48 protein-coding genes (1 of these 48 only partly in view) are annotated in these 52,724 nt (G+C 66.3%); 36 read left to right on the forward strand and 12 right to left on the reverse strand.

Features of this window, described 5'->3' with window-relative positions; genetic code table 11:
- The 5 genes in view from V9L21_RS20215 to V9L21_RS20235 are tightly spaced (at most 30 nt apart) and all read left to right on the forward strand, a layout consistent with a single transcriptional unit that may run on beyond the window.
- Nucleotides 1–290 carry the 3' portion of a hypothetical protein gene (locus V9L21_RS20215; RefSeq protein ID WP_337314709.1) on the forward strand. It extends 58 nt beyond the left edge of the window, so the window shows 290 of its 348 coding nt (coding positions 59–348); the start codon falls outside the window, past its left edge; the stop codon is at nucleotides 288–290.
- Nucleotides 287–1,711, forward strand: coding sequence for a TolC family protein (locus V9L21_RS20220; protein WP_337314710.1), 1,425 nt, complete (start codon nucleotides 287–289; stop codon nucleotides 1,709–1,711). Before V9L21_RS20215 ends, V9L21_RS20220 begins: the two co-directional genes overlap by 4 nt.
- A gap of 30 nt (nucleotides 1,712–1,741) precedes the next feature.
- Nucleotides 1,742–3,166 (forward strand): multicopper oxidase domain-containing protein, encoded by a 1,425-nt coding sequence (locus V9L21_RS20225; protein WP_337314711.1) that lies wholly within the window; start codon nucleotides 1,742–1,744, stop codon nucleotides 3,164–3,166.
- A gap of 25 nt (nucleotides 3,167–3,191) precedes the next feature.
- The gene (locus V9L21_RS20230) at nucleotides 3,192–3,692 is read left to right on the forward strand and encodes a cupredoxin domain-containing protein (protein ID WP_337314712.1); all 501 of its coding nucleotides are present in this window, start codon (nucleotides 3,192–3,194) and stop codon (nucleotides 3,690–3,692) included.
- A 20-nt stretch (nucleotides 3,693–3,712) separates the two neighbouring features.
- A complete protein-coding gene (locus tag V9L21_RS20235) occupies nucleotides 3,713–4,006 on the forward strand; it encodes a copper-binding protein (RefSeq protein ID WP_337314713.1) in 294 nt (97 codons plus the stop codon).
- 8 nt (nucleotides 4,007–4,014) lie between these two features.
- On the opposite strand, the gene V9L21_RS20240 is transcribed toward V9L21_RS20235, so the two are convergent.
- Nucleotides 4,015–4,344, reverse strand: a complete 330-nt coding sequence (locus tag V9L21_RS20240; protein ID WP_337314714.1) for a four-helix bundle copper-binding protein — start codon at nucleotides 4,342–4,344, stop codon at nucleotides 4,015–4,017.
- A gap of 271 nt (nucleotides 4,345–4,615) precedes the next feature.
- Here V9L21_RS20240 and V9L21_RS20245 point away from each other — a divergent pair, with 271 nt between their 5' ends.
- The gene (locus V9L21_RS20245; protein ID WP_337314715.1) at nucleotides 4,616–5,482 is read left to right on the forward strand and encodes an alpha/beta fold hydrolase; all 867 of its coding nucleotides are present in this window, start codon (nucleotides 4,616–4,618) and stop codon (nucleotides 5,480–5,482) included.
- 4 nt (nucleotides 5,483–5,486) lie between these two features.
- On the opposite strand, the gene V9L21_RS20250 is transcribed toward V9L21_RS20245, so the two are convergent.
- On the reverse strand, nucleotides 5,487–6,038 hold the full coding sequence (locus V9L21_RS20250; protein WP_337314716.1) for a DUF4142 domain-containing protein: 552 nt from the start codon (nucleotides 6,036–6,038) through the stop codon (nucleotides 5,487–5,489).
- Nucleotides 6,039–6,281: 243 nt separating this feature from the next.
- Between V9L21_RS20250 and V9L21_RS20255 the strand changes: the two genes are divergently transcribed.
- Together V9L21_RS20255 and V9L21_RS20260 are read left to right on the forward strand one after the other, a co-directional pair.
- A complete protein-coding gene (locus tag V9L21_RS20255; RefSeq protein ID WP_337314717.1) occupies nucleotides 6,282–6,563 on the forward strand; it encodes a hypothetical protein in 282 nt (93 codons plus the stop codon).
- The gene (locus V9L21_RS20260) at nucleotides 6,560–7,294 is read left to right on the forward strand and encodes an alpha/beta hydrolase family protein (protein WP_337314718.1); all 735 of its coding nucleotides are present in this window, start codon (nucleotides 6,560–6,562) and stop codon (nucleotides 7,292–7,294) included. Before V9L21_RS20255 ends, V9L21_RS20260 begins: the two co-directional genes overlap by 4 nt.
- A gap of 3 nt (nucleotides 7,295–7,297) precedes the next feature.
- Here the strand turns inward: V9L21_RS20260 and V9L21_RS20265 are convergent, their stop codons facing one another.
- The gene (locus tag V9L21_RS20265) at nucleotides 7,298–7,504 is read right to left on the reverse strand and encodes a hypothetical protein (protein ID WP_337314719.1); all 207 of its coding nucleotides are present in this window, start codon (nucleotides 7,502–7,504) and stop codon (nucleotides 7,298–7,300) included.
- A gap of 227 nt (nucleotides 7,505–7,731) precedes the next feature.
- Here V9L21_RS20265 and V9L21_RS20270 point away from each other — a divergent pair, with 227 nt between their 5' ends.
- The 12 genes from V9L21_RS20270 to V9L21_RS20325 all read left to right on the forward strand — a co-directional run bounded on the left by V9L21_RS20270 (nucleotide 7,732) and on the right by V9L21_RS20325 (nucleotide 21,653).
- The gene (locus tag V9L21_RS20270; protein WP_337314720.1) at nucleotides 7,732–8,649 is read left to right on the forward strand and encodes a manganese catalase family protein; all 918 of its coding nucleotides are present in this window, start codon (nucleotides 7,732–7,734) and stop codon (nucleotides 8,647–8,649) included.
- 39 nt (nucleotides 8,650–8,688) lie between these two features.
- Nucleotides 8,689–9,615, forward strand: coding sequence for an NAD(P)/FAD-dependent oxidoreductase (locus V9L21_RS20275; protein WP_337314721.1), 927 nt, complete (start codon nucleotides 8,689–8,691; stop codon nucleotides 9,613–9,615).
- Between the two features lie 99 nt (nucleotides 9,616–9,714).
- Nucleotides 9,715–10,896: a zinc-dependent alcohol dehydrogenase gene (locus V9L21_RS20280; protein WP_337314722.1), complete on the forward strand. Its 1,182-nt coding sequence runs from the start codon at nucleotides 9,715–9,717 to the stop codon at nucleotides 10,894–10,896.
- Between the two features lie 18 nt (nucleotides 10,897–10,914).
- The gene (locus tag V9L21_RS20285; RefSeq protein ID WP_337314723.1) at nucleotides 10,915–11,436 is read left to right on the forward strand and encodes a hypothetical protein; all 522 of its coding nucleotides are present in this window, start codon (nucleotides 10,915–10,917) and stop codon (nucleotides 11,434–11,436) included.
- Nucleotides 11,437–11,540: 104 nt separating this feature from the next.
- The gene (locus V9L21_RS20290; protein ID WP_337314724.1) at nucleotides 11,541–13,244 is read left to right on the forward strand and encodes a RecQ family ATP-dependent DNA helicase; all 1,704 of its coding nucleotides are present in this window, start codon (nucleotides 11,541–11,543) and stop codon (nucleotides 13,242–13,244) included.
- Between the two features lie 10 nt (nucleotides 13,245–13,254).
- Entirely contained in the window at nucleotides 13,255–14,580 is a 1,326-nt protein-coding gene (locus tag V9L21_RS20295; protein ID WP_337314725.1) for a lytic murein transglycosylase, read from the forward strand.
- Nucleotides 14,581–14,710: 130 nt separating this feature from the next.
- Nucleotides 14,711–15,964, forward strand: a complete 1,254-nt coding sequence (locus V9L21_RS20300; protein WP_337314726.1) for a putative Na+/H+ antiporter — start codon at nucleotides 14,711–14,713, stop codon at nucleotides 15,962–15,964.
- Between the two features lie 75 nt (nucleotides 15,965–16,039).
- Nucleotides 16,040–17,683 (forward strand): alpha/beta fold hydrolase, encoded by a 1,644-nt coding sequence (locus V9L21_RS20305; RefSeq protein ID WP_443305271.1) that lies wholly within the window; start codon nucleotides 16,040–16,042, stop codon nucleotides 17,681–17,683.
- 58 nt (nucleotides 17,684–17,741) lie between these two features.
- Complete coding sequence (locus tag V9L21_RS20310; protein ID WP_337314752.1) at nucleotides 17,742–18,329, forward strand: helix-turn-helix domain-containing protein; 588 nt, start codon at nucleotides 17,742–17,744, stop codon at nucleotides 18,327–18,329.
- A 13-nt stretch (nucleotides 18,330–18,342) separates the two neighbouring features.
- Nucleotides 18,343–18,876, forward strand: coding sequence for a GNAT family N-acetyltransferase (locus tag V9L21_RS20315; protein ID WP_337314727.1), 534 nt, complete (start codon nucleotides 18,343–18,345; stop codon nucleotides 18,874–18,876).
- 66 nt (nucleotides 18,877–18,942) lie between these two features.
- Nucleotides 18,943–20,589 (forward strand): Mur ligase, encoded by a 1,647-nt coding sequence (locus V9L21_RS20320; RefSeq protein ID WP_337314728.1) that lies wholly within the window; start codon nucleotides 18,943–18,945, stop codon nucleotides 20,587–20,589.
- Nucleotides 20,586–21,653, forward strand: coding sequence for an aldose epimerase family protein (locus V9L21_RS20325; RefSeq protein WP_337314729.1), 1,068 nt, complete (start codon nucleotides 20,586–20,588; stop codon nucleotides 21,651–21,653). The genes V9L21_RS20320 and V9L21_RS20325 overlap by 4 nt, the downstream gene beginning before the upstream one ends.
- Before the next feature lie 4 nt (nucleotides 21,654–21,657).
- Here the strand turns inward: V9L21_RS20325 and V9L21_RS20330 are convergent, their stop codons facing one another.
- Nucleotides 21,658–22,608: an SMP-30/gluconolactonase/LRE family protein gene (locus V9L21_RS20330; protein ID WP_337314730.1), complete on the reverse strand. Its 951-nt coding sequence runs from the start codon at nucleotides 22,606–22,608 to the stop codon at nucleotides 21,658–21,660.
- Nucleotides 22,609–22,715: 107 nt separating this feature from the next.
- Here V9L21_RS20330 and V9L21_RS20335 point away from each other — a divergent pair, with 107 nt between their 5' ends.
- Nucleotides 22,716–23,522 carry an SDR family NAD(P)-dependent oxidoreductase gene (locus tag V9L21_RS20335; RefSeq protein WP_337314731.1) on the forward strand — a complete coding sequence of 269 codons (807 nt, stop codon included), beginning with the start codon at nucleotides 22,716–22,718 and terminating at the stop codon, nucleotides 23,520–23,522.
- Here V9L21_RS20335 and V9L21_RS20340 read toward each other — a convergent pair whose 3' ends face one another.
- On the reverse strand, nucleotides 23,523–24,482 hold the full coding sequence (locus V9L21_RS20340) for a LysR family transcriptional regulator (RefSeq protein ID WP_337314732.1): 960 nt from the start codon (nucleotides 24,480–24,482) through the stop codon (nucleotides 23,523–23,525).
- Between the two features lie 138 nt (nucleotides 24,483–24,620).
- Here V9L21_RS20340 and V9L21_RS20345 point away from each other — a divergent pair, with 138 nt between their 5' ends.
- The 10 genes from V9L21_RS20345 to V9L21_RS20390 all read left to right on the forward strand — a co-directional run bounded on the left by V9L21_RS20345 (nucleotide 24,621) and on the right by V9L21_RS20390 (nucleotide 37,623).
- A complete protein-coding gene (locus V9L21_RS20345; RefSeq protein ID WP_337314733.1) occupies nucleotides 24,621–26,072 on the forward strand; it encodes an aldehyde dehydrogenase family protein in 1,452 nt (483 codons plus the stop codon).
- A 48-nt stretch (nucleotides 26,073–26,120) separates the two neighbouring features.
- A complete protein-coding gene (locus V9L21_RS20350) occupies nucleotides 26,121–27,086 on the forward strand; it encodes an ABC transporter substrate-binding protein (RefSeq protein ID WP_337298067.1) in 966 nt (321 codons plus the stop codon).
- A gap of 12 nt (nucleotides 27,087–27,098) precedes the next feature.
- Nucleotides 27,099–28,169, forward strand: coding sequence for a multiple monosaccharide ABC transporter substrate-binding protein (gene chvE, locus V9L21_RS20355; protein ID WP_337314734.1), 1,071 nt, complete (start codon nucleotides 27,099–27,101; stop codon nucleotides 28,167–28,169).
- A gap of 8 nt (nucleotides 28,170–28,177) precedes the next feature.
- The gene (gene mmsA / locus V9L21_RS20360; RefSeq protein WP_337314735.1) at nucleotides 28,178–29,734 is read left to right on the forward strand and encodes a multiple monosaccharide ABC transporter ATP-binding protein; all 1,557 of its coding nucleotides are present in this window, start codon (nucleotides 28,178–28,180) and stop codon (nucleotides 29,732–29,734) included.
- Nucleotides 29,721–30,935, forward strand: a complete 1,215-nt coding sequence (gene mmsB / locus V9L21_RS20365; RefSeq protein ID WP_337314736.1) for a multiple monosaccharide ABC transporter permease — start codon at nucleotides 29,721–29,723, stop codon at nucleotides 30,933–30,935. Before mmsA ends, mmsB begins: the two co-directional genes overlap by 14 nt.
- 4 nt (nucleotides 30,936–30,939) lie before the next feature.
- Nucleotides 30,940–32,460 carry a sugar ABC transporter ATP-binding protein gene (locus V9L21_RS20370; protein WP_337314737.1) on the forward strand — a complete coding sequence of 507 codons (1,521 nt, stop codon included), beginning with the start codon at nucleotides 30,940–30,942 and terminating at the stop codon, nucleotides 32,458–32,460.
- Between the two features lie 364 nt (nucleotides 32,461–32,824).
- The gene (locus V9L21_RS20375; RefSeq protein ID WP_337314738.1) at nucleotides 32,825–33,871 is read left to right on the forward strand and encodes an ABC transporter permease; all 1,047 of its coding nucleotides are present in this window, start codon (nucleotides 32,825–32,827) and stop codon (nucleotides 33,869–33,871) included.
- Nucleotides 33,868–34,899: a galactofuranose ABC transporter, permease protein YjfF gene (yjfF, locus tag V9L21_RS20380; RefSeq protein ID WP_337314739.1), complete on the forward strand. Its 1,032-nt coding sequence runs from the start codon at nucleotides 33,868–33,870 to the stop codon at nucleotides 34,897–34,899. The genes V9L21_RS20375 and yjfF overlap by 4 nt, the downstream gene beginning before the upstream one ends.
- Before the next feature lie 48 nt (nucleotides 34,900–34,947).
- The gene (locus tag V9L21_RS20385) at nucleotides 34,948–36,699 is read left to right on the forward strand and encodes an IlvD/Edd family dehydratase (RefSeq protein ID WP_337298074.1); all 1,752 of its coding nucleotides are present in this window, start codon (nucleotides 34,948–34,950) and stop codon (nucleotides 36,697–36,699) included.
- 6 nt (nucleotides 36,700–36,705) lie between these two features.
- Entirely contained in the window at nucleotides 36,706–37,623 is a 918-nt protein-coding gene (locus tag V9L21_RS20390) for a dihydrodipicolinate synthase family protein (protein WP_337314740.1), read from the forward strand.
- 28 nt (nucleotides 37,624–37,651) lie between these two features.
- Here V9L21_RS20390 and V9L21_RS20395 read toward each other — a convergent pair whose 3' ends face one another.
- From V9L21_RS20395 to V9L21_RS20415, 5 genes are all read right to left on the reverse strand, one after another.
- On the reverse strand, nucleotides 37,652–37,906 hold the full coding sequence (locus V9L21_RS20395) for a hypothetical protein (RefSeq protein ID WP_012746204.1): 255 nt from the start codon (nucleotides 37,904–37,906) through the stop codon (nucleotides 37,652–37,654).
- A 187-nt stretch (nucleotides 37,907–38,093) separates the two neighbouring features.
- Nucleotides 38,094–38,624 (reverse strand): hypothetical protein, encoded by a 531-nt coding sequence (locus tag V9L21_RS20400; RefSeq protein WP_337314741.1) that lies wholly within the window; start codon nucleotides 38,622–38,624, stop codon nucleotides 38,094–38,096.
- Between the two features lie 79 nt (nucleotides 38,625–38,703).
- Nucleotides 38,704–39,117, reverse strand: coding sequence for a hypothetical protein (locus V9L21_RS20405; protein ID WP_157612294.1), 414 nt, complete (start codon nucleotides 39,115–39,117; stop codon nucleotides 38,704–38,706).
- A gap of 155 nt (nucleotides 39,118–39,272) precedes the next feature.
- Nucleotides 39,273–41,840 (reverse strand): cyanophycin synthetase, encoded by a 2,568-nt coding sequence (cphA, locus tag V9L21_RS20410; RefSeq protein WP_337314742.1) that lies wholly within the window; start codon nucleotides 41,838–41,840, stop codon nucleotides 39,273–39,275.
- Between the two features lie 13 nt (nucleotides 41,841–41,853).
- A complete protein-coding gene (locus tag V9L21_RS20415) occupies nucleotides 41,854–44,097 on the reverse strand; it encodes a cyanophycin synthetase (RefSeq protein ID WP_337314743.1) in 2,244 nt (747 codons plus the stop codon).
- Nucleotides 44,098–44,236: 139 nt separating this feature from the next.
- Here V9L21_RS20415 and V9L21_RS20420 point away from each other — a divergent pair, with 139 nt between their 5' ends.
- The 3 genes from V9L21_RS20420 to queC are packed head-to-tail and all read left to right on the forward strand — an operon-like array spanning nucleotide 44,237 to nucleotide 47,754.
- On the forward strand, nucleotides 44,237–46,516 hold the full coding sequence (locus tag V9L21_RS20420) for a cyanophycin metabolism-associated ABC transporter (protein WP_337314744.1): 2,280 nt from the start codon (nucleotides 44,237–44,239) through the stop codon (nucleotides 46,514–46,516).
- A complete protein-coding gene (locus tag V9L21_RS20425) occupies nucleotides 46,516–46,992 on the forward strand; it encodes a cyanophycin metabolism-associated DUF1854 family protein (RefSeq protein ID WP_337314745.1) in 477 nt (158 codons plus the stop codon). Before V9L21_RS20420 ends, V9L21_RS20425 begins: the two co-directional genes overlap by 1 nt.
- Nucleotides 46,993–47,049: 57 nt before the next feature.
- Nucleotides 47,050–47,754 (forward strand): 7-cyano-7-deazaguanine synthase QueC, encoded by a 705-nt coding sequence (queC, locus tag V9L21_RS20430; protein WP_337314746.1) that lies wholly within the window; start codon nucleotides 47,050–47,052, stop codon nucleotides 47,752–47,754.
- Here the strand turns inward: queC and V9L21_RS20435 are convergent.
- Both V9L21_RS20435 and V9L21_RS20440 read right to left on the reverse strand, forming a co-directional pair.
- Nucleotides 47,751–49,556: an ABC transporter ATP-binding protein/permease gene (locus tag V9L21_RS20435; RefSeq protein WP_337314747.1), complete on the reverse strand. Its 1,806-nt coding sequence runs from the start codon at nucleotides 49,554–49,556 to the stop codon at nucleotides 47,751–47,753. The two genes, queC and V9L21_RS20435, sit on opposite strands and share 4 nt — an antisense overlap.
- A 106-nt stretch (nucleotides 49,557–49,662) precedes the next feature.
- A complete protein-coding gene (locus V9L21_RS20440) occupies nucleotides 49,663–50,223 on the reverse strand; it encodes a phosphonate degradation HD-domain oxygenase (RefSeq protein WP_337314748.1) in 561 nt (186 codons plus the stop codon).
- A gap of 227 nt (nucleotides 50,224–50,450) precedes the next feature.
- Between V9L21_RS20440 and V9L21_RS20445 the strand changes: the two genes are divergently transcribed.
- Both V9L21_RS20445 and V9L21_RS20450 read left to right on the forward strand, forming a co-directional pair.
- Nucleotides 50,451–51,485, forward strand: a complete 1,035-nt coding sequence (locus V9L21_RS20445; protein ID WP_337314749.1) for a putative 2-aminoethylphosphonate ABC transporter substrate-binding protein — start codon at nucleotides 50,451–50,453, stop codon at nucleotides 51,483–51,485.
- Nucleotides 51,486–51,522: 37 nt separating this feature from the next.
- Complete coding sequence (locus V9L21_RS20450) at nucleotides 51,523–52,596, forward strand: ABC transporter ATP-binding protein (protein ID WP_337314750.1); 1,074 nt, start codon at nucleotides 51,523–51,525, stop codon at nucleotides 52,594–52,596.
- The last annotated feature ends 128 nt before the right edge of the window (nucleotides 52,597–52,724 follow it).

Below are 52,724 nucleotides of genomic sequence, written 5' to 3' on the forward strand. Positions count from 1 at the left end.
CCGCCATGGCGCAGCCCGCGCTAGGCGAAGCGCCGGCGGCCGTGCCCGCCGCCGCCCTGAGCTACAAGTCCGCGCTCGAGGGCTACCGACCTTTCACTGACGAAAAGCCTATTCCGTGGAAGGAGGCCAACGAGACCGTCCGCCAGCGCGGCGGTTGGCAGGCCTATGCCAAGGAAGCGGCGGGCAGCGGCACCGCCGGGGCCGAACCGTCCAAGGGCCAGCCAAATGCGCCTGCCGCGCACCAGGGCCACACGATGCCCATGCCCCCCAAGAAGGAGCAGCAGCCATGAAGCGCGCTCTTCGCCTGGGCGCCGCTGCATTCGCGGCCGCCCTGCTGGCAGGCTGCGCCTCGGTCGGCATCGACGACGCACTGCAGGACACGAACACCAGCGCCCGGCAGTTCACCGGCGGCAAGCTCGAACTCAGCCGCACGCAGGAGCAGCGGGACCGCCGCTCGGCGATGTCGCAAGAGTTGCTCTCCAAGCCGCTGTCGCAGACCGACGCGGTGCAGCTCGCGCTGGCCAACAGCCCATCGGTGCAAGCGTTGGTCGCGCAGAGCTGGGGCGACATTGCCGCGGCCAACCAGTCGAGCCGGCTGCCCAACCCGATGTTCACCTTCGAGCGCATGCGCCTGAACAGCGAGCTCGAACTCGGGCGGCTGCTGTCGTTCGGGCTGGTGGACCTCATCCTGCTGCCGCAGCGCCTGTCCATCTCGCGGAGCCAGGCCAGCCAGGCCAAGGTGCAGCTCACCGGCGCCGTGGTCGACCAGGTCACGCAGGTCAGGCAGGCCTGGGTTCGCGCCGTGGCGGCGCAGCAAACGCTGCAATACGCCGAGCAGGTGAACCGCTCGGCCCAGGCCAGCGCGGAGCTTGCGCGCCGCATGCAGCAGATCGGCAACTTCAGCAAACTGCAGCGCGCGCGCCAGCAGGTCTTCTATGCCGATGCGACCACGCAGCTGGCTTCGGCGCAGCACGCCGCCACGGCCGCGCGCGAGGAGCTGGTTCGCGCGCTGGGCCTCGACGACGCGCAGGCCGCCAGGCTGGCGCTGCCGGACCGTTTGCCCGATCTGCCCAAGACTCCGCGCGACGCGAAGGAAGTGGCCAGCACGGCGGCCGAGCAGCGTCTCGATGTGCAGCTTGCGCGTGCGCAGCTCGACGTGGCGGGCAAGTCGCAGGGCATCAACCTGCTGTCGACCTTCGTCGACGTGGAGGTGGGCGGGCGGCGCGACACGATCTTCGACAACGCCGAAGGCACCAGGAGCACGCGGCGCGGCTTCGAGCTCGACATCCGGCTGCCGCTGTTCGACTGGGGATCGGCCCGGCGCGATGCGTTGAATGCGCAGTCGCTGGCCGCGGCCAACCGCTACGACGCCACGGCGCGCGGCGCTTCTTCGCAACTGCGCGAAGGCTACTCGGCCTACCGCACGGCCTACGACATTGCGCGCCACTACCGCGACGAGATCGTTCCGCTGCGCCAGGCGATGGCCGATGAAAACGTGCTTCGCTACAACGGCATGCTGATCGGCGTGTTCGAGTTGCTGGCAGAAGCGCGCGACCAGGTTGCCAGCGTCACCAACGCCATCAACGCCCAGCAGCAGTTCTGGCTCGCCGACGCCGCCCTGGCGGCCTCGGTGATCGGAAAGCCCACCGCCATGGGCACCCCCGCAGCCGGTTCAGGCGGCGAGGCCGCCACTGCAAGTGCCGCCCACTGAGCGCGCACGCTCATCAACCCATTGAACGACATGACCAACAGACGCAACTTTCTGGGTGGCGCGGGCGCCATCACCGGTGCCCTGGCCGCGGCGAGCGTGAGCAAGGTGGCGATGGCCGCCTTGCCTGAGCCCGTGATCCGCACCACGCCCGACACCATGCCGCCGCTCTCGCCTTCGAGCGGGCGGCCCTACAACCCCGTGGTCACGCTCAACGGCTGGACCCTGCCATGGCGCATGAACAACGGCGTGAAGGAGTTCCACCTGGTGGCCGAGCCCGTTGTGCGCGAGATGGCGCCCGGCTTCAAGGCCAACCTGTGGGGCTACAACGGCCAGTCGCCCGGCCCGACCATCGAGGTGGTCGAAGGCGACCGCGTGCGCATCTTCGTGACCAACAAGCTGCCCGAGCACACCAGCGTGCATTGGCACGGGCAGCGCCTGCCCAACGGCATGGACGGCGTCTCCGGCCTGACGCAGCCGCCCATCCGTCCGGGCAAGACCTTTGTCTACGAGTTTGTCGCGCGGCGGCCCGGCACCTTCATGTACCACCCGCATGCGGACGAAATGACGCAGATGGCCATGGGGATGATGGGCTTCTGGGTGACGCACCCCAAGGCCGAGCATCCGTTGATCGAGAAGGTCGACCGCGACTTCGTGTTCCTGCTCAACGCCTACGACGTGGAGCCCGGCAGCGCGACGCCCAAGATCATGACGATGCTGGACTTCAACCTGTGGTCCTGGAACAGCCGCATCTTTCCGGGCATCGACTCGCTCAACGTGAGGCTGAACGACAAGGTGCGCATCCGCATCGGCAACCTGACGATGACCAACCACCCGATGCACCTGCACGGGCACGAGTTTCTCGTCACAGGCACCGACGGCGGCCCCACCCCCAGGAGCACGCGCCAGTACGAGGTGACCACCGACGTGGCGGTCGGCCAGATGCGGCAGATCGAGTTCCTGGCCGACGAGGAGGGCGACTGGGCCTTTCACTGCCACAAGAGCCATCACACCATGAACGCGATGGGCCACGACGTGCCCACGATGATCGGCCTGGACCACAAGGACGTGGTCAAGCAGATCACCAACCTTGTGCCCGACTACATGGTGATGGGTGAGCGCGGCATGGCCGACATGGCCGAGATGGAGATGCCGATTCCCGACAACACGGCGCCCATGATGACGGGCCAGGGCCCCTTCGGCTCCGTCGAGATGGGCGGCATGTTCAGCGTGGTGAAGGTGCGCAAGAACCAGAAGCCCGGCGACTACAGCAACCCCGGATGGTTCAAGCATCCGAAGGGCACGGTGGCCTACGAGCTGGACGGCCCGCCGCCCGAGCCCGCGCGCCAGCGCGGTGCCGGCGCGGCCGCCATGCCCGCGCAGAACATGCCCGCCAACAACATTGAAGTGCAGGTCCGCAAGCCGGGCAAGGCCAGTTCCGGCCATGCCGGCCATTGATTGTTTTTTTACTGAAAGGAAAACCATGAAACACACGCTTCGCCATATCGCGTTCACCGCTTTCTCCGCCTTCGCCGCCCTGGCGGCCACAGGCGCCTCGGCCGCCGGCAGCCACGCCGGTGGCCATGGGCACGATGCAGATGCCGCCATCGGCAAACCTGGCGTTGCCGCCAAGGCCACGCGCACCATCAACGTCGACATGACCGACTCGATGCGCTTCACGCCGGCCGACATCAGCGTGAAGCAGGGCGAGACCGTGCGCTTCGTCGTCAAGAACTCCGGCCAGCTGAAGCACGAGCTCGTGCTCGGAACCGAGCAGGAGCTCAAGGAGCACTACGAAGCCATGAAGAAGAACCCCGAAATGGAGCACGCCGATCCGAACATGGTGACGCTGGCCGCGGGCAAGACCGGCGAGATCGTCTGGCAGTTCACCAAGGCGGGCAAGGTCGATTTCGGCTGCCTGCAGCCGGGCCACTACGACGCCGGCATGAAGGGCGCCGTGAAGGTGGCCAAGGCCGCCAAGTAAACAAGGAAAGGAAAATCCAGATGTCGAACATCCGTATCGCATTCGCGGCCTTCGTTGCCGCACTCTCGTTCGCCGGCGCCGTAACCGCCGCGGAACTTGTCGATGGCGAGGTCCGCAAGGTGGACAAGGACAACAAGAAACTCACCATCAAGCACGGCCCGCTGACAGACCTGGACATGCCCGGCATGACGATGGTCTTCGGCGTCAAGGAAGACGCCTTGCTCGACAAGGTGAAGACGGGCGAGAAGGTGCGCTTCCAGGCCGCGAAGATCGACGGCAAGTTTGTCGTGACCGCGATCGAGCCCGCGCAGTGAACGGCGGTTCAACCCGCCATTGAGCGGCACGCTGCCGCGCACTCCCGGCATGCCTTGGCGCATGCCTGGCAGTGCCCGGCCTTGTGCTTGGCGCATTCTTCGCCGCAGGCCTGGCAGATGTCCGCGCACAGGGCGCAGATGGACTTGGCATGTTCGCTGCCGCGCGCCATCGCGGCGGCGGCAAACTGGCAGGCGGCCGCGCAGTCGATGTCCAGCGCGATGCACCTGGCCATCATGGCGACATCGCTTTCCTTCAGGCAAGAGGCCGCGCAGTGGTTGCACGCCGTGGCGCAGCCGTTGCAGGCTTCAATGCATGCGGCATAGGTTTCATGTGGCATTTGCTGACTCCTTCAGGCGTTCGAGAAAATGCTCTTCCCTCGATCAGTTGCATGTGTAGGAAGAGGGCCCACCGGCTCGTGAGGCGGCGGCGATGCATGGTTGCCACAGCGGCGTGCAGCTGCTGGCGGCACCGACGCTCTCACCGGCGTTTTTCCTACGCGGCGGACGCGTCCGCCGAAGAGCATTCCGCTGTGAATTCGGTTGTTTCTTTAACGCGGGAGCATTTCGCATGAGTACTCACATACGCAGCGACGCCCCGACCATGTCGATGTGACGGGTGCCACGCAATTGATCCGCCATCAGCGCGTTGCCGCGAACGGCATCGGCTTTCACCTGGCGACCTGCGGGCCGGAGGACGGACCCGCAGTGGTCTTGCTGCACGGCTTTCCGGAGTTCTGGTACGGCTGGCGGCACCAGATGGAGCCGCTTGCCGCTGCCGGGCTGCGCGTGATCGTGCCGGACCAGCGCGGGTATGGCGAATCCGACAAGCCCGGCGGCATCGGCGCCTATGCGCTCGATACGCTGGCCGACGATGTGTGCGGCATGTGCAGTGAGCTGGGGCACGAGCGTTTTGCGGTCGTGGGGCATGACTGGGGCGGCATCGTTGCATGGCATCTCGCCGCACGGGAGCCGGCGCGGCTGAGCCGCCTTGCGATCCTGAACGCGCCGCATCCGGCCACGTTGGCAAGCTATGCGCTCACGCATCCGCTGCAGGCCGTGCGCAGCGCCTACGTCGGCTTCTTCCAGATGCCGTGGCTGCCCGAGATGGCGCTGAGCGCAAACGACCATGCGCTGCTTGCGCTGGCGCTCACCGGCCGAAGCCCGCCCGGAACCTTCGACGAGGCGGCGCTGGCCAAGTACCGCGAGGCGTGGTCGCGCGACGGCGCGCTCAGCGCCATGCTCAACTGGTACAGGGCAATGCCGCTGGCGCGGCCGCTGAGCCGGCAGATCGAAATTCCGGCAATGGTCTTGTGGGGTGACGAAGATCCGGCGCTATCGAGCGGCTTGGCCGAAGCGGGCGCGGCGTTCTGCGGCACATGCGAAGTGCTTCACCTCCCGGGCGCCACGCACTGGCTGCACCACGAAATACCCGAAGAAGTGAATGCGTTGCTGCTCGCGTTCCTTGCCGAGGCCTGAACGATCAGCGCATTGCCGAACCGAGCGATTGCGCCGCGTCCAGATGCGAGCGCAGCGCAGGCAAGGTCTTGCCCGCCCAGGCCCGCAGTTCAGGGTCTCGAAGCTCGCGGCTTGCGCGCTCGAACAGCGCAATATCCGCCTGGTGGTCTTCGATGCCCACGATGCGGATGTACATGCGGTCGAACTCGCCGCCGGAGGCCGACGCCAGGCGGTCCAGCTTCGCGCGCTTGTCGCGTGGGAGCACGCCGGGCAGCCGCATGCCGCGGGCACGCACCAGGTCCATGAGTTCGTTGTTGGCCCGCGTGTGGTGGTCGACGAGCATCTGCGCGTAGCTTCGCACCTGGGGGCTTGCGGCGCGGTACATGGCCAGGCGAGACGCCTGGACTTCGTAGCGGCCGTTGCCTGTTGCCGCGGTGATGAACTGCGGGTCTTGAAGGCCGCCCGCGCGTACTGTGGCCGGCCTCGATGCAGGGTCTTCCGGAGCCGCGCATCCGGCGGCAAGCGCAGCAGCGCAGACAAGCATCAGGGCACGCGTAAAGGGTCGGAGCGTTTTCATCGTTTTCCTTGCAGCCCGGCAAGGGCCGGACCTCCACCTCGGGGAGGTTGGCCCAATCTATAAGTCGCGCCCGAGGCGGCCCGTGTCGGACGCTACCTGCATCTGCGGCCTCCCAATCACTTCGAATCGGCTCCAACTCATCAATTCCACCGCGTGTAGAGTGACATCCCGTGAAATTTTTCACACAAAGTAAGCAGTGCGAACTTTGCACTGCATTTGGATCCGCAGAGCACAGGGGCAGCGATGGAGCTCATTCCGCAAGGGCAGTACTTTCACAAAGGATGGGAGATCGCCTTCTTCTCCGAAAAGACGGCGAGCGGTAGCCAAAGTTCTGGCGTGGCCGAAGTACGCAAGGAAGGCGAGCTCCGCTGTTCGCTGCTTTCCACGGGACATTTCGAGAACCGGAACAACCTGTTCGAAAGCCTGAAGGCGCGCGGCATCCGGTGGATCGACGAGCACGAAGCCAGGAAAAAAGTTGTCGCCTATTGGGATGAATCGGAGCAATCGGAGGGATCCCGCTCATGAGCAAAGACCTGGGTCCGTTGCCACCATTGACGCCCGACGTCTTGCAGCACCGCGTCGCGCAGAAGCCTGCGGTGCTTCTTGTGCCCGGATGGGACGACAGCAGGCACGAGCAGTACGACCGCATCAGCGCCGCGCTCGACGCGCAGGGCTGGCTCACGCGCCGCGTCGATTTTCCGGGGGACCGGAGCCAGGACGGTGCGCGCAATGAAATGAGCCGCGACCAGCACCTGAAAGAACTCGTTGCGGCATACGACGGCCTGGTGGCGCAGCAGGCGGTCGAGGGAAGGGCGGTGGCCTTCATCGGCTTCAGCTATGGCGGCTATCTTGGCGCGCTGCTGAGCGCCCAAAGGCCGCTCCAGTGGATGGCGCTGCGCTCACCCGCGCTGTATCGCGACGAGGACTGGTTCGTTCCGAAGGAAGAACTGGACAAGGACGAGCTCGACCGCTACCGCCGCAGCGTTCGAAGCCCTGAAGAAAACGCGGCGCTTGCCGCATGCGAAGCGTTTTCGGGCGACGTTCTGCTGATCGAATCCGAAGACGACGAGACGGTGCCTCACCCCGCAGTGAAGAGCTACAAGGCGGCGTTCAGGAATGCGCGGTCCTTCGACTACCGCCTTCTCGAAGGAGCGGACCATGAGCTGTCGAGCAAGGCGGCGCAAAGCCGGTTCATCGATGAACTGTTGCGCTGGATGAACCAGGTCACCGGCGGCGCCGCCGCTGCGCTGCGGTAAGCGTCAAGACTTCCGGCGCTTCAGAAAACCCGGCGCGTTCTCGCCCTTGCCGGGCTGCGCCTCGTCGTCGGCCGTGTCTCTTGCCTCTTCAGGCGTTGTCGATTCATCCAGCTCGAGGTCGTTTGCGCGGACCTCGGCCTCGAGCGGCAGCTTGCCCGGCGTGAGGGGCGCGGATTCCGCCGGCGTGGCGGGCGTGTGCTTCCGATTCATGACTGTGCTCCTGCTGTTTCGGCAACGGCCATCCTCCTGCAGCCGGCACAGCGGCAGGTCGGACGGAAAGTGCATGCGGTGCAGGCGCCGTCCTGCGCAAGAGTGCAGCCGGACTCAACCTACAGCAGTGTGGCGCGCATGCCGAGTCCGAAGCGCATGGGAGTCTGCAACATGAAAACGGTTTTCGTTCTTTTCCGTTCTTTCAATCCCCTTAAGGAGCCCCACGCATGTTCTCTCACAACAAGCGACTGCAATACACCGTGCGCGTCAGCGAGACCAATCCCGGCCTTGCCAACCTCATGCTCGAACAGTTCGGCGGCCCTCAGGGCGAGCTGGCCGCAGCCTGCCGCTATTTCACGCAGGCCGTCGGCGAGGACGACCCCGGCCGCAAGGACATGCTGTTCGACATTGCCACTGAAGAGTTGAGCCACCTGGAAGTCATCGGCACCATCGTCGCCATGCTCAACAAGGGCGCCAAGGGCCGCCTCGCCGAAGGGGTGGATGCCGAGGCGGAGGCTTTCCGCAGCATCACGGGTGCGGGCAACGACAGCCACGTGACGCAGGTGCTCTACGGCGGTGGCCCTGCGCTGGTCAACTCGGCGGGCGTGCCGTGGACCGCCGCCTACATCGACACCATCGGCGAGCCCACGGCTGACTTGCGCTCCAACATCGCGGCGGAGGCACGCGCCAAGATCGTCTATGAGCGGCTCATCAACCTGACGGACGATCCGGGCGTGAAGGAAGCGCTGGGCTTTCTGATGACGCGCGAGATCGCACACCAGAAGTCTTTCGAGAAGGCGCTCTACGCAATCCAGCCCAACTTTCCGCCGGGCAAGCTGCCGGGCATGCCTGAGTTCACCAAGGTCTACTTCGACATGTCGAAGGGCGGCGAGGTGCGCGGACCTTGGAACCAGGGCGAAAAATGGGACTTCGTCAGCAAGCCCGAAGAGCAGATGGCGGTAGACGGCGGCTCCGGCGAACCCAGCGTGCAGCTCACCGCCGAAGACCAGGCCGCGGTGGAAGCCATGGCCACGCGCACAGCTTCAGACCCGACCGGCAATCCGCCGACGGGTGCGGAGCTGGGCATGTCGGACGACGCCATTCTTGATGAGTTGGCAACCGAACTGGGCAAGCCCAAGGTCTGACCGCAAGGCCTGCAGCCAGACGGCAAGGCGAGCTTCATCGTGCAGGCCCGTTTCGAACCCATCGCCGATGCGGTCGTTGTCGGCGGTGGTCCGGCCGGGCTCATGGCGGCCATCTACCTGGCCCGCTTCCGGCGCTCGGTGGTGTTGGTCGATGCAGGCCAGAGCCGAATCGAGAAGATTCCGCGCTCGCACAACTATCCCGGCTTCGTTGAAGGAATTCCGGGTGCACAGGTGCGAGACATGCTGCGTGCGCAACTGCGCAGCTATCCGGTCCGCATCGTCGAAACCTTTGTGGAGCGGGCAGAGCGCACGCCGCAGGGCTTTCGCCTGGCAACCCAGGAGGGGCCAATCGCGGGCAGGCGGATGCTGCTTGCCACCGGCGTGACGGACATTCCACCCGCCATGCCGCACGTGCGCGCGGCGCTGGAGGCCGGCGTGCTCCGCTATTGCCCGGTGTGCGATGCCTACGAGGTCGTCGGCAAGGCCGTCGGCGTGTATGCCAACGGCCCGGCCGGCGTGGCGGAAGCGATCTACCTTCGGCACTTCAGTGCCGACATCACACTGTTCATGGCGCAGGGTGGACCGGGCCTTGCCGCGGAAGAACGCAGCCGCCTGGCCGAGGCCGGCATTCGGTGGAACGACGCGCCGGTGGACGCCATACGAAGAAACGGCGAACGCGTCGAGCTGATGCATGCGGGCACCCGGACGCTGTGCGACACGCTCTACTGCGCGCTCGGCTTGACAGTGCATTCGCAGATTGGAGTGGCCCTTGGCGCATCGGTCGACGACACGGGCTACGTCCAGGTCGATGCCCATCATGCGACGAGCGTGCCGGGCCTGTATGCGGCAGGCGATGTGTCCACCGGCCTCAACCAGATTGCGGTGGCCACGGGTGGCGCCGCCATTGCGGCTTCGGCCATTCACCGCGAACTCGGGCCCGACTGGCTGGCGCCCTCGAGCACTTGACTCGATGTGGGCGCTGTCCGACGAGTCCTGTGGGCCTCTGCTTGCGCGGCGCATTCCACCCGCGCAGATGCTGGCCCCGTAATCAAGAAGGAGCAACCGATGCTGGCAATGAACTACCGCGGCCCCTACCGGATTCGCGCGGTGCACAAGCCCGAGCCCGAGATCGAGCACCCCGGCGACGCCATCGTGCGGGTGACGCGCTCATGCATTTGCGGGTCCGACCTGCACCTGTACCACGGCCTGGTGCCCGACACGCGCATCGGCTCCACCTTCGGGCACGAGTTCACGGGCGTGGTCGAGGAGGTGGGTTCGGCGGTGCAGCATTTGAAACCGGGCGACCACGTGCTGGTGCCCTTCAACATTTTCTGCGGCAGCTGCTACTTCTGCCAGAAGGAGCTCTACAGCAACTGCCATTCGACCAACCCCGGGGCCACGGCGGTGGGCGGCATCTTCGGCTACTCGCACACCGCGGGCGGCTACGACGGCGGGCAGGCCGAATACGTGCGCGTGCCCATGGCGGACGTGGGGCCCACCGTGATCCCGGCCGACATGGACCTGGACGACGCCGTGCTGCTGACCGACGCACTGCCCACCGGCTACCAGGCCGCCGAGATGGGCGGCATTGGAGAGGGCGACACGGTGGTGATCTTCGGCGCAGGACCGGTCGGCATCTTCGCGGCCAAGTCGGCCTGGCTGCTGGGCGCGGGCCGCGTGATCGTGGTGGACCATGTCGACTACAGGCTGGAGTTCGTGCGCTCGTATGCGCAATGCGAGGTGATCGACTTCAAGCAGGTGGGCGACATGGCGATCCACATCAAGAAGATGACCGATGGCCTTGGCGCCGATGTTTGCGTCGACTGCGTGGGCTGCGAGGCCGCAGGCAACTTTGCCCAGACACTGCTGGGCGTCAAGCTCAAGTTGCAGGGCGGTGCGGCCACGGTGCTGCACTGGTGCATCAACTCGGTTCGCAAGGGCGGAACCGTATCGATCGTCGGCGTCTACGGGCCCACCTTCAACGCGGTGCCCATCGGCAACGCGGTGAACAAGGGGCTCACGCTGCGCATGAACCAGGCCAGCGTGAAGCGGCATCTGCCGCGCCTTATCGAACACATACAGGCCGGCCGGCTGGAGCCGCGCCGCGTGATCTCGCACCGCATCGACCTGCGCGACGTGGCCGACGCGTATCACATCTTCTCGAGCAAGCTCGACAACTGCATCAAGACCGTGCTGGTGCCGCCGGGCATGGTGCGCGAAACCACCACCGCGGCCGCGAGCCTTTGATTGACGGGAGCGCACCCCATGAACACGCCAGATCCTTCGAACACCCGTTCGCCGTCGCCCAGCCATGCGCACATCATCGGCTGGGGCGCCGACCTCGACCCCGCCATGCGTCCGGCCTACCCCAAGGAGCGCACGCCGCCGCGGCTGCCCCATCCGGTGGAGCCGCCGGAGCAGCAGCACTCGCATGCGGAGGTGCTTCATTCAACCGAGCGCCCCGGCATCACGCCCATCTTCGGTAGCACCTTGCCGCCTTCGGGCCTGAGCGGCCGCTTGCGCCGCGTAGCGTTCCGGCATTCGGAAAACGACCTCCGGCACTGGCTCATGCTGCTGCTGGCCGACCGGGTGCAGATGGGCGAGGGCCTGATCGAAGACATCTCGCGCGGGCACGTGCCGAACCTCTATGCCGAGATGGGCGGCCGCGCCGAGCTCAGGCACAACCCGATGGGCGCTGCACGCAAGGTGGCCATCGGCGTTGCGGCGCTGGCGCTCGTTGCCATGGCGCTCAAGGGCCGCAGGCGGACTCGCCGCCTGCGCGGTTGAGTCTGCATCAGCGCAGCTTGCCGAGTCATCCCATTCTTCAGCACCGAACTTCCAGACTCCGGAGCGGCCGTGGCCAGCCCGCTGCCGCCACCGCCGTCGACCGGGTGCTTCACGAAGTGTTCGGCCACGAGCGCCTGCGCCCTGGGCAGCGCAGCGTGATCGACAGGGTGGTCGCGGGCGAATCGACGCTCGCGGTGATGCCCACGGGTGCGGGCAAATCGCTTTGCTACCAGGTGCCCGCGGTTCTCGCGTCAGGTCAGACGGTGGTGGTCTCACCCTTGATCGCGCTCATGAAAGACCAGTGCGAGAAGCTCAATGCCAACGGCGTGCGCGCTGTGCAGCTGAACAGCCTGTGCGCCGCCGATGAGATCGAGGCCGCGGAAGCAGCCATTGCCGACGGCTCCGCGCGCGTGATCTTCAGCACGCCGGAGCGATTGGCCGACGCTGCTTTTCTGAAGCTGCTGCAGCAGCGGCCGACTTCCTTGCTGGTGGTTGACGAGGCGCATTGCATCTCGCAGTGGGGGCACGACTTTCGGCCCGCGTTCCTGGAGATAGGCGCGGCGGTGCGCGCCCTGCGCAAACCGGTGGTGCTGGCGCTCACGGCCACCGCCAATGACGAGGTGGCCGAAGAGATCATGGAGAAGCTCGGCATTCCGCGAGCGGGCCTGATCGACACCGGTGCCTACCGGCCCAACCTGCACTACGCCGTCGAGCCGATGATGCGAGAAGAAGACAAGCTGCAGCGTGCGCTGGCGCTGGTTGCGGGCCTCGAAGGCAGCGGCATTGTCTACACCGCCACGGTGAAGGCGGCCGAGTCGCTTGCCGCCCGTCTTGCGGATGCGGGCGAGTCGGTGGGCCTGTACCACGGCAAGCAGCGCTCGGGCGAGCGGCATGCCGCACAAGACGCGTTCATGGCCGGAAAGCTCCGCGTGATGGTGGCCACCAATGCATTCGGCATGGGCATCGACAAGCCCGACATCCGTTTTGTGCTGCACTACCAGATGCCCTCGAGCCTGGATGCCTACTACCAGGAGTCGGGCCGCGCGGGACGTGATGGCGGGCGCGCCGATTGCGTGCTGCTCTACCTGCGACGCGACAAGGCCGTGCAGCAGTTCTTCCTGGCCGGCTGGTTGCCCGAGGTGCCCGAACTGCGGGCGCTGCAGCAGGCGTTGTCGAGCCCGCCTCCCGCGGCCGAGGGGTGGACGGCGGCGGAGCTCCAGCAGCGTGCGCGTCTTCCGCGCGGCAAGCTTCGCGTGTTGCTGAGCCTGCTGCGGCAAGAGCGCCTGTTGAAGCGCAACAGCGAGGGCCTGCTGCGCTGGGCAAGAAAGCAGCCGCTCGAAGACGCCGAGCTCGACGCGCTGCTGAGCGGCCATCGCGAAAAGCGTGGGCAGGAGCGCGAGGCGCTCGAGCGCATGACCTTCTATGCGACCACCGGCATGTGCCGATGGCAGGTGCTGCTTTCAGGATTGGGGAGCGACGAGCTCGCGCAGCGTTGCGGCGCGTGCGACAACTGCGTGCGACTGGCCAGGCATGAGCGGGCGCAGGCCGCGCGAGATGCGCAGACGCAAGCGACGGCCGAAGAAGAAGCCGGCGCTTCGCCGCGCATTGCCTTTGCGAAAGGCGATTCGGTGCGCGTTCCGCGCTATGGCGTCGGGTCCGTGGCAAGTGCCGATGCGGTTTCCGTCACCATCGAATTTGCCGATGGCAGCCAGCGCTGCTTCCAGCCCGAGTTCGTGCGCCCTGTGCCTGCGCGGCGGGCGGGCCGGGCGGCGCAGCGTCTGGTAACAGGCCGTGCGAACCAGCGGTGAGAATCGATGAATGCATCAAGCAAGCAATCTTTCCATTCCGCGCTTCAACAGGTTCGCACTCCTGGCCGCATCGGCGGCCGTTGCCGCTTTGCTGGCCAGCTGCGCATCCGCTCCACCGCCCGCTACCGCGAAGCCGCCCGCATCGGCAACCGGTGCCCGGCCCGCGACCGCACCTTCGGCATCAGGAGCGGCGGGTGCGGAAGACCAGGCAGCCGAACAGCGGTTCGCAAAGTGGGTGGCTGACTTCCGCGCCGCCGCGCGCGCGGAGGGCATCAGCGACGCCACGCTGCGCAGCGCGTTCGACCAGGTCCAGTATTTGCCGCGCGTGATCGAGCTCGACCGCGCCCAGCCCGAGTTCACGCGCACCGTCTGGGACTATCTGGACAACGCCGTCACGCCGCAACGCGTGGCAACGGGGCAGGACAAGCTCCTGCAGGTGCGCACCGAAGCAGAAGCAGCCGCTGCGCGCTACGGCGTGCCGCCCGCGGTGGTCGTCGCCATCTGGGGCATGGAAAGCAACTACGGCGGCAACTACGGCAGCACCCCGGTCATCGATGCACTGGCCACGCTCGGCTTTGAAGGGCGCCGCGAAGATTGGGCCAAACGCGAGTTGCTGGCGGCATTGAAGATTCTCGACAGCGGCGACATCGCGCGCGACCGGATGATCGGCTCGTGGGCCGGCGCCATGGGTCAGACGCAGTTCCTGCCGTCGAACTTTCTGGCCTATGCGGTGGATGCCGACGGGGACGGGCGGCGCGACATCTGGGGCAGCATGCCCGATGTGGTGGCGTCCACCGCCAACTTTCTTTCGCGCTCCGGCTGGCAGGCCGGCGTGCCGTGGGGTGTGGAAGTGCGGCTGCCGCCGGGCTTTGACTACGGCCGCGCCGATACGTCGGTGCGCCAGTCGTCCGCGCAATGGGCGGGCGAGGGGCTGCGCGCGATCGACGACCAACCGCTGCCGGAGTTTGCCGAGGCCACGGTGCTGCTGCCCGCGGGTGCACGCGGGCCGGCCTTCTTGATCGGGCCGAACTTTCGTGCCGTTCTGCGCTACAACAACTCGACCAACTACGCGCTCGCGGTCGGCCTTCTTGCACAGCGCCTGGGCGGTGGGCCGGGTGTGCAGGCGCCATGGCCGCGCGATCTGCCGGCGCTCTCGCGCAGCCAGATGGTCGAGCTGCAAACTGCGCTCAACCAGCGCGGCTTTGCAGCCGGCGCCGCGGACGGTGTGATGGGCCCCGCCACGCGAGAGGGGCTGCGCCGCTACCAGCGCAGCGTCGGCCTGCCGGCGGACGGCTACCCGAGCGCGGAGCTGCTGCAGCGCTTGCAACAGCCGTAGCCTGATCTGTCGCGATTGACGGGCCGCGGCGCATGCCCGTTAAACTGGCATCGGGTGCGAGGCTGCTTTCCATGGCGTCGCAGGTTCATGCGCAGGTCGGGCCGCCGCGCGGATCAGTCACGCCAGCTTCATGCAAGAACCCGCCATCCAGTACATCGCCGCAGGCCTCTTTGCCGTCGCGCTCATCCATACCTTTGCCGCCAAGCAGTTCGAACGGCTGTCGCACCGCTTTCCCCGCCATGCGGGCCTGTTCCACCTGCTGGGCGAGGTGGAAGTCGTCTTCGGCTTCTGGGCCATCGTGCTCGTCATTGCCATGGCCCTGGTGGTCGGAGGCGGCCCGGCGCTCGGCTATGCGGAATCGCGCAACTACACCGAGCCGCTCTTCGTCTTCGTGGTGATGGTGGTGGCCGCCTCGCGGCCCGTGCTGCGCACGGTGATGTCGGGCGTGAGCCTGATCGCGCGGGTGGTGCCGGTGCCCACGCCGATGGCATCGGCCTGGCTCGGGCTGGCGGCCGTGCCGCTGCTGGGCTCGCTCGTCACCGAGCCGGCGGCCATGACCATTGCGGCGCTGATGCTCGCGCCGCAGATCTTCCGGCCGCAAGTGCCCGAAGCGGTGAAGTACCTTGCGCTGGGGGTGCTGTTCGTCAACATATCGATTGGCGGCACGCTCACGTCGTACGCCGCGCCGCCGGTGCTGATGGTCGCGTCGACATGGCAGTGGGACAGCGCGTTCATGTTCGCCACCTTCGGGTGGAAGGCCGCCGTTGCGGTGCTCGCCAACGCAACCGTGGCCACCTTTGTGCTGCGCAAGCACCTGGGCGCTGCGCCGTCGGCTGCAGAGGCCGAAGCGCCTGTGCCGCCTGCCGTGGCCCTGGTGCATCTGGTGTTGCTCGCCGGCATTGTGCTGTTCGCCCATCATCCGGTGGCGTTTCTCGGGCTCTTCCTGATGTTCTTGGGGTTCACGCAAGCGTACGAACGCCACCAGAGCCCGTTGATCATCAAGGAGGCGCTGCTCGTCGGTTTCTTTTTGGCCGGACTGGTGGTGCTGGGCGGCATGCAGCAGTGGTGGCTGGAGCCGGTGGTTTCGAGCCTGGAGCCGCTGGCGCTGTTCTTCGGCGCGCTGGGCCTCACGGCCATTACCGACAACGCGGCGCTCACCTACCTGGGCTCGTTGATCGCGAACATCTCGGACGAATCCAAGTACATGCTGGTCGCCGGCGCGGTGGCCGGCGGCGGCTTGACGGTGATTGCCAATGCGCCCAACCCGGCGGGCGTGGCGTTGCTCAAGCGCGGATTCTCGGACGAAACTATCGGCGCCGGCGGCTTGCTGCTGGGGGCGCTCGGGCCGACGGTGGTGGCTGCCGCGGCATTCATGCTGCTGTAGCGCAACGGCCGCCCGGCGCGTGAAGATCGGCAGCGGTGTGCTCGCGCTGCGCACGCAGATGAAGGAGGCAAGAACATGTTCATGCGTCGTCGCACGGGCCTGGCCGCAGGCGCGGCGTTCACGGCCCTGGCAATGGCCGGCTGCAGCTATCACGGCGGCGCCGCTTCCACGCACGCACGCCCGGAGCCGCCGCCCACCGATTGCCGCGCCTGGGTAGGCGCCGACCGCAATCACGAGCTGCCCGGCTACCTGCTGCCGCAGCCCGGCGGCGATACTGTTTGCGTGCCGCTCGGCGTCAACGCGCATCGGCCTCCCGCGGGGTATGCAGGCGACTACTACGTCGACGAGTTCACCGACGCACGCCTGAAGGAGCGCTGGCGTGCCTGCAAGGCCGACGCCGCCTGCTTTGCGCGCATCGACGCGCAGTTGCGGCGCTGGCTGCCGCCGAACAAGGCGCGGTCGACCCGCTCGACCGGCACCGTCGATCCCTCGGGAAAGATCGATCCGGATGGCGCGGTGGACCTGCGGCAGATCCGCCGCCCGGCCTTCTTTGCGAAGGCGCCTTATGCGGAGGCCATTGCGCGTGCCGATGCCAGCACCTACATCGTCGAGTTCACCGTGCCGCGCGACACCTTCGAGCGCATCGACCTGAAGATGACCGACCCGGTCAAGCTGCGCGGCTGGTACATCGAAGGCCGTGGCGTCGACAACGGCAAGGGCGGCACCACGCGCGCGCTCGTGGTCATGGCACCGGGCGGCGGCGGGCAGCTCACGGCCATCCAGCATCCCGACGAGAAACCCTACCGCATCGATCCGGCCACCGGCAGGGCAGTGGACATCCGCTTTCCGAACGCCACCACCGAAACGATGGGGCAGCGCTGGTGGCGCGAGAACCTCGATGCGCTCAACCGGGCGGGTTTCGACGTGCTGGCCTACGACCGGCGCGGCGAAGGTATCTCGGGCGGGTTCAGCGACACGAACACGCTGGAGCAGGGCGAAGACGTCTTTCGCGTGCTGGCGCAGTTCGACACCGGCAACGGCCTGCGGCTTCTCACGCCGGACGGGCGCATGCTTGCGGGGGATGAGGCCGCCGGCAAGCTGTTGGGTGGCATCAAGTCGACCCGCATTCCCATTCTGCTGGGCGGCTATTCGCGCGGCTCCATGTCGACGGCCTGGGCCATGGCCAAGAACTTTTCAGGTGCATGCAGCTACGACCTGCCGGTGCCCGAATGCGCCCCGCCCAAGGGGCTCGCAAACATCAAGGGTGCGATTCTGCTGGCGTCTTTTGCGAGCGGTGCGGGGTACCTGCCGTCGTCGCCCGACCTGGCCGACCGCAACCTGTTTCTCGGCGCCATGGCGGCGGACCATCACATCCTGTTCTATCCCAACTCGGCGCCGCTCGCGGGCATGCACCAGTGGCCGGCCGCCTTCTTCGGCAAGGGTTTGTGGGACCGCGCGGAAACGCTGGAGGGAACCGTTGCGGCCTACGACCGCATTCGCGGCGCGCGCGAAATCGTGGTGGCCCGCGCACCTCATTCGATCGAGACCTGGCCGGAGAGCGACAGGCAGTACCTGCGCGAGCGGATGGTCGCGTTTGCCAAGGTGGCGATTGCCGGCGGAACCGTTGTGCCGGGCGCCAAGCCGTGGTCGAACCTGAAAGAGCTGGTCGCGACGACGCCCGATTCCTGGGAGCCCTCGTCCAAACCCAAAGGCCGCTGAGGCAACTCTCATCGCGTCTTGACTTTGTTTCTAACATGTTGGATATTCCTCCGACATGATGGAAAGCCAACCCTCCAGCCTGAATGAACGCATCGCGCAGCGCGTGCGAGACCTGCGCGCCGGGCGCGGCCTTTCGCTGGACGCGCTGGCGGTGCACTGCGGCGTGAGCCGCTCGATGATCTCGCTCATCGAACGCGGCGAAAGCAGCCCGACGGCGGTGGTGCTCGAGAAGCTTGCCACCGGCCTCGGCGTTCCGCTGGCCTCGTTGTTCGAGGCACCCCAGCCCGAGGCCGGGCCGGTCTCGCGCCTGGCCGACCAGCCGCAGTGGCGCGATCCGCACTCCGGCTATGTGCGCCGCAACGTTTCGCCCGCCGGCACCGCATCGCCCATCCACATTGTCGAGGTGCTGTTTCCGCCCAAGGCGCGCGTGGCCTACGAGACCGCTGCGCGGGAACCGCAGGTGCACCAGCAGGTGTGGATGCTCGAAGGAACCGTCGAAGTCACGCTCGGCGACGAACACCACCGGCTCGACGCAGGCGACTGCCTGGCGATGGTGCTCGACCGGCCCATGAGCTACTACAACCCCACCCGCAAGATCGCGCGCTATGCCGTCGTGATCGCAACCTTGCCCTTTGCTTCAAGATGATCGTGGAGATGAGATGACAGATACGGCAACACTCGCGCCAAGCATTCGCGCCCTGACCAGCGTCAACGACGCGCACATCTGGCAGCTTGCCGATGTGCTTATCGACTGCGTGGAGGGCGGTGCATCCGTCAGCTTCATGCTGCCGCTCACGCGCGATCGCGCACTCGCCTTCTGGCAGCGCGTTGGCGAAGGCGTGGCACGCGGCGAGCGCGCGCTGCTGGTGGCCGAAGATGCGCAAGGCATCGTCGGAACCGTGCAGCTCGTGCTCGACCAGCCCGAGAACCAGCCGCACCGCGCGGAGGTGTCGAAGATGCTCGTGCACCGGCGGGCCAGGCGGCAGGGCATTGGTGCGCTGCTGATGCAGGCCGCCGAGCAGCTTGCCCGCGAAGCGGGAAAGACCTTGCTGGTGCTCGACACATCGAGCGCCGAGGCCGAGCGGCTTTATGCCCGCCAGGGCTGGACGCGCGTTGGCGTGATTCCGGGCTTTGCACGGCTGCCGGGCGGCGAGCCCTGCGACACCACTTACTTCTACCGGGCCCTGGGCTAGGGTGACCGGTTCGGCGCGCGGCCTGTCATCATTCGCGCCTGCATGAACCAGGAAACGACCCTCCCCATGGACCTGTTGAATCGCGCCAGGCAGGTCTTGGCCGCGGCCGACGGCACGCTGCCGGGTGCCGCCGCCACGCCCGAGGCGGGCTGCGTCGCGTTCGTTGCGCTGGGCGACGGCGCGAGCCGCGCACGCGTCACGGCCGGGCGCGGTGCCACCGCCGAAGAGGCCTGGCAGCAGGCGGGCGATGCCGCGCTTGCGCTCGTCCGGCGCATCGGCCTGGAGCCCTGCCGCATGCGCGTGGAAATCGTCGACGAGGTCGAGGCCATGACCTGGGGCGCATTGAAAGAGCGCCTGTCACGCACCAAGCGCAACTACTTCAACCGGGGCGTGTCCTTCGACGCGAAGTTCGAAGTGGCGCTGCTCGCGCCCGAGATCAACGGCAGCGCCATCTTCTACAACGGCACCGTGGAACATGCGGAGCCCAATCCGGGCAACCTGCGCCTGCACGGGCAGAGGCGCTTCGCAAGAGACATCGACTTTCCCTCGGACGACGACGCGCCGGTGTGGTGCTTCACGACCCGCGGCGCCTACGTCGACGCCGAGGGGGCATGGCCGCTTACGGCCAAGGGCCAGGCCGCGGGCTATCGAACGCTGCCTGAATGGAATGCAAGCCAGGTGCGCCGCCTTGTGGAAACCGCGAGCGACTACCTCGCCGCGCAGGTCAAGCCTTCGGGCGAGTTCTACTACGGATGGTTTCCGTGTTTCGACCGGCCGATTCCCACCTACAACACCCTACGGCACGCGAGCTCTACCTACGCGCTGCTCGAGGCCTGGGAGCTGACCCGCAGCGATACCCAGAAGGCGGCCATCGACCGCTCGCTGGCCTTTTTGAAGAACCGGCTCATCCGCGAGGTCGAACTGCCCGACGGCACGCGCGCCGCCTACCTGCTGGACGTGGGCAATGAAATCAAGCTCGGCGGCAATGCGGTGTGCCTGCTGGCGCTGGTCAAGTACACCGAACTCACCGGCGATGCGAAGTACCAGCCGTTGATGGAGCAACTCGCGCTTGGCATACGTGCCATGCAAGACCCTGCGAGCGGGCGCTTCGTGCATGTGCTCAACCACCCGGGGCTCGACGTGAAAGATGAGTTCCGCGTCATCTACTACGACGGCGAAGCCGCCTTCGGACTGATGCGCCTCTATGGCCTCACGCGCGATGACCGGTGGCTGGCCGTGGTCGAAAAAGCCTTTGAGCATTTCATTGCGGCGGAGCACTGGCGCGCGCATGACCATTGGCTGAGCTATTGCGTCAACGAGCTCACGCGCTATCGTCCCGAAACGCGCTATTACCGGTTCGGCCTGCAGAACGTGGCCGACTACCTCGACTTCGTGCTGCAGCGCATCACCACCTTTCCCACGCTGCTCGAGCTGATGATGGCCGCGCGCGAAATGGTGGCGCGGCTCGACGCCGACCCCGCGTTGCGCCCGCTGCTCGAAGGGCTCGACCGCGACAAGTTCGACCGTGCGCTCGAGCATCGCGCGCGCTACCTGGCCAACGGTTACTTCTGGCCCGAGCTCGCCATGTTTTTCCGGAACCCCGAACGCGTGGCGGGTTCGTTCTTTATCAAGCACCACAGCTACCGCGTTCGCATCGACGACGTGGAGCACTATCTTTCGGGCCTTGTCGCCTACTGGAAATACCGCCGATGAACAGCAGCATCACCTCGCGCGAGTTCGGCCGCATGCCCGATGGGCGCACCGTGACTGAATACACCCTCGACAACGGCCGGGGCCTCAGCCTCAGCGCCATCAACCTTGGCGGCATCGTCACGGCGCTGCACGTGCCCGATCGCGAAGGGCAGAGCGGCAACATCGTGCTCGGCCTGCCCACGCTCGAGGACTACCTGAAGCCGCATCCGCACTTCGGCACCATCGTCGGCCGCTATGCCAACCGCATTGCGGGCGGGCGCTTCACGCTCGACGGCGTTGCGCATCAAGTCGCGGTGAACAACGGCGCCAACTCGCTGCATGGCGGGCACAAGGGCTTTGGTACGCGCTTCTGGCACATCGAAGAGGTGCCGGCGGACAGCGCGGCGGGCGAAGTGGCCATTGAGCTGCGCTACACCAGTGCGGACGGCGAAGAAGGCTTTCCGGGCGAGGTGCAGGTGACCGTGCGCTACGTGCTCGGCACCACCGACAACACATGGCGCATCGACTACCGCGCGGTGACCGACCGGGCCACGGTGTTGAACCTGAGCCACCACGACTACTTCAACCTGGCGGGCGGCGGCGCGGTGCGGGACCATCGGCTGACCATTCCCGCGAGCCGCTTCTCCCCCGTGGATGCGGGCCTGATTCCGCTCGGTCTGGCGCCCGTGGACGGAACGCCGTTCGACTTTCGCGTGCCCACGCAGATCGGCGCGCGCATGGACGAACCGCATGAGCAGTTGCGCGTGGCCGGCGGCTACGACCACAACTGGGTGCTCGACCGCGAGCCGGCCGGCCTGGCACTGGCCGCACGCCTGGAGCACGAGCCCTCAGGCCGCGTGATGGAGGTGCTGACGACGGAACCGGCGGTGCAGTTCTACTCGGGCAACTTTCTCGACGGCAGCCTTCGCGGGCGCGACGGGGAAAGCTTCAACCAAGGCGCCGGACTGTGCCTGGAAACGCAGCACTACCCCGACTCGCCGAACCAGCCGGGCTTTCCTTCGACGGTGCTCCGGCCTGGAGAAACCTTCAGCAGCAGCACGCTGCACCGCTTCGGCGTTGCTTGAATAGCTAGCCGTTGACCGCAGCCGCGCCGAACTCCGCGGCGGGCAGGCCGGGGCTTCCGATGCGAACCGAAAACAGCGCGCCGGCCAGCGGCTCCGCTTCGACCTGCTTGGCCGTGAGCCCGCTGCGCGCGGTGGTGATGTAGAGCGTGCACATGTCTTCGTCGCCGAAGGCGCAGTCGGTGACGTTGCTGGCAGGCAGTTCGATGCGGCACAGCTCGGCGCCGCTCACCGGGTCATGGCAGCTCACGCAGTGCCCGCCCCAGCGCGCAATCCACAGGCGGCCGGCCGCGTCGGTCGTCATGCCGTCGGGCAGGCCGTCGCCCTCGGCAAAGCGCAGCCACACCCGCTTGTTGCTCACGGTGCCGGCCTCGCGGTCGAAGTCATACGCATACACGCAGCCTTCGACGGTGGCGTTGAAATACATCGTGCGTTCGTCGAGCGACCATGCGGGCCCGTTGGTGACGGCAAATCCGTCGTCGTGGCGCGTGCAGCGGCTGTCGGCATCGAAGCGGTAGAGCGCACCCGTCGGTGCCACGCAGTCGAAGTCCATGGTGCCGCCCCAGAAGCGGCCCTTGCTGTCGCACTTGCCGTCGTTGAAGCGGTTGCCGGGCCGGTCGAGCTCGGGCTGGTGCAGGTAGCGGGGCGGCACATCGAGTGCCGGGTCGAACAGGGCGAAGCCGCGGCGCATGGTGACGAGCAGCCCCGGCGCGCCCGCGCGCTCGGCCAGTGCGGTGATCTCTTCGTCGAACTGCCAGCTGTGGCGCGCGCCGATTTGCGGGTCGTAGCGGTACAGGCGGCATCCGAGGATGTCGATCCAGTAGAGCGCCCGTTCGCGCGGCGACCACAGCGTGCCCTCGCCGAGCGTGGCTTCCGCCCGCCACAGGCATTCGGGCTGGCCGAGGATGGTTGGCGCACCGAGGGGTGCGGGCGCGGATGTGCTGCCGTTCTGGGTCATTTGTTTTTGCACCTTCGTTGTCTCGGGTCCTTGACGCGGCGGATCGTATCAAGGCATATTGATAATAGAAATCAAAGTTTATGGCATTAACTGATATTGGTTTTGCAATGTCATCGCCAAGCCCGGAGACACACACCTTGACGGATTCCCAGAAGTTATCGATTCACCCCAGCCTGAAGGGGCGCGCCGTGTTTGTCACGGGCGGGGGCAGCGGCATTGGCGCGGCCATTGTTGCCGCCTTTGCCGCGCAGGGCGCGCGGGTGGCGTTCATCGACATTGCCGAAGGCGCCAGTGCGGCGCTGGCGCAACGGATCGCCGATGAAGGCCATGCGGCGCCGTGGTGGCGCGCCTGCGACGTGCGCGACATCGGCGCCATGCAGAAGGCCATTGCCGACGCGGCCGCCGAGCTGGGCGACTTTGCCGTGCTGGTCAACAACGTGGCGAGCGACGACCGCCACACGCTGGAGTCGGTCACGCCCGACTACTACGACAACCGCATGGCCATCAACGAGCGGCCCGCGCTGTTTGCCATTCAATCGGTGGTGCCGGGCATGCGGCGGCTGGGCTTCGGCTCGGTGGTCAACCTGGGATCGACGGGCTGGCAGACCAAGGGCTCGGGCTACCCTTGCTATGCCATTGCCAAGTCGTCGGTCAACGGCCTCACGCGCGGCCTGGCGGTGGACCTGGGCCGCGACCGCATCCGCATCAACACCGTGTCGCCCGGCTGGGTGATGACCGACCGGCAGGTGCAGCTCTGGCTCGACGACGAGGGCGAACAGGCGCTCAAGCGCAACCAGTGCCTGCCCGACAAGCTCATGCCCGAGGACATCGCGCGCATGGTGCTGTTCCTCGCGTCGGACGACGCGAAGATGTGCACCGCGCAGGAGTTCACGGTGGACGCGGGCTGGACCTGATCAGTCCATCTCGAGCTTGCGGCCGTAGACGCTGAAGCTCGCGGTTTTCAGCGCCCTCATCATCACCTTGGCCGCGGGCGAGAGCAGCCGGTCGGTACGCGTGATGATGCCGAAGGCGTCCATGTGGCAGGGCATGTCCAGCGGCAGCAGCGACACGATGCCGTGCGCGGCGTAGTAGCGCGCCACGTCGCTCGCGAGCACGGCGACCATGTCGCTTTGCTGCAGCATGCGCGTGATGAAGAGCAGGGCCGAGCTCTCGATGATGTTGCCCGGCGGTGAAAGGCCTTCCTCCTGGAACATCAGCTCGAAGCGGTGGCGCAGCACGCTGCCCGCGGGCGGCACGATCCAGCCGGCACCCACCACGTCGCGCAGCGTGAGGCTGCTCATGCCCAGCAGCGGATGGCCGGGGCGCACCAGCGCGCACACCGGCTCCTCGGCCAGCGCCTCGTAGCGCAGCTGCGACTTGTCGTGCTCGGCGAACAGCCGCGCCACCAGGATGTCGAGCTTGCCCTGCTCGAGGCGGTCGATCAGCACCGCGCTGGTCTCGATCTCGAGCGACACGCGCAGGTCGGGCTGTTCGCGCTTCACCATGGCCACCGCGGGCGGCATCAGCGTGAGGCCCGGCGCGGTGATGGCGCCCACGCCCACCTGCCCGAAGCGGCCCGCCTTCAGCGCGGTGAGCTCGTCGTGCGCCTGGTTCAGGCTGGCCAGCGCCACGCGGGCGTGGCGGATCATGGTTTCGCCGTACCAGGTGGGGCGCATGCCGCGCGGCAGGCGGTCGAACAGCGGCACCTCCAGCACGTCTTCCAGGTCTTTCAGCAGCTTGGAGGCCGCGGGCTGGGTCATGTTGAGCACCTGCGCCGCGCGGTGGATGTTGCCTTCCTCCGCCAGGGCCACCAGCAAAAGCAGCTGCCGTGTCTTGAGGCGGGCGCGGATGAACCAGTGGTTGTAGTTGGTCATTTGTTATTGAAACTTTGGGCTGCCGGGTTTTCCAGAATCCAGCGATTGATATGCATTTTGTCGAAAAAATGATTGGATTGATATCAATTCTGTTTCTAGACTCGCGGCACTTCAAGAAAACGAGAGGCAAGAAGCGCGGTGATCCACGGCGAGCTTCATCAGAGCGTGCGGCAGTACATCAACGGCCGCTGGGAAACCAGCGCGACCACGGGTGTGAGCGCCAATCCATCGGACACCAGCGAAGTGGTGGCCGAATACGCGCGCGCCGATCGCCGCCAGGTCGAGTTCGCGATTCGCGCGGCCGCCGATGCCTTTCCGCACTGGAGCCACAGCACCCCGCAACGCAGGGCCGACGTGCTCGACCGCATCGGCACCGAGCTCTTGGCGCGCCGGGACGAGTTGGGTTTGCTGCTGGCGCGCGAGGTCGGCAAGACCTTGCCGGAAGCCGTGGCCGAAGCCACGCGCGCCGGGCAGACCTTCAAGTTCTTCGCGGGCGAGGCCATGCGCGGCGGCGGCGAAAACATGGCCTCGCTGCGGGCTGGCGTGCAGGTCGACGTCACGCGTGAGCCGGTGGGCGTGGCGGGGCTCATCACGCCGTGGAACTCGCCGCTCGCGGTGCCCGCCACCAAGATTGCGCCTGCGCTCGCGCATGGCAACAGCGTGGTCTTCAAGCCGGCCGAACTGGTGCCGGCTTGCGGCTGGACGCTGGCCGAAATCATCAGCCGCGCCGCATTGCCGGCCGGTGTTTTCAACCTGGTGATGGGCAGCGGCCGCGAGGCGGGCCAGGCGCTGGTCGACAGCCCGCTGGTCGACGCGGTGAGCTTCACCGGCTCGGCGCGCAACGGCGAGCGCATTCTCCAGGCGGCTGCCGCGCGGCGCGCCAAGGTGCAGCTCGAGATGGGCGGCAAGAACGCGCTCGTGGTGCTGGCCGATGCCGACATCGACCACGCGGTCGACTGCGCGGTGCAGGGCGCCTACTTTTCGAACGGACAGCGCTGCACGGCGTCGAGCCGGCTCATCGTCGAGGCCGCCGTGCACGACATCTTCGTCGCGCGGCTGCACCAGCGGCTCAAGACGCTGAAGATCGGTCATGCGCTGGAGCGCGGCGTGGACATCGGGCCCCTGGTCGACGAAGAGCGGCTTGCGCGCAGCCTGGCCTGGGTCGAGATTGCGAAAGAAGAGGGCGCCGAGCATGTGTGGGGCGGGGAGCCGCTCAAGCGCGCCACGGCCGGCCATTACATGAGCCCGGCGCTCTTTCTCGCCAGGCCCGAGCACCGCATTGCGCGCGAGGAAATCTTCGGCCCCGTGGCCTGCGTGCTGCGAGCCGCCGACTACGACGAGGCGCTGGCGCTGTGCAACGACACGCCCTCGGGCCTCAGCGCGGGCATCTGCACCAACTCGCTCAAGCACGCGATGCATTTCAGGCGCCATGCCGAAGTGGGCATGACGATGGTCAATCTGCCGACCGCGGGGGTGGACTTCCACGTGCCCTTCGGCGGCCGCAAGGGGTCGGGCTACGGGCCGCGCGAACAAGGGCGCCACGCCGCGGAGTTCTACACGACGGTCAAGACCGGCTTCATGCGGGCCTGACCACCACGGACGGTTTTCAACAAGCACTTAGAAAGAAGGAGACAAGCCATGAAACTCAATCGCCGCACCCTCAATATCGCGCTCGCCGCAGCTTCGCTCGGCGGGCTTCTGCCTGCCACGGCACTGGCGCAGAAAAAAATCGTGCTGGGCTTCAGCCAGGTTGGTGCCGAGAGCGAATGGCGCACCGCCAACACCGAGTCGATCAAGTCTTCCGCCAAGGAGGCGGGCATCGAGCTCAAGTTCTCCGACGCGCAGCAGAAGCAGGAAAACCAGATCAAGGCGATCCGCTCGTTCATTGCGCAGAAGGTGGATGTCATCGCCTTCTCGCCGGTGGTCGAATCGGGCTGGGAAACCGTGCTGCGCGAAGCCAAGGCCGCGAAGATTCCGGTGGTGCTGACCGACCGCGCCGTGAACACCAAGGACGACTCGCTCTACGTCACCTTCATGGGCTCCGACTTCGTCGAGGAAGGCCGCAAGGCCGGCCGCTGGCTGGTCGAGAAAATGAAGGACCAGAAGGGCGAGGTGAACATCGTCGAGCTGCAGGGCACAGTGGGCTCGGCACCGGCCATCGACCGCAAGAAGGGTTTTGAAGAAATCATCAAGGCCGACCCGAAGTTCAAGATCGTGCGCTCGCAAACCGGCGACTTCACGCGCGCGAAGGGCAAGGAGGTGATGGAAGCCTTCCTCAAGGCCGAGGGCAAGAAGATCAACGTGCTGTACGCGCACAACGACGACATGGCCATCGGCGCGATCCAGGCCATCGAGGAAGCGGGCCTGAAGCCGGCCAAGGACATCACGATCATCTCGATCGACGCCGTCAAGGGCGCCTTCGAAGCCATGATCGCCGGCAAGCTGAACGTGTCGGTCGAATGCAGCCCGCTGCTCGGGCCGCAGCTGATGAGCGCTGTGAAAGACATCAAGGCAGGCAAGGCACTGCCCAAGCGCATCGTGACCGAAGAAGGCATCTTCCCCATGGAAGTCGCTGCCAAAGAGTTCCCCAACCGTAAGTACTGAGAGCAAGCACCCATGAAACGCAACTTCCTCAAGGCCTCGCTCGCAGGCATCGCGCTGGCCGTGGCCGGTATCGCTCCACTCGCGCATGCGCAGGACAAGGGCCCGATCGCCATTTCGATGCCCACCAAGTCATCGGCCCGCTGGATCGCAGACGGCGCCAACATGGTCAAGTACTTCAAGGAAAAGGGCTACAAGACCGACCTGCAGTACGCGGACGACGACATTCCGAACCAGCTCGCGCAAATCGAGAACATGGTCACCAAGGGCTCGAAGGTGCTGGTGATTGCGGCCATCGACGGCTCCACGCTGTCCGACGTGCTGCAGAAAGCCGCCGACAAGGGCGTGAAGGTCATTGCGTACGACCGGCTCATCAAGGGCTCGAAGAACGTCGACTACTACGCCACCTTCGACAACTTCCAGGTGGGCGTGCTGCAGGCGCAGTCGATCGAGGCGGCACTTGGGTTGAAGAGCGGCAAGGGCCCGTTCAACATCGAGCTGTTCGGCGGCTCGCCGGACGACAACAACGCCTTCTTCTTCTACAACGGCGCCATGTCGGTGCTCGACCCGTACATCAAGAGCGGCAAGCTGGTGGTGCGCAGCAAGCAGATGGGCATGGAAAAGGTCGGCACGCTGCGCTGGGACGGCGCGGTGGCGCAGGCGCGCATGGACAACCTGCTGTCGGCCTACTACACCAAGGACCGTGTCGATGCGGTGCTGTCGCCGTACGACGGCTTGTCGATCGGCATTCTGTCGTCGCTCAAGGGCGTGGGCTACGGCTCGGCCTCGCAGCCGATGCCCATCGTCTCGGGCCAGGACGCCGAGATTCCGTCGGTCAAGTCGATCCTGCGCAAGGAGCAGACCTCGACCGTGTTCAAGGACACGCGCGAACTGGCGAAGGTCACGGTGGCCATGGTCGACGCCATGCTCTCGGGCAAGACGCCTGAAGTGAACGACACCAAGACCTACAACAACGGCGTGAAGGTGGTTCCTTCGTACCTGCTCAAGCCCGTGAGCGTGGACGGCGGCAACTGGAAGCAGGTGCTGGTCGACAGCGGCTACTACAAGGAAAGCCAGGTCAAGTGAGAAACGGCATGGAAGCAGACTCGCGCAGCATCCTCGAGATGCGCGGCATCACCAAGACGTTTCCCGGCGTGAAGGCGCTGAGCAATGTCAACCTGGCGGTGCGCGCGGGCGAGATCCATGCCGTGGTCGGCGAGAACGGCGCGGGCAAGTCGACGCTCATGAAGGTGCTGAGCGGCGTCTACCCGTGCGACTCGTACACCGGGGAGATCCACTTCGAGGGCGAGCTGCGCCGCTTCAAGAGCATTGCGGACAGCGAGAAGCTCGGCATCATCATCATTCACCAGGAGCTGGCGCTGGTGCCGCTGCTGTCCATTGCCGAGAACATCTTTCTCGGCAACGAGATTGCAAGCGGCGGCGTGATCGACTGGTTTGCCGCCTATGCAAAGACGCGCGAGCTGCTTGCCAAGGTGGGCCTGAAAGAGCCGCCCACCACGCTGGTGACCGACCTGGGCGTGGGCAAGCAGCAGCTGGTGGAGATTGCCAAGGCCCTGGCCAAGGAAGTGAAGCTGCTGATTCTGGACGAGCCCACCGCCAGCCTCAACGAGAACGACAGCGACGCATTGCTGATGCTGCTGCTCGAACTGAAGCGCCAGGGCATTGCGTCGATTCTCATCTCGCACAAGCTCAACGAGATTGCCAAGGTGGCCGACTCGATTACCGTGCTGCGCGACGGCGCCACGGTGGAAACCATGGACTGCCGCAACCAGCCGATCAGCGAAGACCGCATCATCCGCGGCATGGTCGGCCGCGACATGGCGCACCGCTATCCGCAGCGCCATCCGAAGATCGGCGAAACCGTGTTCGAAGTGCGCGACTGGCGCGTGCACCACGCGCTGCATGCCGACCGCGAGCAGATCAAGGGCGTGAACCTGCATGTGCGCCAAGGTGAGATCGTCGGCATCGCGGGCCTCATGGGCGCGGGGCGCACCGAGCTTGCAATGAGCGTGTTCGGCAAGTCCTACGGCCAGCGCATCAGCGGCACGGTGCTGATGCACGGCCAGCCGGTGGACGTGGGCACGGTGCGCAAGGCCATCGACCAGGGCATTGCCTATGTCACCGAAGACCGCAAGGGCCTGGGCCTGGTGCTGGAAGAAAACATCCAGAAGAACGTGAGCCTGGCCAACCTGGAGGCGGTGTCGAGTTCGATGGTGATCGACGACGCACGCGAATTCAAGGTGGCCAGCGACTACCGCAAGGCGCTCAACATCCGCTCTTCGGGTGTGGAGCAGCTGGTGGTCAACCTGTCGGGCGGCAACCAGCAGAAGGTGGTGCTCAGCAAGTGGCTCTTTACCAAACCCGAACTTTTGATCCTCGACGAGCCCACGCGCGGCATCGACGTGGGCGCCAAATATGAGATCTACACCATCATCGACCAGCTCGCGAGCGAGGGCAAAGGCATTCTCATGATTTCTTCCGAACTGCCGGAACTGCTAGGCATGTGCGACCGCATCTATGTGATGAACGAGGGCCGCTTCGTGGCCGAATTTACGGCGGCAGAGGCTTCGCAGGAACGCATCATGCACGCCATCGTGAGCGCCGGGAGTTCCGTCCATGTCCCAGCCTGAAGTCAACGCGGTGAACACCGCCGTCCCCGTGGCAGAGGCCGCCCCGAAGCTGCACGCCGGCTTCCTGAAGAACAACCTGCGCGAATACGGCATGTTGATCTCGCTGGTGGCGATCATGGTGCTGTTCCAGGTGCTGACCGACGGCACGCTGCTGCGGCCGCTCAACCTCACCAACCTGCTGCTGCAGAACAGCTATGTCGTGATCATGGCGCTGGGCATGTTGCTGGTGATCGTGGCGGGGCACATCGACTTGTCGGTGGGCTCGGTCTGCGGCTTTATCGGCGCGCTGGCGGCGGTGCTGATGGTCGAGTACGAATGGCACTTCGTGCCCACGGCCCTCATCAGCATTGCGGCGGGCGCGGTCATCGGTGCGGCGCAAGGCTGGTTCGTCGCATTCCGAAAGATTCCGTCGTTCATCGTCACGCTCGCGGGCATGCTGGTGTTCAAGGGGCTCACGCTGGCGTTGCTGGCGGGGCAGTCGGTCGGGCCGTTTCCGGTCGAGTTCCAACGGCTGAGTTCGGGCTTCATTCCCGATCCGCTGGGTGGAGACACGTTGCGCACCACCTCGCTGGTGGTCGGCGCACTGGCCGCGGCGGCGCTGGTGTTCTTCAAGCTGCGCGGGCGCGCCAGGCTCGCGGCGCACGGCATGGAAACCGAGCCCTATGTGTTTTTCCTGGTGAAGAACCTGTTCTTCGCGGCCATCATCCTGTTCTTCAGCTACCTGCTCTCGACCTACAAGGGCCTGCCGAATGTGCTGATCGTGATGGCGGTGCTGATCGTGGTGTACGACTTCGTCACCAACCGCACCACCATCGGCCGGCGCATCTACGCGCTGGGCGGCAATGAGAAGGCGGCGCGGCTTTCCGGCGTGAAGACGCAGCGGCTGGCGTTCCTGACCTTCGTGAACATGGGCGCGCTGGCTGCGCTTGCGGGCCTGGTGTTCGCGGCGCGGCTCAACACCGCCACGCCGAAGGCCGGCCTGGGCTTCGAACTCGACGTGATCGCGGCCTGCTTCATCGGCGGCGCCTCGGCCTCGGGCGGCGTGGGCCGGGTAATGGGCGCGGTGATCGGCGCGTTCATCATGGGTGTGATGAACAACGGCATGTCGATCCTGGGCATCGGCATCGACTACCAGCAGGTGATCAAGGGCCTGGTGCTGCTGGCCGCGGTGTTCATCGACGTCTACAACAAGAACAAGTAAGCGCATGACGGGCGGCAGCATTTCTCCCGTGCTCGAACTGCGGGGCATCCACAAGCAGTTCGGCGACATTCCGGTGCTGCGCGATGTGCAGCTGCGGCTCTACCCGGGCGAGATCCATGCGCTGATGGGGCAGAACGGTGCGGGCAAGTCGACGCTGATCAAGGTGCTGACGGGCGTGCTGCCTTCAAGCGCCGGGGAAATACGCCTGGACGGGCAGGCCATTCATCCCGCATCGCCGCTCGAAGCGCAAAAACTGGGCATCAGCACGGTCTACCAGGAGGTGAACCTGTGCCCGAACCTCTCGGTGGCCGAGAACGTGTTTGCGGGGCGGTATCCGCGTTGTGGCGCGGCGCAGGGCTTTCGAATCGACTGGGCGGCCGTCAACCGGCGTGCCGCCGAGTTGCTGGCTCGCATCGGGCTGGACATCGACGTGACGCGGCTGCTGTCGAGCTACTCGGTGGCCGTGCAGCAGCTGGTGGCCATTGCGCGTGCGCTCGGCGTGTCGTCGAAGGTGCTGATTCTCGACGAGCCGACTTCGAGCCTTGACGACGACGAGGTGGAGAAGCTGTTCGAGGTGCTGCGGCGCCTGCGCGGGGAAGGGTTGGCTATCGTCTTCGTGACGCACTTTCTCAACCAGATGTATGCGGTGTCAGACCGCATCACGGTGCTGCGCAATGGCAACTGGGTAGGCGAGTGGCCCGCTGCCGAGCTGGGACCGCAGGCGCTGATTGCCGCCATGCTGGGTCGGGAACTCGCGGCCCAGTCCGCCCGGCCAGCTGCGCTGCCGGCGTTCGACGAAGCGGCGCCGGCCTTGCTGCAGGCGGAAGGACTCGGGCAGGCGGGGCAGCTGCAGGCAACCGATTTGCGCGTGCGTGCCGGCGAGGTCGTCGGCATTGCGGGCCTGCTGGGCGCCGGCCGCACCGAACTCGCGCGCCTTCTGTTCGGGCTCGAAACGCCCGACCGCGGCGTGCTGAAGATCGACGGACGGACGGTCAGCTTTTCGAACCCGGCGGACGCGGTTCGCGAAGGGCTGGCGCTGTGCCCCGAAGAGCGCAAGACCGACGGCATCGTGGCCGAGCTGTCGGTGCGCGAGAACATTGCACTCGCGTTGCAGGCGCGGCTCGGCACGCGGCGCTTTCTGCCGCACGCCGAACAGACCGCGATGGCCGAGCGCTTTGTTGCGTCGCTGGGAATCAAGACCGCGAGCGTGGAAACACCCATTGGCCTGCTCTCTGGCGGCAACCAGCAGAAGGCGATGATTGCGCGCTGGCTCGCAACCGAGCCGCGCCTGCTGATTCTCGATGAGCCCACACGCGGTATCGACGTGGCGGCCAAGCAGGAAATCATGGAAGAAATTCTTCGGCTTGCGCGCGCAGGCATGGCGGTGGTCTTCATTTCTTCCGAAATCAGCGAAGTGGTGCGCGTGGCGCATCGCATCGTGGTGCTGCGCGACCGCAAGAAGGTGGGCGAGCTGCCGGGCGGTTCGACCGAAGACGAGGTCTACGAAATGATTGCAGCAGCATGAGCACCCTTTTGTCTTTCTCCCTCCCCTTCCGGGGGAGGGCAGGGGTGGGGGCGCAGCGGCCTTCGCGCAATGCTGAATGCGGGAGCAGTCCCTGGTGCGCACCCGCCGACGGGGTACCTTTCTCCGCGAATGTCCCCCGGCCTGCGGCCTCCTCCTTTATTTCGCTGCGCAAGGCACCCCATCGACGGGTGCGTAATTCAGAGCGGTCGCTGATCAGCGTTGCACCAGCAGCGTGTCCCGGTGCACAGGGCATCGGGTGCTCCGCGCAGCGAAATAAAGAAGGAGCCGAAGGCGGGGGACATTCGCGGAGGGGAGTACCCGGTGGCCTTTGCACGCGCCCTGAACAAGCTCTGGCAAGAACAAGATGACCGACTCACGAAACAAGTTGGCCGGCTTCATGCGCCACCGCCTGGCCTGGCCCATCGTCACGCTGCTGCTCTTGCTTGCAGTGAACACAGCATTCAACGCCAGCTTCCTGCACCTCGAGTGGCGCGACGGCCATCTTTACGGCAGCCTGATCGACATCGTGAATCGCGCTGCGCCGCTGGTGCTGGTGTCTCTGGGCATGACGCTCGTCATTGCCACGCGCGGTATCGATATTTCGGTGGGCGCGGTGGTGGCCATTGCGGCGGCCGTGGCGGCCTGGATGATCGGCGGATCGGTCGCCAGCGACGTGAGCCGCTTTCCGATGTGGCTGGCCATCCTGGCCGCCCTTGGCGTTGCGCTGCTGTGCGGCCTGTGGAACGGCCTGCTGGTGGCCAAGGTCGGCATGCAGCCGATCATCGCGACGCTGATCCTCATGGTGGCGGGGCGCGGCATTGCGCAGCTCATCGCCGACGGGCAGATCATCACCATTTACTACAAGCCGTTTTTCTTCCTTGGCAGCGGCTATCTGCTGGGCCTGCCGTTCTCGCTGTTCATCGTGGCGGCGGTGTTCGTGCTGCTTTACCTGGCCATCACGCGCACGGCACTCGGCCTGTTCATCCAGGCGGTGGGTATCAACCCGACCGCCGCGCGTGTGGCCGGCGTGCAGGCACGGCGGCTCATCGTTGGAGCGTATGCGTTCTGCGGCGTGTGCGCAGGCATTGCGGGCCTCTTGATCAGCTCCAACGTCAAGAGCGCGGACGGCAACAACGCGGGCCAGTTGCTGGAACTCGACGCCATCCTGGCAGTGACGCTGGGCGGCACCGCGCTCACCGGTGGGCGCTTCAGCCTCATGGGCAGCGTGATCGGCGCGCTGATCATCCAGACGCTGACGTATGCCATCTACTCGCTGGGCGTGCCGCCGGAGATCAATCTTGTCGTCAAGGCGGTCGTGGTTTTTGCGGTGATGCTGTTGCAGTCGCCGGAGTTCAGGGCGGAGGTTCGCGCGCTGGTGCAGCGGCCGGTGCATGAAGGGGGACGGGCATGAGCGCGGTGATCGAAGCGGCTGCACCCTCACCCCAACCCCCTCCCGCGCGCGGGAGAGGGGGCAAGACGGGGCTCAACCCGAAGTATCTGCCGCTCACGGCGACCATCTCGCTGTTCATGCTGATGGCCACGCTCGGCTCGGTGTTCTACGACGGCTTCTTTTCGGCGCAGGTGTTCCTCAACCTGCTGATCGACAACGCCTTCCTGATCGTCGTGGCCGTGGGCATGACCTTCGTGATTCTTTCGGGCGGCATCGATCTTTCGGTGGGCTCGGTGATTGCGCTCACCACAATGGTGTCGGCCTCGCTGGTCGAGAAGCACGGCTGGAGCCCTATCGTGGTCATTCCGCTGGTACTGGCCATGGGCACGGCCTTCGGCGCGTTCATGGGCCTACTCATCGAGCGCTTCAGGCTGCAGCCCTTCATCGTCACGCTGGCGGGCATGTTCCTGGCGCGGGGCCTTTGCTACCTGATCAGCATCGACTCGATCAGCATCACCAACGAGTTCTATTCGGAGGTCTCGCAGATCCGCATTCCGATCTGGGGCGAGGCATCGCTGTCGATCAGCGCGGTAATCGCCGTCGTGGTGCTGCTGGCCGCGGTGTTCATTGCGCATTGCACGCCCTTCGGCCGCGCGGTGTACGCCATTGGCGGCAGCGAGCATTCGGCCATGCTGATGGGCCTGCCGGTGCGCTCCACGCTCATCGGCGTGTACACGCTGTCGGGCTTCTGCTCGGCACTGGCCGGCGTGATCTTCACCTTCTACATGCTCTCGGGCTACGGCCTGCATGCGCTGGGGCTGGAGCTCGACGCGATTGCGGCGGTGGTCATCGGCGGCACGCTGCTCACGGGCGGCGTGGGCTATGTGGCGGGCACGCTCTTCGGCGTGCTGATGCTCGGGATCATCCAGACCCTGATTTCCTTCGACGGCACGCTGAGCTCGTGGTGGACGCGCATCGTGGTGGGTGCGCTGCTCTTCGTGTTCTGCCTGCTGCAGCGCTTCTTCACCTCGCGCGCGCCACGGCGCTGACGCGTTCCTTGTTTTTTCTCTTTTCTCTCGCTTTCAGGAAACTTCCGCATGCCGGACCAAACTCCCAAGAAGAAGCTTCGCTCGACCGAATGGTTCGGCTCGGCCGACAAGAACGGCTTCATGTACCGCAGCTGGATGAAGAACCAGGGCATACCGGACCATGAGTTCGACGGCCGCCCGATCATCGGCATCTGCAACACGTGGTCCGAGCTCACGCCTTGCAACGCGCACTTTCGCAAGATTGCCGAGCATGTGAAGCGCGGCATCTCGGAGGCGGGTGGCTTTCCGGTCGAGTTTCCGGTGTTCTCCAACGGCGAATCGAACCTGCGGCCCACCGCCATGCTCACTCGCAATCTTGCGAGCATGGACGTGGAAGAAGCCATTCGCGGCAACCCGGTCGATGCGGTGGTGCTGCTCACGGGCTGCGACAAGACCACACCCGCACTGCTGATGGGCGCTGCAAGCTGCGACATTCCCGCCATCGTGGTCACGGGCGGGCCCATGCTCAACGGCAAGCTCGAAGGCAAGAACATCGGCTCGGGCACGGCCGTGTGGCAGCTGCACGAGTCGCTGAAAGCCGGCGAGATCAACCTGCACCAGTTCCTTTCGGCCGAAGGCGGCATGTCGCGCTCGGCGGGCACCTGCAACACCATGGGCACCGCCTCGACGATGGCCTGCATGGCCGAAGCGCTGGGCACTTCGCTGCCGCACAACGCGGCCATTCCGGCGGTGGATGCACGGCGCTATGTGCTTGCGCAGATGTCGGGCATGCGCGCTGTCGAAATGGCAAAGGAGGGACTCACGCTCTCGAAGATTCTCACGCGCGAGGCTTTCGAGAATGCGATTCGCGTCAATGCGGCCATCGGCGGCTCGACCAACGCGGTGATTCACCTGAAGGCGATTGCGGGGCGCATCGGCGTCGACCTCGAGCTGGAAGACTGGACGCGCATCGGCAGCAACACGCCGACCATCGTCGATTTGATGCCCTCGGGCCGCTTCCTGATGGAAGAGTTCTATTACGCCGGCGGCCTGCCCGCGGTGCTGCGGCGCCTTGGCGAAGCCGGCTTGCTGCCGCACCCCGGCGCGCTCACGGTCAATGGCCAGTCGATCTGGGACAACGTGCGCGAGGCGCCGAGCCTCGACGACGAGGTGATCCGGCCGCTGGACAAGCCCTTGATCGCCGACGGCGGCATTCGCATCCTGCGCGGCAATTTGTCGCCGCGCGGCGCGGTGCTCAAGCCATCGGCCGCCTCGCCTGAATTGCTGAAGCACCGCGGCCGTGCCGTGGTGTTCGAGAACCTCGAGCACTACAAGGAGCGCATCGTCGACGAAAGCCTGGAGATCGACGCCAGCTCCGTAATGGTGATGAAGAACTGCGGCCCCAAGGGCTACCCCGGCATGGCCGAGGTCGGCAACATGGGGCTGCCGCCCAAACTGCTGCGCCAGGGCGTGAAGGACATGGTGCGCATTTCGGATGCACGCATGAGTGGCACGGCCTACGGCACGGTGGTGCTGCACGTGGCGCCCGAGGCCGCCGACGGCGGGCCGCTTGCGGCGGTGCGCGACGGCGACTGGATCGAGCTCGATTGCGACGCAGGCCGGCTGCACCTGGACATCAGCGATGAAGAACTGGCGGCACGCCTGGCTTCGCTTTCGAGCAAAGACGCACAGCCCATGAGTACGCGCGGCGGCGGCTACCAGAAGCTCTACGTCAACCACGTGCTGCAGGCCGACGAAGGCTGCGACTTCGACTTTCTGGTGGGCTGCAGAGGCTCCGCCGTTCCCCGTCACTCACACTGATTCATCATGACTCCCAGATACCGCGGTATTTTTCCGGTGGTGCCCACCACCTTCACCGAGCAGGGCGCGCTCGACCTCGAAAGCCAGAAGCGATGCGTCGATTTCATGATCGATGCCGGCTCCGATGGCCTGTGCATCCTGGCCAACTTCTCGGAGCAGTTCGTGCTGTCCGACGAAGAGCGCGAGGTGCTCACGCGCACGATGCTGGAGCACGTGAACGGCCGCGTGCCGGTGATCGTGACCACCACGCACTACAGCACCAAGGTGTGCGCCGAGCGCAGCCGGCGCGCACAAGACATGGGTGCGGCCATGCTGATGGTGATGCCGCCCTATCACGGCGCCACATTCCGTGTGCCCGAGCCGCAGATCTTCGAGTTCTATGCCGGCCTTTCGGACGCGGTGAGCATTCCGATCATGATCCAGGACGCACCGGCGAGCGGCACGGTGCTGTCGGCGCCGTTCCTCGCGCGCATGGCCAGGGAGATCGAGCATGTTGCGTACTTCAAGATCGAGACGCCGGGCGCGGCCTCGAAGCTGCGCGAACTGATCCGCCTCGGCGGTGACGCCATCGAAGGCCCGTGGGATGGCGAAGAGGCCATCACGCTGATGCCCGACCTCGATGCCGGCGCCACCGGTTCAATGACTGGCGGCGGCTATCCGGACGGCATCCGCCCGATCATCGAGGCGCACCGCGCGGGCGACCGCGACAAGGCTTTTGCGCTTTATCAGCAGTGGCTGCCGCTCATCAACTACGAGAACCGGCAGGCCGGCCTCCTGGCCTGCAAGTCGCTCATGAAGGAAGGCGGCGTGATTGCCTGCGAAGCACCGCGCCATCCGTTGCCGGCAATGCACCCGGACACGCGCGCAGGGCTGATCGAAACCGCAAAACGGCTCGATCCGCTGGTGCTGCGCTGGGCGCGCTGAAGAGAAAAGACGTGAAAGAGAAGGGCGTTCAGCTCTTCTCGAGTTCGCTGACCTGCAGCGAGAGATCGAACAGCTTCGACTTGCTCGCGTAGTAGCGGTCGAGCCGCCATTCCTTCAGGATGTCCATGGCGAGCTCGAAGCTCTTGTAGTCAAGGCTGTAGAGCGTGACCAGCTCGAAACTGCGTTCGGATTCGAGCGCCAACACGAGCTGGGCCAGGATCTTGGCCGATTCGTTGGCCGGGTCCGTTTCTATGAATCGGCGAGCGACCTTGATGGCATTCATGGGAAAGGTTTCCTCGGTAGGCAGAGACCGAGAACTATAGCTAGCAGCCCGCCGTGCTTTATGACAGTCGTGTGACAAGCGGGGTCATCACAGTGTGCGCGGGCCTGGTGTATGCAGCCCCGTCGCCGCATCGAAAGGCGGCGACGGGTGCCGCAGCTGCCGACCTCAGCGCTGCATCAGCGCTGCATCAGCGTGCGGGCAGCGGCGGCGGCACGGGCTGCATGGGCGCGATCGGCGTCATCGGGGCCATCGGCGCAATCGCCGGAGCCGGTACGCGTGAAGGCGCGGGCACCGGAGCCGGCATCACGGCAGGGGCTGGCATCACGGCGGGTGCGGGCATGACGACGGTGGTGACCGATTCGCGGATCACGCCGCCGCCCATCACGCTGCCATCGACGGCGCCGCGGGTGTTGCCGCTGCCGCCAAGCACGCGTGCTTCGCAGTCGGCGCGATCGGCCGGTGGCTGCAGTCCGCAGCGCGCGAGTGCATTGCGCTGGTAGTCGGGCGCGCTGGTCAGGCCGCCGCGAGCGGCTTCCTGGCGTGCGGCGCCGGCTTCGCGAATGCAGGCGGCGCGGTCTTGCTGGTTGTGCCCGCAGACCGCGATCTCCTGCTGGTAGGTGGAATCGCCGCGACGCGGCTGCGCCGAGGCCGATGTGGCCGCGGCAATACCGCCCACGGCAATCAGGGCGGCAATCATCGAACGTGCTGTGCTGTTCATGGTGTGCTCCTCTAAGTGGCGTGAAACGAAAACTGTTCGACAGGCTGCTTCAAGCCAGGTTCCACGCGTGGATGGCTGCTCAGCGCGAAGGCGCGGCAGGTTGCGGCGGCAGGGGTGTCACGGTTTCGCGGATGACGCCGCCGCCCATCACGCTGCCTTCGGTGGTGGTGCGTGCGCCGCCCTGCAGGCGGGCTTCGCAATCGGCGCGGTCGGCAACCGGCTGCTCGCGGCAACGCGCCATGGCATTGGCGTCTGCGCGGCCCGGGCCTACGTTGGTCAGGCCATTGCGCTGCGCTTCCTGCCGCGCGGCACCGGCCTCACGAAGACAGGCGGCGCGGTCCTGCTGGACGCCGTCGCACACGGCGCGCTCCTGCTGGGCGCGTGCGGCCGAACCTGGCGCCTGGGCTTGCGCCGACGCCGGGCCGGGTATGAGAAAGCCGCTTGCCGCAAAAAGCGCGGCAGCAGAAAGGGCGGAACGAACTGTTGTTGTCATCGGGTGCTCCTGGTTGAGGCGCGCCCTCCGAAAGCGCGACCGGAGCAACAGTCTGGCCCGGCGCACCCCGTGCGGGGTGTGGGACTGCAGAGACAGCAGGCCCGGCCAGACTCGCCGATGCGTGTGGGACGTGTCCGGCAGCCCCCGGGGCCGGGTCAGCCCGCCGCGATGCGTTGCGCCAGGTGCGCCAGCGCTTCCTCGACCTGGTCGACCAGGATCAGCGACAGGTCGCCCGGCTGCAGCCGCGCGAGCGCGGTGTCGATGGCAACGAACTCTCCGCGGATCTCGTCGATGTAGCGCGTGCGCGCCGCGCCCTGCAGGCCCTGGCGCAGCAGCGCCATCACCTCGCCGTCGGCACGGCCGCGCTGGGCGGCGTCCTGGTAGAGGATCACGTCGTCGAAGGCCTGGCCCAGGATGGCGGTCTGGTCGCGGATGTCGGAGTCGCGCCGGTCGCCCGCGCCGCTGATCACCACCGAGCGCTTGTTGGCCGGCATGGTGTCCACGGCCGACACCAGCGCGCGCATGGCGTCGGTGTTGTGGCCGTAGTCGGCAATCACGGTGGCGCCGCGGTAGTCCATGACGTTGAAGCGCCCCGGCACGCCGGCCGCGTCGTTCATGAAGCTTGCGAGGCCGCTGCGAATGGTGTCCCAATCAAGGCCCACGGCCCACGCCGCGGCCACCGAAGCCATCACGTTGTCGACCTGGAAGCCGATGGTGCCGTTGCGCGTGATCGGCACGTCGCGCAGCGCAATGCGCTCGCGCCACGAGCCCTCGGCCGCCACCAGCGCGTCCTGGTCGACGTACACGGTGCGCTTGCCTTGCGCGCGGTGCGTGGCCATCACCGGATGCTGGCGGTCGGCGGCGAAGAAGATCACGTGGCCGGGGCAGCCGGCGGCCATGGCGGCCACGTTGGGGTCGGCGGCGTTGAGCACTGCATAGCCGTCGGGTGCCACGTTGCGCACGATCACGCGCTTGAGCACTGCCAGGTCTTCGACCGTGGTGATGTAGTTCAGGCCCAGGTGGTCGCCGCTGCCGATATTGGTGACCACGGCCACCTGGCAGCGGTCGAAGCCGAGGCCTTCGCGCAGCACGCCGCCGCGCGCCACTTCGAACACGGCCGCATCCACATCAGGGTGCATGAGCACGTTGCGCGCGCTCTTGGGGCCGCTGCAGTCGCCGCTGTCGGTCTGGCGGCCGTCGACGTACACGCCGTCGGTGTTGGTCATGCCGGTGCGCAGGCCGCTCGATGCGAGCAGGTGGTTGATGAGGCGCGCCGTGGTGGTCTTGCCGTTGGTGCCTGTGACGGCCACCACCGGAATGCGGCCGTCGTCGCCGGGGGCGAAGAGCGTGTCCATGATCGCTTCGCCCACAGCGCGGCCGCGGCCGAACGAGGGCGAGATGTGCATGCGCAGGCCGGGCGCGGCATTCACTTCGACCACGCCGCCGTGCTGCTCTTCGAGCGGGCGCAGCACGTTTTCGCACACCATGTCGACGCCGCAGATGTGCAGGCCGACCATCTGCGCCGCATCGACCGCGCGCGCGGCCACTTCGGGATGCACGGTGTCGGTCACGTCGGTGGCGGTGCCGCCGGTGGAAAGATTGGCGTTGTTGCGCAGCACCACACGCTCGCCGCGCGCGGGCACGCTGTCGGGCGTAAGGCCCTGGGCCTCCAGGCGGCCGATGGCGATGTCGTCGAGGCGAATCTTGGTGAGCGAGGTGGCGTGTCCTTCGCCGCGGCGCGGGTCGAGGTTCACTGCGTCCACCAGCTGGCGCACGGTGGAGCTGCCGTCGCCGATCACGTTCGGCGGATCGCGCCGTGCGGCGGCCACAAGGCGGTCGCCCACCACCAGCAGGCGGAAGTCGAAGCCCGGCAGAAATTTCTCGACCATGACTTCGCCGTATGCCGCGGCCGATTCATAAGCCGCGGTGAGCTGCTCGCGCGTCGTGATGTTGACCGTGACGCCCTTGCCCTGGTTGCCGTCCTGCGGCTTCACCACCACCGGCAGGCCGATTTCCATGGCCGCGGCCCAGCCGTCGTTTGCATCGGCCACAGGCCGGCCCAGCGGCACGGGCACGCCGGCGGCATTGAGCAGCTGCTTGGTGAGTTCCTTGTCCTGCGCAATCGATTCGGCCACGCCGCTGGTGCTGTCGATTTCGGCCGCCTGGATGCGGCGCTGCTTGGAGCCCCAGCCGAACTGCACCAGGCTGCCGCTGGTGAGGCGGCGGTACGGAATGCCGCGCGCCACGGCGGCGTCGACGATGGAACCGGTGCTCGGACCGAGCCGCTCCGATTCGTCGAGGTCGCGCAATTCGGTGATGGCGGCGGAGGCGTCGAAGGCCGTGTCGGCCAGCGCGGCTGCAATCAGCTCTTCGGCCAGCGCAAGCGCGCGGCGGCCGACGGCTTCTTCGCTGTATTGGAAGGTGACCTGGTACACGCCCTCTTCCACGGTGGGCGAGGTGTGGCCGAAGTTGACGGCGCAGCCGGCCTGGGCCTGCAGCGCCACGGCGGCGTTCTCGAGCACGTGCGCGAGCGCGAGCGGCTGGCCCAGCACCATCGGGTGCAGTTCGCCGATGGTGGGAAAGCGCGCACGCAGGCGGGCTTCGAAGCCCGGCAACCGGCTGATGGCGTTTTCATTGCCTTCGCAGGCAACGACCGCTTCGATGGCGGTGTGGCGGCTCCAGAGATTGGGACCGCGCAAGGCGCGGATACGGGTAACTTTCATGGGGCGGCGCGCATCAGGCAAATTGGGGTTGGGACGAAAGCGGCTGCGTCTGCGAGAGCTGCAGCGAGGCCAGCGCCGCCTGCAGGTCGGCTTCGAAAGCCTCGACACCCGCACCGATGAGGTTCAGCGGAATGCCCAGCGCCCAGGCTGCGGCCACTGCGGCCAGCACGCTCTCGAGGCTGACGCCCGCGTGCGTGGCACGCCAGACGGTGAGGCGGCCAAGGCCGGGCAGGAACGATTCGCTGCTGCCGGTGGCCAGCACCACGCGGTCTTGCCGCACCAGCACGGCCTTGCCGCCCGCGGCCTGGTGCGCGGTGAGGGCAGGGGCCTGCGGATCGGCGGCATACAGGATGACGGAACCGTCGCACAGCGGCGCCAGGCCAGCCACGCGCGGATCGCCCGCGTTGAGCACGGCCGTGCCCTCGGCAAGCACCACGTCGACCTGCGTGCGCAGCACCTTGACCATCTGGTCGCTTTCGGTGATGTCGTAGTCGGCCAGCGCCTCGACACCTTCCAGGTCGGTGACGATGCCCACTTCGCAGCGGTCGTAGGCGAGGCCGTCGCGCAGGATCGTTTCGGCACCGTTCTCGATGACGACGGCTTCCACCGCGCGGTTCACGAGCAGGCGGTGGCCGGCGTCCCAGTTGGCGCTGTCGCGTGCATCGACGCGGCGGCGCTCGAGAAAGAGGCCGTCGCGGCAGGCAAGGCCGGTGTGGCGACCGCCCAGGTTGATGACCCAGGCGACCAGCCGCGCGAGCACGGCGGTGTCCTTGGAGCCCGCGACGCCCACCACCGGAATACGGCCCGGCGCGTCGTTGGGAAACAGGTGGTCGCAAATCGCGCGGCCCACCGGGCGCGGCGAGCCGACAGCCGGCTTCAGGTGCATCAGGAGGCCGGGGCCGGCATTCACTTCGACGATGGCGCCGCGCTGCGGACCGAGCGGCTTGCCGATGTCCTGCGCCACGAGATCGATGCCCGCAATGTCGAGGCCCACCACGCGCGCGGCCAGCACGGCGGCATGCGCCACTTCAGGGTGGACCTGGTCGGTGCAGTCGTTGGCCATGTTGCCGTTGCGCTGGATGGTGACCACGCGGCCGGCGGCCGGCACGGACGCACCGTCGAGCTCCTGGCGCTTGAGTTCGAGTTGCAGCTTGGCGTCGGAGGCCAGCACGATCAGGTCGAGCGGGTATTCCTCTTCGGCGCCGCGGCGCGGGTCGCTGTTGAGCTGCTTTTCGATCAGCTCGGCCACGGTGCTCTTGCCGTCGCCCGTCACGGTAATGATTTCGCCGCGCGCGGCCGCCACCACTTCGCCGCCCACCACCAGCAGGCGGTGTTCGTGGCCGCGGATGAAGCGCTCGACCATCACGTCGCTGCCTTCGGGCTCGGCCACCGCATAGGCCGCCATGACTTCGTCGCGCGTGGTGAGCTCTAGCGACACGCCGCGGCCGTGATTGGCGTCCGAGGGCTTCACGACCACCGGCAGGCCGATGTCTTCGGCGGCTTCCCAGGCTTCTTCGGCGCTGGCAACCACCTGGCCTTCGGGCACCGGCACGCCGCAGCTGGCGAGCAGCGACTTGGTCAGCTCCTTGTCGCTGGCAATCGATTCGCCGATGGCGCTGGTGTAGTCGGTTTCGGCGGTCCAGATGCGCTGCTGGTTGGCGCCGTAGCCCAATTGCACCAGGTTGCCGCTGTTGAGCCGCATGTGGGGAATGCCGCGGTCGGTGGCTGCGGACACGATGGCCGCAGTGCTCGGGCCGAGGTAGCAGTCTTCGACCTTGGCCTTGACCGCATCGACGGCCTTTTGCACGTCGGCGGCGGTGAACGGGTCGTTGTTGATGGCCGCCATCAGCAGGCGATGGCCTTCGGCCAGCGCCACGCGGGCCACTTGCTCGTCGCGCGCGCGGAACACCATGCGGTAGACGCCGTGCTCCGAGGTGCTGCGGGTCTGGCCGAAACCGGTCGGCATGCCGGCCAGGTTCAAGAGCTCGATCACCACGTGTTCGAGCACGTGGCCCGACCAGGTGCCTTCGGTCAGCCGCTGGATGAAGCCGCCGCGCTCGCCCACGCCGCAGTGGTGCTCGATGAGCGCCGGCAGCAGCGTGGTCAGGCGGTCGGTAAACCCGTCGATCTTGTTGGAGGGGTAGTCTTCCAACTGGCCCAGGTCGAGCCACACTTCGAGCACCGGACGGTAGGTCCAGAGGTTGGGACCGCGCAAATAGTTGATGCGCAGCAGGCGGATGTCGTCGAAACGGGTCATGCAAACGTTCGATGTGCTTTGGCCGAGCACCACGGCGCCTTCAAGCGCGCCCATGGCAATCGGTCAGAATCGGCGCCCGACAAAGGACGCCATGGCGCGGTCCCTGAGGCCCGCGACGGGCAAGAGTCAAAGAAACACAATGCAACATCACGATCCAGTCGGCACCCGGGAGGGCGAAACAGAGGCGGCCTCAGACGCGCTGAAAAGCCGGCTCGCTGCCGCGGAAAACGTTCTGGTCACATTCCCGGTTGACCTTGACGAAGAACTTCTGTTTACGTTTGGCCTCGTGGCCCTGACCGACCGGCGGCTAATGGCGCTGCAACCGGGCGGGCAATGGTGTGAGTGGTCACTAGCCGATGAATCCCTGGAACTGTATCTCAACGACCATTCGGGCGTTGGAACCCTCGATCTGATCGGGGCCACGGGTCGGCTGGCGCGCTGGCGCTACACCTTGGCCAACCAGCCTGCCGCGCTGCGGCTGCTCAAGCTGTTTGGCCAGCGGGCGAACGGTGTTGTCGCCGAGGCGACAGCGGAACCCGATGGCGACGACCCGGCCGTCGCCGACACCGAGCTGCAGACGCCCCCTTCGACCTGGGTGCTGCTGCGCCTGGGACGCTTTGCCAAGCCTTACCGCAAGCAGCTGATCGCGGGTTTCTTCCTGACCCTGATTTCGACCGCCGCGACGCTGGTGCCCCCGTACCTGACCATCCCGCTGATGGACGACATCCTGATTCCGTTCCAGAACGGGCAGAAGATCGACCCCTCACGCGTGGCGATTTATCTCAGCGGCCTGCTCGGCGCGGCGCTGGTCGGCTGGGGCCTGGGCTGGGCGCGCACCTACCTGCTGGCGCTGGTGTCGGAGCGCATTGGCGCCGACCTGCGCACCACCACGTACGAGCACTTGCTCACGCTGCCGCTCGACTATTTCGGCGGCAAGCGCACGGGCGACCTGATGGCGCGCATCGGCTCGGAAACCGACCGCATCAACGTGTTTCTCTCGCTGCATGCGCTCGACTTTGCCAACGACGTGCTGATGATCGTGATGACCGCGGTCATCCTCGTGTCCATCAATCCGCTGCTGGCGGTGGTTACGCTGGTGCCGCTGCCCTTCATCGCCTGGATGATCCACGTGGTGCGCGACCGGCTGCGCACGGGCTTCGAGAAGATCGACCGCGTGTGGTCGGAGGTCACCAACGTGCTGGCCGACACCATTCCCGGCATTCGCGTGGTCAAGGCCTTTGCGCAAGAGCGCCGCGAAGCCGAGCGCTTTCGCATTGCCAACGTCTACAACCTGCAGGTCAACGACAAGCTCAACCGTACCTGGTCGTTGTTCACGCCCACCGTGTCGCTGCTGACCGAAATCGGCCTGCTGGTGGTGTGGGGCTTCGGCATCTGGCAGGTGGCGCGCGGCAGCATTACAGTGGGTGTGCTCACCGCCTTCATCGCTTACATCGGCCGCTTCTACACGCGGCTCGATTCCATGAGCCGCATCGTCTCGGTCACGCAAAAGGCTGCGGCGGGCGCCAAGCGCATCTTCGACATCCTGGACCACGTGAGCAACGTGCCCGAGCCGGCCAATCCGGTGAAGATCGAACGCGTGCAGGGCCGCATCGAGATGAGCGGGCTGGGCTTTCGCTACGGTTCGCGCGCGGTGATCCGCGACCTGGACCTGACCATCGAGCCCGGCGAGATGATCGGCCTCGTGGGCCACAGCGGTTCGGGCAAGAGCACGCTGGTCAACCTGATCTGCCGCTTCTACGACGTGACCGATGGCGCCATCAAGGTCGATGGCACCGACATCCGCCGCTTTGCCGTGGCCGACTACCGGCGCCACGTGGGGCTGGTGCTGCAGGAGCCGTTCCTGTTCTTCGGCACCATTGCGCAGAACATCGCCTACGGCAAGCCCGACGCCACGCGCGAAGAAATCGTGGCCGCTGCCCGCGCCGCGCATGCGCATGACTTCATCCTGCGCCTGCCGCATGGCTACGACTCGCTCGTCGGCGAGCGCGGCCAGGGTCTTTCGGGCGGTGAGCGCCAGCGCATCAGCATTGCACGCGCGCTGCTCATCGACCCGCGCATCCTCATCCTCGACGAAGCCACTTCGGCCGTGGACACCGAAACCGAAAAAGAAATCCAGAAGGCGCTCGACAACCTCGTGCAGGGCCGCACCACCATCGCCATTGCGCACCGCCTGTCGACGCTGCGCAAGGCCGACCGGCTGGTGGTGATGGACCGCGGCGAGGTGGTCGAGGTCGGTCCGCACGACGACCTGATGGCCAAGCAGGGCGCCTACTGGCGGCTCTACCAGGCGCAATTGCGCCAGGCGGACGACGATGCGAGCGAAGGCGCGGTGGACGAACGCGCGGGCGCCCAGTTGCCGCTGGTCAGCCATGCGGCGCATCCGGCGGGAGACGCATGATGAACGGCAACATTCCCATTTTCAATCTCGAGCGCGATGCATTCGGCCGCCTGGTGCTGACCGATGCCGAAGGCGAGCGCCACGTGGGCGTGACGCCTGTGCGCGCCTTTCCGCTCAGTGCGCCCGGCGAGGGCGTGTCGCTCGTCGGCGGCGAAGGCCGTGAACTGGTCTGGATCGATCGCGTCGAGGCCTTGCCGCCGGAAACGCGCGCATTGCTCGAGCAAGAGCTGGCGGTGCGCGACTTTGCGCCCACGCTGTTGAAGCTGCACGGCGTCTCGAGCTTCGGCGTGCCCAGCACCTGGACCGTGAGCACCGACCGCGGCGAAACCACCTTCGTGCTCAAGGCCGAGGAAGACATCCGCCGTCTCGAAGGCGGCGCGCTGCTGATTGCCAGCGCGCACGGCGTGCAGTTCCGCATTCCGGACGTGAAGGCGCTCGACCGCCCCTCGCGCAAGCTGCTCGAGCGCTTTCTCTAGCAGGCTGCGAAAATCAGGGCTTTTGTACCCGCGACGGCCCACCGCCGTCGAAGAGAAATGCCCCTGCACACCACCGCCCTCGTCCTGTTCTCCGGTGGCCAGGACTCGACCACCTGCCTCGCGGACGCGCTCTCCAAATACCAGCGCGTCGAAACGCTGGGCTTCGACTACGGCCAGCGGCACCGCGTCGAGCTAGACGTGCGCGGCACCATCCTTTCGAAGATGCGCGAGCGCTTTCCAGACTGGGCGCCGCGCCTGGGCGAAGACCACGTGCTCACGCTCGCCGCGCTGGCGCAGCTCGGCGGCTCTTCGCTCACGGAAGAGGTGGCGTTCGAAATGCAGGCCGACGGCTTGCCCAACACCTTCGTGCCTGGCCGCAACCTGCTGTTTCTCACTTTGGCCGGTGCGCTGGCCTACCGCCGCGGCCTGCAGGTGATCGTCACCGGCGTCTGCGAAACCGATTTTTCGGGCTACCCCGACTGCCGCGACGACACCATGAAGGCGATGCAGCTCGCACTTTCGCTCGGGCTGGAGCGCCGCCTCGTCATCGAAACGCCGCTGATGTGGATCGACAAGGCCGAGACCTGGCAGATGGCGCACCGCCTGGGCGGCGAGCCGCTGGTCGACCTGATCGTCGAAGAAACCCACACCTGCTACCTTGGCGACCGTGAACATCGCCAGGCTTGGGGCTACGGCTGCGGCGAATGCCCCGCTTGCGATTTGCGCAAGAAGGGGTGGGAGCGCTACGCCTCTCGCGCCTAGGCGGCAGCGGAGGCCGAGGTCTCCAGCCGATAGCGCGCGCCGCCGGCCGGTGCGCCTTCGGGCTGGGGCACCAGCGTCCAGCGCTGGTTGTGGAAGTCGCCGACCGCTGCCCGGTGCGCAATCGACACCATGGCGCCACCCGCGGCCTTCACCCTGTCGGAGAGACGCTTGTAGAGCACGCCTTCGGCCTCGGCATCGAGCGCGCTGGTGATCTCGTCGGCAAAAAGCCATGACGGTTTCTTCAGCAACACGCGGGCAATTGAAAGGCGCTGTTGCTCGCCGCCCGAAAGCTTCTGGCTCCAGGCGTCGCTGTCGTCGAGGCGGTTGACCAGGTCTGGCAGAAGCGCATCGACCAGGGCCTGCCGCAGCTCGGCATCGCTGTAGTTCTCGGCTGGGTTGGGATAGGCCAGTGCATCGCGCAAGGTGCCGTCGGGCACGTAGGGCCGCTGCGGCATGAACACCGCGCCATCGGGCACTTTCACATGGCCATTTGCAAACGGCCAGATGCCGGCGAACGTGCGAAAGAGGGTCGATTTGCCGCTGCCCGAGGGGCCTTGCAGCAGCACGCTGTCGCCCGGTTGCACCGCCAGCGCCGCACCCGCCAGGAGCGACGTGCCGTTGGGCAGTCCGATAGACAGGTCTTCGGTGCCCAGGCTGACCGCGCTGTCGCGTTCGAGTTGCTCGTTGGGCGTTTCCTGCGCACGCATGGCTTCGTCGAAGCTGGTGAGCCGGTCGGCGGTGGCGCGCCAGATTGCAACCCGGTCATAGTTTTCGACAAACCAGGAGAGCGAGTCCTGCACCGTGTTGAAGGCACGGGCGATCTGCATCATTTCTCCGAACTGGATTGCGCCGCTGAAGAAGCGGGGCGCCGCAAGGAAGTACGGAAACACGATGGCCAGCTGCGCGAACGAGGCGGTGAAAGTGACCAGGTTCTTCTGCTGCTTGATGAGCGCAAGATAGTTGCGCAGCACGCTCGAAAAGCGCATGTCGAGCTGGCCGCGCTCCACGCGCTCGCCATGATCAAGGGCGATGGCCTCGCTGTACTCGCGCACACGCACCAGGTGGTGCCGAAAATCTGCTTCGAGGCGCTGTTGCTGGAAGTTGAGCCCGATCAGCGGCCGGCCGATGAAGTGGGTGATGACCGTGCCCACCGTGCAGTAGATCACCGCGACCCACACCATCAATCCCGGTACGGTGAATTCATGCCCGCCCAGGGTGAACGCAAACTGCCCTGACAGGCTCCAGAGAATGCCGACGAAGGTCACCAGCGTCACCACCGAGTTCAGGATGCCCATCGACAAAGTCACCGTGTAGTCGGTGAACATTTGCATGTCTTCCTGGATGCGCTGGTCCGGGTTGTCGGTATTGGCGGGCTGGTCGTCCGTTGTGCCGGGCTTTTGTGCATAACGCGCGAGTTCCAGCCGGTAGAAGGTGCGGTTGGCCATCCACCGGCTGAGATAGTTGCGCGTCATCCATGCGCGCCAGCGCACCTGGAGCAACTGCGTCAGGTAAAACTTGAGCACCGCAACGCCGATGCCAGCCATTGCGATGTAGGTGAAGCGCAGCAGCTGGGTCCAGAAGACCGGCTCGTTCTTGTTCTGCAGGGCATCGAAGAAGACCCGGCTCCAGTCGTTGAGCAGCACCGCGACATAGACGGTGCCCAGGTTCAGCGCGATCACGGCCGCGAACATTCCGCGGGCGCGCCACTTTTCCTCAGACTTGAAATAGGGCGCGGACAGGGCCAGGACGCGGCGCAAGACCTGGGCGAACGTGGCGGCACGCGCCTTGACGGATAAAGACATGCAGATTTCCTCACTAGGGCGCAGGCGCGCCCGACATCGTGAGGAACATAGTAGTCAAATGTTCCTTAAACGGGCCTGAAGCCGAGCCCGAAGCCTGGAAAAGTGCTCAGTGCAGCATGACCCGCGCCGCGGTCTGCAAAAAGTGCTTGAGCGGCGGCGTCTCCAGTCCAGCCACCTTGGCCTCTTCGTCCCAGAGCCGCAGCCGGATCGCATCGCCCGACCAGGGGTGGTCGGCAAAGCGCCGGGCGGCTTCGGTGGTCATCGGCCCGCCCTGCAGTGCCAGGCTGCGCACCGAATCGGGCGAAAGCCGCGCGAAGTAGTCGGGGCGGGTCGCGCAAAGGTAGCGCTTGGCATCCACATGCAGGCGGATCGGTTCGCGCACCTCCAGCCCGAAGGCGCCGCGCAGCACCGGCATGGCAATGTACTGGTGCCGGTCGTCGATGCCCACCTCGGTGGGGGAGCGCGAGAGCGTCTGGTGCTCTGCGATCAGCAGGTGGCCAAGGTCATGCAGCAGCGAGGCCGTGACCAGCGCATCGTCCGCGCCGGCCTGTTCGGCCAGCCAGGCGCATTGCAGCGCATGTTCGAGCTGCGACACCGGCTCGCCTGCATATGCAACCCCGCCCCGTTCGGCGAACAGGCGGGCGATCTCGGCGAGGTCGAGTGTCATGGCTCTGAAACAAAAGGCGGAAAGCGCAGGCGACAGGGCGCCAGCTTCGTGCATTGCGGTGACAAGGGCATGACGAAGCCCAGCAAGCACCATGCCGGCGCGTGCCTTCTGACAAATGCCTGTCACACGCCGCTGCCAGCATCGCCGCGTTCATGGCGCTAGCCGTGGGTACTTTCTTCTTCCGCGTTACTTGCACTTCGTCTTCTTTTCCTTCCGAGGTATTCCCCATGCTGCGTCGTTCTATCCGCTGGGCCGCCGTGCCGGCCGCTCTGCTTTCGCTGGCCTTTGCCGCTTCGGCCCAGGGCCGCACCGAGCTGCTGGTGTACACCGCGCTCGAGGCCGACCAGGTGCAGGCCTACAAGGCCGCCTTCGAAAAGGAGAACCCGGCCATCGAACTGAAGTTCGTGCGCGACTCCACCGGCATCGTCACCGCCAAGCTGCTGGCCGAAAAAGCCAACCCGCAGGCCGACGTGGTGTGGGGCCTCGCCGCCACATCGCTGATGCTGCTCGACAAGGAAGGCATGCTGCAACCCTATGCGCCCAAGGGCCTCGATGCCATCAAGCCGACGATGCGCGACCCGGCCAATCCCCCCAAGTGGGTGGGCATGGACGTGTGGTCGTCGGCCATCTGCTTCAACACTGCCGAAGCCACGAAGAAAAGCCTGCCCAAGCCCACCAGCTGGGCCGACCTGACCAACCCGGTCTACAAGGGCCAGATCACCATGCCCAACCCCGCGGCGTCGGGCACGGGCTACCTGATGGTGTCGGGCTGGATCCAGATGATGGGCGAAGAAAAGGCGTGGAAGTACATGGACGCGCTGCACCAGAACATCGGCATCTACAGCCAGTCGGGCAGCAAGCCCTGCCGCCAAGCCGGTGCCGGCGAGTTCGCGCTTGGCATGTCGTTCGAATACCGCGCCAACAAGACCAAGCGCGACGGCGCGCCCATCGACATCGTGCTGCCCAAGGAAGGCCTGGGCTGGGACATGGAAGCCACCGGCATCCTGAAGACCAGCAAGAAGCAGGACGCCGCCAAGGCGCTCGCCGACTGGGCCGTGACCAAGCAGGCCAACGAGCTGTATGCAAAGAACTTTGCGGTGCTCGCACTGCCAGGCATCCAGGAAAAGCTGGAGTTTGTGCCGGGCGATGTGGAGAAGCTGCTCGCCAAGAACGACTTCACCTGGGCTGCTGCCAACCGCGACCGGATCCTGACGGAATGGTCGAAGCGCTACGAATCCAAGTCGGAAAAGAAGCCGATGTGATCGTGCTTGAGAACAGCACCAGCTTCAGCCCCAGCAGATGACCAGCTTTCTTTCTCTTCGCGGCATCGGCAAGTCCTTTGGCGCCACGCGGGTGCTCGACGGCATCGACCTGGACATCGAACCGGGCGAGTTCGTGTGCCTGCTCGGGCCCTCGGGCTGCGGCAAGACCACGCTGCTGCGCATCGTGTGCGGCATCGAGCGCGCCGACAGCGGGCAGATCCTGCTCGGCGGACAGGACATCGCGGGCCTGCCGCCCGCGGCGCGCGGCTTTGGCGTGGTGTTCCAGTCGTACGCGCTGTTCCCCAACCTCACGGCGGCGCAGAACATTGCCTACGGCCTGCATCCCACGGGCGCACTGGCCCGCGAAATGGCCAAGCGCTCGCGCGAGATGCTCGACCTGGTCGGGCTGGCCGCGCATGCCGACAAATACCCGGTGCAGCTTTCGGGCGGCCAGCAGCAGCGCGTGGCACTGGCGCGCGCGCTGGCACCCAACCCGCGCCTGCTGTTGCTCGACGAACCATTGTCGGCACTCGATGCGCAGGTGCGCGCAAGCCTGCGAAGCGAAATACGCTCGCTGCAGAAGCGCCTGGGCATCGTTACCATCATGGTCACGCACGACCAGGAAGAAGCCCTCTCGATGGCCGACCGCGTGGTGCTGATGCACAACGGCCGCATCGAGCAGGCCGGCACACCCGACGAGCTCTACCGGCAACCTCGCACCCGTTTTGTAGCGGGTTTTGTCGGCCGCATGAACATGCTGCCCGCCACAGTATTGGCCGATGGCAAAGTGCGTGTGCGCGACAGCGAGTTGTTCTGTGCGCCGGGCAGCCTGAGCGTCGGTGCGCAGGCCACAGTGGGCATTCGGCCCGAGCATGTGGTGGTCAAGCGCTTCGGTTCGGAGCTCGGCGCCAACAGCTTTGCGGCGCGGCTGTTGGACACGGAATTCTTCGGCAACCGCACCTCGGCACGGCTGGCTTGCGAGTCGCTGGGTATCGAGATCGAAGCCGAGCTGCCGGCCGATGCGCGGGGCGACGGCGGGGAGCCGTTGGTGCCCAGCAGCATGGTGCATATCCAGTTGCCTTTGAATGCGCTGTCTGTTCTGGCGCATTGAATGCAGCCTCCTTTTGTTTGCTGCGTTGTGTTTGACGTGAGCGGTTCGGGGGGCGCACCCGCCGACGGGGTACCTTTCTCCGCGAATGTCCCCCGGCCTGCGGCCTCCTCCTTTATTTCGCTGCGCAA

The organism is Variovorax sp. CCNWLW235, assembly GCF_037204085.1.
Classification (GTDB): Bacteria; Pseudomonadota; Gammaproteobacteria; order Burkholderiales; family Burkholderiaceae_C; genus Variovorax.

Coding starts and splice junctions, on each gene's coding strand:
- mmsA (WP_337314735.1), top strand. CDS start 28,178: ATGGAAGCAGACTCGCGCAGCATCCTCGAGATGCGCGGCATCACCAAG.
- V9L21_RS20270 (WP_337314720.1), top strand. CDS start 7,732: ATGTTCTCTCACAACAAGCGACTGCAATACACCGTGCGCGTCAGCGAG.
- V9L21_RS20350 (WP_337298067.1), top strand. CDS start 26,121: ATGAAACTCAATCGCCGCACCCTCAATATCGCGCTCGCCGCAGCTTCG.
- V9L21_RS20310 (WP_337314752.1), top strand. CDS start 17,742: ATGGAAAGCCAACCCTCCAGCCTGAATGAACGCATCGCGCAGCGCGTG.
- V9L21_RS20325 (WP_337314729.1), top strand. CDS start 20,586: ATGAACAGCAGCATCACCTCGCGCGAGTTCGGCCGCATGCCCGATGGG.
- V9L21_RS20440 (WP_337314748.1), bottom strand. CDS start 50,223: ATGACACTCGACCTCGCCGAGATCGCCCGCCTGTTCGCCGAACGGGGC.
- mmsB (WP_337314736.1), top strand. CDS start 29,721: ATGTCCCAGCCTGAAGTCAACGCGGTGAACACCGCCGTCCCCGTGGCA.
- queC (WP_337314746.1), top strand. CDS start 47,050: ATGCCCCTGCACACCACCGCCCTCGTCCTGTTCTCCGGTGGCCAGGAC.
- V9L21_RS20330 (WP_337314730.1), bottom strand. CDS start 22,608: ATGACCCAGAACGGCAGCACATCCGCGCCCGCACCCCTCGGTGCGCCA.
- V9L21_RS20340 (WP_337314732.1), bottom strand. CDS start 24,482: ATGACCAACTACAACCACTGGTTCATCCGCGCCCGCCTCAAGACACGG.
- V9L21_RS20230 (WP_337314712.1), top strand. CDS start 3,192: ATGAAACACACGCTTCGCCATATCGCGTTCACCGCTTTCTCCGCCTTC.
- V9L21_RS20395 (WP_012746204.1), bottom strand. CDS start 37,906: ATGAATGCCATCAAGGTCGCTCGCCGATTCATAGAAACGGACCCGGCC.
- V9L21_RS20315 (WP_337314727.1), top strand. CDS start 18,343: ATGACAGATACGGCAACACTCGCGCCAAGCATTCGCGCCCTGACCAGC.
- V9L21_RS20405 (WP_157612294.1), bottom strand. CDS start 39,117: ATGACAACAACAGTTCGTTCCGCCCTTTCTGCTGCCGCGCTTTTTGCG.
- V9L21_RS20450 (WP_337314750.1), top strand. CDS start 51,523: ATGACCAGCTTTCTTTCTCTTCGCGGCATCGGCAAGTCCTTTGGCGCC.
- V9L21_RS20385 (WP_337298074.1), top strand. CDS start 34,948: ATGCCGGACCAAACTCCCAAGAAGAAGCTTCGCTCGACCGAATGGTTC.
- V9L21_RS20390 (WP_337314740.1), top strand. CDS start 36,706: ATGACTCCCAGATACCGCGGTATTTTTCCGGTGGTGCCCACCACCTTC.
- V9L21_RS20370 (WP_337314737.1), top strand. CDS start 30,940: ATGACGGGCGGCAGCATTTCTCCCGTGCTCGAACTGCGGGGCATCCAC.
- V9L21_RS20235 (WP_337314713.1), top strand. CDS start 3,713: ATGTCGAACATCCGTATCGCATTCGCGGCCTTCGTTGCCGCACTCTCG.
- V9L21_RS20305 (WP_443305271.1), top strand. CDS start 16,040: ATGTTCATGCGTCGTCGCACGGGCCTGGCCGCAGGCGCGGCGTTCACG.
- V9L21_RS20300 (WP_337314726.1), top strand. CDS start 14,711: ATGCAAGAACCCGCCATCCAGTACATCGCCGCAGGCCTCTTTGCCGTC.
- V9L21_RS20425 (WP_337314745.1), top strand. CDS start 46,516: ATGAACGGCAACATTCCCATTTTCAATCTCGAGCGCGATGCATTCGGC.
- yjfF (WP_337314739.1), top strand. CDS start 33,868: ATGAGCGCGGTGATCGAAGCGGCTGCACCCTCACCCCAACCCCCTCCC.
- V9L21_RS20320 (WP_337314728.1), top strand. CDS start 18,943: ATGGACCTGTTGAATCGCGCCAGGCAGGTCTTGGCCGCGGCCGACGGC.
- V9L21_RS20335 (WP_337314731.1), top strand. CDS start 22,716: ATGTCATCGCCAAGCCCGGAGACACACACCTTGACGGATTCCCAGAAG.
- V9L21_RS20400 (WP_337314741.1), bottom strand. CDS start 38,624: ATGAACAGCACAGCACGTTCGATGATTGCCGCCCTGATTGCCGTGGGC.
- chvE (WP_337314734.1), top strand. CDS start 27,099: ATGAAACGCAACTTCCTCAAGGCCTCGCTCGCAGGCATCGCGCTGGCC.
- V9L21_RS20240 (WP_337314714.1), bottom strand. CDS start 4,344: ATGCCACATGAAACCTATGCCGCATGCATTGAAGCCTGCAACGGCTGC.
- V9L21_RS20260 (WP_337314718.1), top strand. CDS start 6,560: ATGAGCAAAGACCTGGGTCCGTTGCCACCATTGACGCCCGACGTCTTG.
- V9L21_RS20285 (WP_337314723.1), top strand. CDS start 10,915: ATGAACACGCCAGATCCTTCGAACACCCGTTCGCCGTCGCCCAGCCAT.
- V9L21_RS20265 (WP_337314719.1), bottom strand. CDS start 7,504: ATGAATCGGAAGCACACGCCCGCCACGCCGGCGGAATCCGCGCCCCTC.
- V9L21_RS20250 (WP_337314716.1), bottom strand. CDS start 6,038: ATGAAAACGCTCCGACCCTTTACGCGTGCCCTGATGCTTGTCTGCGCT.
- V9L21_RS20220 (WP_337314710.1), top strand. CDS start 287: ATGAAGCGCGCTCTTCGCCTGGGCGCCGCTGCATTCGCGGCCGCCCTG.
- V9L21_RS20420 (WP_337314744.1), top strand. CDS start 44,237: ATGCAACATCACGATCCAGTCGGCACCCGGGAGGGCGAAACAGAGGCG.
- V9L21_RS20225 (WP_337314711.1), top strand. CDS start 1,742: ATGACCAACAGACGCAACTTTCTGGGTGGCGCGGGCGCCATCACCGGT.
- V9L21_RS20280 (WP_337314722.1), top strand. CDS start 9,715: ATGCTGGCAATGAACTACCGCGGCCCCTACCGGATTCGCGCGGTGCAC.
- V9L21_RS20415 (WP_337314743.1), bottom strand. CDS start 44,097: ATGACCCGTTTCGACGACATCCGCCTGCTGCGCATCAACTATTTGCGC.
- V9L21_RS20445 (WP_337314749.1), top strand. CDS start 50,451: ATGCTGCGTCGTTCTATCCGCTGGGCCGCCGTGCCGGCCGCTCTGCTT.
- V9L21_RS20375 (WP_337314738.1), top strand. CDS start 32,825: ATGACCGACTCACGAAACAAGTTGGCCGGCTTCATGCGCCACCGCCTG.
- V9L21_RS20435 (WP_337314747.1), bottom strand. CDS start 49,556: ATGTCTTTATCCGTCAAGGCGCGTGCCGCCACGTTCGCCCAGGTCTTG.
- V9L21_RS20255 (WP_337314717.1), top strand. CDS start 6,282: ATGGAGCTCATTCCGCAAGGGCAGTACTTTCACAAAGGATGGGAGATC.
- V9L21_RS20295 (WP_337314725.1), top strand. CDS start 13,255: ATGCATCAAGCAAGCAATCTTTCCATTCCGCGCTTCAACAGGTTCGCA.
- cphA (WP_337314742.1), bottom strand. CDS start 41,840: ATGAAAGTTACCCGTATCCGCGCCTTGCGCGGTCCCAATCTCTGGAGC.